Here is a 57671-nt window from a genome sequence, read left to right on the forward strand (position 1 = left end):
CACTATGTGCATGAGTCCCCGGTCGACCGGGGATTCATGCAGCCGCGGCGAGCGACCTCAGCTGCCGGCAGCGAGGGCGCGGGAGCGGTCGCGGGCGGCCTCCATGGCGGCCAGGAACGCGGCGCGGACCTTGTGCACCTCGAGCTCGCGCAGCGCCGCGGCGGTGGTGCCGCCGGGCGAGGTGACCTGCTCGCGCAGCACGGTGGGGTGGGTGCCGGTCTCGCGCAGCATCTTGGCGCTGCCCACGAGGGTCTGGATCACCAGGTCGGTGGACGTCGAGCGCGGCAGCCCCAGGTGCACGCCGGCCTCGATCATCGACTCCACGACGAAGAAGATGTACGCCGGCCCGGAGCCGCTGATCGCGGTCACGGCGTCCTGCTGGCGCTCGGGGATGCGCAGCACCCGGCCCACCGAGGCCATCAGCGCCTCGGCCTCGGCCAGGTCGGCCTCGCTGCAGTGCGAACCGGGCGAGACCGCGGCCATCCCCTCGTCGACCAGGGCGGGCGTGTTCGGCATGACCCGGACGACCGCGATGCCCTCAGGGACCCGGGACTCGATGAAGGCGGTGGTGATGCCGGCGGCGAGGCTGACCAGCAGCTGCCCGGGCCGCAGCACCGGGCTGATCTCGTCCAGCAGGTCGCCCATGTCCTGGGGCTTGACGACCAGCGCGATCGTGTCGGCCTTCTCGGCGGCGCTGCGGTTGTCGAGGACCGCGACGCCGTAGCGCTCCTCCAGCTCGTGGGCGCGCTCGGCGCGCTTCTCACCCACCATCAGGCGGTCGACGCGGCGGCCGGCGCGCACCAGTCCGGACAGCAGGGTCTCCCCCATCACGCCGGCTCCCAGGATCGCGGTCTGTGCGCTCATGCGACCCATCCTCCCAGTGCGCGGCGGGCGGTGCAGGTGTTGGTCACTTCTTGGAGATCAGCGACCGGGCGAAGAAGGTCAGGTTCTGCGGGCGCTCGGCGAGCCGGCGCATCAGGTAGCCGTACCACTCCTGGCCGTAGGGCACATAGACCCGCACCGTCTCGCCGCTGCGCGCGAGCCGACGCTGCTCGTCGGGACGCACGCCGTACAGCATCTGGAACTCGTAGCTGCCCTGCGCGCGTCCGGCCCGGCCCGCGAGGCACGAGGCGATCTCGACCAGGCGCGGGTCGTGGGTGGCGATCATGGGGTAGCCCTGTCCCTCCAACAGGACCTTGAGGCAGCGCACGTAGGAGCGGTCCACGTCGACGGCTTCCTGGAAGGCGACCGACGCCGGCTCGGCGTAGGCGCCCTTGCACAGCCGCACCCGCGAACCCTCGTAGGCCAGCTGGCGGCAGTCGTCCTCGGTGCGGTGCAGGTAGGACTGCAGGACCGCGCCGGTCTCGGGGAAGTCCTTGCGCAGCTCGCGCAGGATCGCCAGCGTCGAGTCGGTGGTCGTGTGGTCCTCCATGTCGAGGGTGACCGTGGTGCCGGCGTTGCGGGCGGCGCGGCAGATCGTGCGCGCGTGCTCCAGGGCGACGCGGTGCCCACCCTGCGCGGCGACGTCGGGGGTGAGGGCCTGCCCGATGGCGCTGAGCTTGAGCGAGACCTCCGCACCCGAGGACAGCCCGCGCGACGCCAGGGCGCCCAGCAGGTCGACGTACGCCTCGACGGTGGCCTGGGCCTGGGCCAGGTCGGTGGTGTCCTCACCGAGGAAGTCGAGCGTCGAGCGCAGGCCGTCCTCGCTGAGCTCGGTGCTCGCGCGCACCGCGTCCTCGGTGCTCTCGCCCGGCACGTAGCCGCGCACGATGCCTGCCGAGACCGGGAGGGTGCTGACGAGGTTCTTGACCTGCTGGCTGCGGGAGAGCAGGAGCAGCGGCTGCCGGAGAAGGGCCATGCGTGCAGGCTACGACGCGGCACCTCGCCGCCGCGCCTCAGGCCGTACGCCGCCGCAGGGTGACGGCGCCGAGCACCACGGCTGCGGCCGCGAAGGCGACCACCACCGCGAGGTCGCGCCCGGCCTGCGCCGTCCCGGCCGAGGTCGACAGCGTGGACATCGCGTCGACCGCGTAGGACAGCGGCAGCAGGCCGGAGACGGCCTCGAGCACCGGCGGCAGGCCTGCGCGCGGCACGAAGAGCCCGCACAGCAGCAGCTGCGGGATGACCACGGCGGGCATGAACTGCACGGCCTGGAACTCGGTGCGCGCGAAGGCACTGACGAACAGTCCCAGCGCGGTCCCGAGCAGGGCGTCGACGACCGCCACGAGGACGAGCAGCCACCACGGCCCGGCGATCTCGAGCCCGAGCAGCCGCGCGCTGACCCCGACCGTGATGAGGGACTGCCCGACCCCGACCAGCCCGAACGCCACGGCGTACCCGGCCAGGAGGTCGAGGCGGCGCGTCGGCATGGCCAGCAGCCGCTCGAGCGTCCCACCGGTGCGCTCGCGCAGGGTCGTCACGCTGGTGACCAGGAACATCACGGTGAAGGGGAAGATCGCCAGCAGTGCCGGTCCGATGCGGTCGAAGGCGCCGGGGTCGACCTCGTCGAACATCCACCACAGCAGCACCACGAGCAGGCACGGCAGCAGGAGCAGCATCGCCAGGGTGCGGTGGTCGCGGCGCAGCTGGCGCAGCACCCGCGCCGCGACCGCGGCGGTGACCCGCAGGCTCATCGCGGCCCCCCGCCCACCAGCGCCAGGAACGCGTCCTCGACGGTGTCGGCCCCGGTGCTCGCGAGCAGCCCGGCGGGGGTGTCGTCCGCGAGCAGCCGGCCCTCCCGCATCAGCAGCAACCGGTCGCACCGCTCGGCCTCGTCCATCACGTGGCTGGAGACCAGCACGGCGGTCCCGGCCTGTGCGAGCCGGTGGAAGAGCCCCCACAGGTCCTGGCGCAGCACCGGGTCGAGGCCCACCGTGGGCTCGTCGAGCACGAGCAGCTCCGGTCCTCCCAGCAGTGCGATCGCGAGGCCGACCCGTCCCCGCTGGCCGCCGCTGAGCCGACCGACCACGTCGTCGCGGTGGTCGCCCAGGCCGACGGCGTCCAGCACCCGGTCTGCCTCGGCGGCACCGACGCCCAGCACGCGGGCGAAGAACCCCAGGTTCTCCGCCACGCTCAGGTCGTCGTAGACCCCGCCGGCCTGGGTGGCGTAGCCGACCCGGTCCCGCACCGCCGGGCTGCCGGCCGGGTGGCCCAGCACGGTGACGCTGCCGCCGGCGACCACCTGGACGCCGACCAGGGCGCGCAGGAGCGTCGACTTGCCGCACCCCGAGGGACCCGGCAGCCCGGTCACCCCACCGTGCAGCCGCAGGTCGAGGCCCGGCAGCACGGTGCGAGCCCCGCGGCGCACGACCAGCGAGGTCACCTCCACCACCGGTGGAGGCTCGGGCGGCTGGTCAGGTCGCGGCGACCGTGAAGTGCTCACGGGCGAACTCCAGGGACTCGCGCAGGTCGGCCTCGCGCTCCTCGCGGGAGCTGCAGCGACGGGTGTTGATCTCCAGCACGATGTCGCCGTCGTAGCCGACCTCGGCCAGGTGGCGCAGGAAGCCGGCGGCGTCCATGCCGCCGCGTCCGGGCACGAGGTGCTCGTCCTTCGGCGAGCCGGTGCCGTCGGTGAGGTGCACGTGGCGCAGCCGGCCGCCCAGGCGCCGGGCCATCGCGACGACGTCGTCCTCGGCGATCGCGGCGTGCGAGAGGTCGATGGTGGTGCTGGCGTAGGTCTCCGTCGAGGGGTCCCAGCCGGGCAGGTACATCGCCATGCCGGTCGCGGCCCGCGAGGTGACCTGGGCCCGCCAGGGGTACATGTTCTCCACCGCGAAGGCCAGGCCCGTCGACTCCTCGAGTGCGGCGATCCCGTCGACGAAGCCACGGGCGTAGTCCTTCTGCCAGCGGAACGGCGGGTGCACCACCACGGTGCCGGCCCCCAGGGCGTGGGCCATCTCGGCGGAGCGCTCGAGCTTGCCCCACGGCTCGGTGCCCCAGACGCGGGTGGTGAAGAGCAGGCACGGTGCGTGCACGGCGCAGACCGGCATCTCGTGGTGCTCCGACAGCTGGCGCACCGCCGAGGTCTGCTGGCTCAACGAGTCGATGCCCACCATGACCTCGACGGCGTCGTATCCCAACGAGGCGGCGTAGGCGAAGGCGTGCGCCGTCGACTCGGGGTAGACCGAGGACGTGGACAGGCCGATCCGGGTCACCCCTGCGCCTCCTGGTCCAGGACGCTCAACGTGTCGAGGCGCTCGAGGATGACCCCCTCGCGCAGCGCCCACGGACAGATCTCGAGCGCACTGAGGTCGAAGATGTCCATGCAGGCCTCGGCCACCAGGGCGCCCGGTACCACCTGGTGCGCACGGCTGGCCGAAACACCGGGCAGCGCGGCGAGCTCCTCGTGGTCCATGACCACCAGCTTGGGGATCCAGGCGGTCAGCTCGGCCTGCGGCAGCAGCCGCGGCACCAGCGGGCCGTCCGAGGACGGCGCCGCGCCGCAGATGCGGGCCAGGGAGCGCAGCGTCTTGGAGGTCGCGGCCGCCCGGTCCGGCACCCCGGCGCGCAGCAGCTGGCCCGCGTCGCGGGCGATCTCGGCGCGGATCCGGCGCCGCAGCCCGCGCACCGCGTCCTCGTCGAGCCGACCGGCCCCGAACTCGGAGCGCGCCAGGCGCGCCGCGCCCAGCGGCAGCGACCAGGCGACGTCGGGCGCCTCGTCGGGGCCGCCGGCGATCTCGAGGGAGCCGCCGCCGATGTCGAAGACGGCCAGGCGCCCGGCCGACCAGCCGAACCAGCGGCGTACGGCCAGGAACGTCAGGCGTGCCTCGTCCTCGCCGGAGAGCACCTCCACCCGCACCCCGGTGCGCTCGTGGACGTGGTCCAGGACGGCGTCGGTGTTGACGGAGTCGCGCACGGCCGAGGTGGCGAAGGAGATCATGTCCTCGCAGCCCTTGTCCTCGGCCACCCGCAGCGCCTGGGCGGTGAACGCCGTCAGGGCCTCGACGCCCGCCTCGGAGACCGCGCCCGCGTCGGGCCCGTCGAGCACCAGGTGCTCGGCCAGCCGCAACGGCTCCTTGTAGGAGTACGCCGGCAGCGGCGCCGCACCGCCGTGGGCGTCGACCACGAGCAGGTGCCCGGTGTTCGAGCCGATGTCGAGGACGCCCAACCGCATAAACCCAACCTACTCGCCGTCCCGCACGCCGGGCCGTGGCGGACCGTAGGGTGGCCCGGTGCCCGAAGTGGATCTGGTCTTCCCCCGTGCGTGGGTCGAGTTCGCCAACCCCGACGACGCGGGCGAGGTGATGCGCTGCGACCTCACGTGGCTGACCTCGTCCTACACCTGCATCTTCGGCCAGGGCTGCCCCGGCATCTACTCCGGCGCCCCCGACGTCGGGTGCTGCACGCTCGGCGCGCACTTCGCCGACGACGGTGACGAGGAGCGCGTCGCCGGGTTCGTGGCGCGCCTGGACCCGCACCAGTGGCAGCAGCACCCGGGCCGCGAGGTCGCCCGCGAGGACTGGGTCGAGCTCGACGACGAGGGCGCGCGCAAGACCCGCGTCACCGAGGTCGACGGCCAGCAGGCCTGCATCTTCCAGAACCGGCCCGGCTTCGCGCCCGCGGACCCCGACGCGGGCCCCGGCGGGGCCGGGTGCGCGCTGCACGGGCTGGCCCTCGACCTGGACCTGCACCCGCTGGAGACCAAGCCGGACGTGTGCTGGCAGCTGCCGATCCGCCGCACGTTCCGCGAGGTCGAGCTCGCCGACGGCACGGAGGTCACCGAGGTCTCGATCGGCGAGTACGACCGCCGCGGCTGGGGCCCGGGCGGGCACGACCTCGACTGGTACTGCTCGGGCAACACCGAGGCCCACGTGGCGGTCGAGCCGGTCTTCGTGACGCACGAGGCCGAGCTGCGCGAGCTGATGGGGGGCGCGGCGTACGACGAGCTGGTTCGCCACTGCGAGGCGCACCTGCGCTCCCGCTCCGCGCTGGCACTGCACCCCGCCGACCCGCGCTAGCCCGATACCGCTCAGCGGGACTCTCGACGTCAAGACAATCGGACCCCGCTGTGGGTGCTGGACGCGACGGAGTTCACAATCTCGGTATGCGACTGGACCATCTTTCCTACGCCGCAGGACCCGACGGACTGGCCAGCACGGCCCAGCGGATCGGCGGCCTGCTGGGCCGGGAGTTCACCGACGGCGGCATCCACCCGCGCTTCGGCACCCGCAACATGGTGCTGCCGCTGGCGCAGGACACCTACCTGGAGATCGTGGAGGTCCTCGACCACCCGGCCTCCGACAAGGCGCCCTTCGGCCAGGCCGTCCGCGCCCGCTCCGCCCTCGGTGGCGGATGGCTCGGCTGGGCCGTGGCCGTCGACGACATCAGCGTCGCCGAGCAGCGCCTGGGCCGCGACGCCGCCCAGGGCAGCCGGCACCGCCCCGACGGCACCGAGCTGCGCTGGAAGCAGATCGGGATCAACGGCCTGATGGCCGACCCGCAGCTGCCGTTCTTCCTGCAGTGGGAGGTCCCCGCCGAGCTGCACCCCAGCCACGGCGCCGACGCCGCGTACTCCCTGGCCTGCCTCGAGATCGCCGGTGACCCGCTGCGGGTCAGCGAGTGGCTCGGCGAGTCGGTCGAGGCGCCCCTCGAGGACGTCAAGGTCGAGTGGGTCGCCCCGCACGGCACGCCCGGCGTGATCGCGGTGCAGCTGCAGACCCCCGGCGGTCTGGTCCGGCTCTGACCGCTGCGCAGGGACCTGGCGAGCCCCGGGGACTCCCCGACGGGACCCGGCCCAGCCCCAACATCTGGCACCACACCGACACCTACGAGCTCGAGAACCACGCCTTCGACCCCGACGGGCTGGTCGAGGCGGCGATCGAGCGGCTCGGCGGCTGGGCCGGCCGGGACGTGCTCGACCTCGGGTGCGGCACCGGGTTCCACCTCGGGCGCCTCGCGCGCACGTCCGCCACGGTGACCGGCGTCGAGCCGCACCCCGACCTGCGGGCCATCGCCGCCCGGCGCACCCGGCGGCTGCCCGAGGTCCGGGTCCTCGAGGGCACCGCGCAGGCCGTGCCGCTGCCCGACGCGAGCATCGACGTGGTGCACGCGCGCTGGGCCTACTTCTTCGGCCCCGGCAGCGAGCCCGGGCTCGTCGAGCTGGCCCGGGTGGCACGCCCGGGGGCGGCGGCGTACGTCATCGACAACGACGCGAGCCGCTCCACCTTCGGCGGCTGGTTCGCCCGCGGGTTCCCCGAGCACGCCTCCCCCGAGGCGAAGCACGAGTTCTGGGCGGGCCAGGGCTGGCAGCGCGAACCGGTGCTGACCCGGTGGGCCTTCGCCAGCCGCGCCGACCTCGAGTCCGTGGTGCGCATCGAGCTGCCGGGCCCGGTGGCCGAGGAGGCGCTGGCCGAGCACCTGGCCGCCGGCGGCGGCACCGAGGTGGAGTACGCCGTCGACGTGTGGTGGCGCCGGTTCTGAGCGGAGCCGCCGGTCGGTGCTGGTCAGCGCCCGTGCTGGTCAGCGCCGGTCGGGCCCCGAGGAGTCGCGCACGACCAGCGACGGGGTGAGGAGCACGCCCTGCTGGGCCACGCGCGGGCGCCCCAGCAACCCCTCGAGCGCGGTGACGACCTCGACCGCGACGTCCTCGAGCGGCTGGCGCACCGAGGTCAGCCCCGGACGCACCACCTGGGCGACCTGGGAGTCGTCGAAACCGACCACCGCGACGTCGTCGCCCGGGCGCAGCCCGCGCAGGCCCAGGGTGTGCAGCACCCCCATCGCGAGGGTGTCGGAGGCGCAGACGAAGGCGGTCGGGCGGGCCTCGTCGAGCAGCACCTCGCTGGCCTCGGCGCCGCTGGCCACGGTGTCCTCGACACGCGAGGCGAGCCCGGAGGTGGGGAGCCCGGCCTGCCGCATCGCCCGGTGCCAGCCGGCGCGACGGTCCTCCCCGATCCGCGAGTCCTTGCGCCAGCCGATCCAGGCGATCCGGTCGTGACCCTTGTCGAGGAGGTGCTGGGTGGCGCTCTCGCAGCCCGCGGCGCCGTCGACGTCGACCCAGGCGTGGGTGGCGTCGGGGTTGTCCCACGGGCGACCGAACGCGACGAACGGCGCCCGGCGGGTGTCGAGCCACTCGGCCTGCGGGTTGCCGAGGTAGGTGTCGGTCACGACGAAGGCATCGACGGCGGTCGAGCTCAGCAGGTCGTCGTAGCCCGACAGCGGGTCCACGGGGTCCCCGGAGAAGAGCAGCACGTGGTAGCCGGCCTCGCGCGAGGTCTCGACGAGGGAGTGCACGAACCGGTCCATCGTGGCGTTCGCGGTGCCCTCCTGCACGGCCTGGATGCGCAGCCCGATCAGGTGCGAGGCCCGGGTGCGCAGGTTGCGCGCCGCGCGGTTGGGCTGGTAGCCGAGGTCCGCGATGGCCAGCCGGACCCGGTCGAGGGTGTCGGCGCGCAGCAGGTCGGGGTTGTTGACGGCGTTCGACACGGTCTGGCGCGACACCCCGGCGCGCTCGGCCACGTCGGCGAGGGTGGGCGGCAACGCCGACGCGCGGGTGCTGGTGCGGGCCACGGGCACCCCCTCTTGATCGTTCCAAGTCCGACGGGAGCACTGTAACCGCGACGGGGCCGTTGCGGTGTCGGAGCCCTGCCCTAGCGTGCCCGACATGGCGAAGTCCCCCGCACGTGCCGCCCGGCCCTCCTACCGCTGCTCCGAGTGCGGCTGGACGACGGGCAAGTGGGTCGGGCGCTGCGGCGAGTGCCAGGCCTGGGGCTCGGTGGCCGAGGCCGCCGCCACCCCTGCGCTGCGCACCGCCGCGTCCCCGGTGACCACCCGCGCCGTGCCGATCGGTGAGGTGTCGATCGAGAACGCCGGGTTCCGCACCAGCGGGGTGCCCGAGCTCGACCGGGTGCTGGGCGGCGGCCTGGTGCCCGGGGCCGCGATCCTGCTGGCCGGCGAGCCCGGCGTCGGGAAGAGCACCCTCCTGCTCGAGGTGGCCGCCCAGACCGCGCGCTACCAGCGCCGCACCCTCTACGTGACCGGCGAGGAGTCGGCCTCCCAGGTGCGCTTGCGTGCCGACCGCACCGGCGGCGTGCACGACGAGCTCTACCTGGCCGCCGAGACCGACCTCGGCGCGGTGCTCACCCACATCGAGGAGACCCGCCCCGAGCTGATCGTGGTCGACTCGGTGCAGACCATCGGCGCCTCCGGGGTCGAGGGCGTCCCGGGCGGCGTCACCCAGGTCAAGGAGGTGGCTGCGGCACTGATCCGGGTCGCCAAGACCCGGGGCATCACCACGGTGCTGGTCGGGCACGTCACCAAGGACGGCGCCATCGCCGGGCCGCGGGTGCTGGAGCACCTCGTCGACGTGGTGCTGCACTTCGAGGGCGACCGCAACTCCCGCTTCCGGATGGTGCGGGCGATGAAGAACCGCTTCGGCCCCATCGACGAGGTCGGCTGCTTCGACCTCGGCCCCGAGGGCATCAGTGCCGTGACCGACCCGACCGGGCTCTTCGTCGAGCAGCACCACGGCCGGGTGCCCGGCACCTGCGTGGCGGTGACGATGGAGGGCCGCCGCCCGATGCTGGCCGAGGTGCAGGGACTGGTGACCACCTCCCCCCTCGACCGCCCGCGGCGTACGACGTCGGGGCTGGACGGGTCGCGGGTCGCCATGGTGCTAGCGGTGCTCGAGCGGCACTGCGGGCTGCGACTCTCCGCGCAGGACGTCTTCGCCTCGACCGTCGGTGGTGCCCGGCTGCACGAGCCGGCCAGTGACCTCGCCGTCGCCGTGGCCCTGGTCTCCTCCCACCTCGGGATCGCGCCGCCCACCGGCGTGGTCGCGATCGGTGAGCTGGGCCTGGCCGGCGAGCTGCGCCGGGTGCGAGACCTGCCGCAGCGCGTCGCCGAGGCGGCCCGCCTCGGATTCCGCTTCGCGGTGGTGCCGACCGAGCCGGGGCAGCGCGGCGCCGGGCCGGGCGTGGCCCGCGAGGTCGAGGGGATGCGGGTGCTCGAGGTGCCCACCATCGTCAGCGCCCTCGAGGCGCTGCGCCTGACCGCCGGGCCCGGCTGAGGCATGCCACGGCCGCGCCCGGCCCGCAATGATGACGCGCCACCCCGCGCACGCCCCTAGACTCGGCTTCCAGGGCGGGTCGACCGCCCGTCTCCCCCCACTGGAGGAACGCGTGCCCACCGAACGCTCGGACGACGTGCTGCGCCTGCGCGAGACGCTGGCCTCGATCGCCCCGGGCACCTCGCTGCGTGACGGGCTCGAGCGGATCCTGCGTGGTCGCACCGGCGCGCTCATCGTCATCGGCCAGGACGCACGCGTCGACGAGATCAGCACCGGCGGATTCGACCTCAACGTGCCGTTCACCGCGACCGGGCTGCGTGAGCTGGCCAAGATGGACGGCGCGATCATCGTCGATGCCGGTCTGACCCGCATCGTGCGCGCCGCGGTCCACCTGATGCCCGACCACACGATCCCCTCCGAGGAGACCGGCACCCGGCACCGCACCGCCGACCGGGTCGCACGCCAGACCGGCTTCCCCGTGATCTCGGTGTCGCAGTCGATGCAGATCATCGCGGCGTACGTCGGCTCCACGCGGCACGTCCTCGAGGACGTCGGCCAGATCCTCTCGCGTGCCAACCAGGCGCTCGCGACGCTGGAGCGCTACAAGCTGCGCCTCGACGAGGTCTCCAGCACCCTGTCGGCGCTCGAGATCGAGGACCTGGTCACGGTGCGCGACGTCGCCGTGGTCGCCCAGCGGCTCGAGATGGTCACCCGGATCGCGCGGGAGATCGAGGACTACGTGCTCGAGCTCGGCACCGACGGCCGCCTGCTGTCGCTGCAGCTCGAGGAGCTGATCACCGGGGTCGACACCGAGCGCGAGCTGGTGGTGCGCGACTACCTGCCCGCCGGGCGCAAGGCCGCCTCGCCCGAGGAGCTGCTGCAGCAGCTCGAGGCTCTCTCGGCCACCGCTCTCGTCGACCCGGCCGCCACCGCGAAGGTGCTCGGCCTCGGCAACGGCGAGCACCTCGACGGCGCGGTCGCCCCGCGCGGATACCGGCTGCTGGCCAAGGTCCCGCGGCTGCCCCCCACCGTCGTCGACCGGCTCGTCGACCACTTCGGGACCCTGCAGAAGCTGCTCTCCGCCGGCATCGACGACCTCCAGGCCGTCGAGGGCGTCGGCGAGCTGCGGGCCCGCAGCGTCCGCGAGGGCCTCTCCCGCCTCGCCGAGTCCACGATCCTCGAGCGCTACGTCTGAGCGGCTGGCGGGGAGTTTCATCGGCCGGCCGACGGAACTCCTGGGTGGACGATGAAGCTTTGTCGTCCCGGCACCAGTTTCATCGGCCGGCCGATGAACCTTGCGGCCGCCCGACCCGGTGCTTGTCGTCGTGCAGCAGCGCGTTGAGCTCGCCGCCGAGGAGCAGGGCCAGGGCCAGCAGGTAGACCCAGGTGAGGACGACGACCCCGCCGCCGAAGGCGCCCAGCAGCGGGTTGCCGGCCCCGATGGTGCGCAGGTAGAGCCCGAAGCCCGCGCTGGCCCCGAGCCACAGCACCGCGGTGGTCAGGGCACCGGGCACGCTGGCGCGCCACGGCGTACGCCGGTTGGGTGCCAGGTGGAAGACCAGCACCAGCCAGGCGGTGAGCACCACCCCGAGCAGGGGCAGGCGCGCCACGTCCCAGAACGTCTCGAACGCGGGGCCGAGCCCCACGACGTCGGCCACGTCCGCGCCCCGACCCAGCAGCGGGCCGACCACGACGACCGCGAGCGCCACCACCACGACCACGACGGTCATCAGGCCCAGCACCAGGCCCAGGAGCCGGCGCCGGAGCCAGGGCCGCTGCTCCTCGGAGTCGTAGGCCAGGTTCAGCGCCTGCACCACGACCGCCCAGGCGCCCGACAGGGTGACCAGCGCGCCCAGCGCGGCCACCGTGAGCAGGCCGCCGAACTCGCCGTCGAAGACCGCCGCCACCGAGTCGAGCACCGGGGCGCCACGGTCGGTGAGCACCAGCCCCAGCGCGTCGGTGACCCGCGCCTCGGTCCGGTCGGCGACCTCGGCGCCGACGAGCGCCTCGAGGTAGGACAGCAGACCGGCCGCGATCAGCAGGGCGGGGAAGATGCTGAGGACGGCGAAGAACGCGATCTCCGCGGCCAGCCCGGCCACGCGGTCCTTGCGGACCTCGTGCACCAGCTCCCGGCCCAGCCCCAGCACGGGAGCCGGGAGCCGGTGGTGGGGGCGGGGGCGGAAGGACGGCGTCACCGGGACCTCAGTGCGTGTCCAGCTGACCGCTCAGCCGGTCGTGCATGTGCAGGGACTGCGCGTTGAGGCCGTAGATCTCGACCGACTTGCCCTTGCGCGAGTACTTCGTGGTGATCGAGTCGAGCGCCGCGACCGTCGAGGCGTCCCAGACGTGGGAGGCGGTCAGGTCGATGACCACGTGCTCGGGGTCGTCGGCGTACTCGAACTGGGTGTAGAGGTCGTTGGAGGAGGCGAAGAACAGCTCGCCGGTGACGGTGTACCGAGCCTGGGTGGTGCCGTCGCCGACCTCGACCAGCTCACGCTGCACGGTGGCCAGGTGGGCCACGCGGCGGGCGAAGAGGGTCATGGCGACCAGCACGCCGACGGCGACACCGATGGCGAGGTTGTGGGTCGCGACGACCACGGCGACGGTGGAGAGCATCACGGCGGTCTCGCTCTTCGGCATCCGGCGCAGCGTGCGCGGCGACATGGAGTGCCAGTCGAAGGTGCCGACCGCGACCATGATCATCACCGCGACCAGGGCGGCCATCGGGATGCGGGCGACGATGTCGCCGAACCCGACGACCAGCACCAGCAGGAGCACACCGGCGGAGAACGTCGAGATCCGGGTGCGCGCACCCGAGGCCTTCACGTTGATCATCGTCTGGCCGATCATCGCGCAGCCGCCCATGCCACCGAAGAAGCCGGTGATGATGTTGGCAGCGCCCTGGCCCCAGGCCTCCCGGGTCTTCGGGGAGTGGGTGTCGGTGATGTCGTCGACGAGCTTGGCGGTCAGCAGCGACTCGAGCAGCCCGACCAGCGCCATGGCCAGCGCGTACGGCGCGATGATCTCCAGCGTCTCCAGGGTGAACGGCACGTTCGGGATCAGCAGGGAGGGCAGCGTCTCGGGCAGGTCGCCCTCGTCACCGACGTCGGGCAGCGACCAGCCGGCCGCCAGCGCGGCGCCGGTGATCGCGACGATGACGACGAGCGGGGCCGGCACGACCTTCGTGATGCGGGGCAGCAGCACGATGATCGCCACGCCCAGCCCGACCAGCGGGTAGACCAGCCACGGCACGTCGACCAGGTAGGGGATCTGGGCCATGAAGATGAGGATGGCCAGCGCGTTGACGAAGCCGACCATCACCGAGCGCGGGATGAACCGCATCATCTTGGCCACGCCCAGGACGCCGAGGACGACCTGGATCATGCCGCCGAGGATGACGGTGGCGATCAGGTAGTCGACGCCGTAGTCGCGCGCGACCGGGGCGATGACCAGCGCGATCGCGCCGGTGGCCGCCGAGATCATGGCGGGCCGCCCGCCGAGGAAGGAGATCGAGACCGCCATCGTGAAGGAGGCGAAGAGCCCCAGCCGCGGGTCGACGCCGGCGATGATCGAGAACGAGATCGCCTCGGGGATCAGCGCGAGCGCCACCACCAGGCCGGCCAGGACCTCGCGGCGCAGGATCGCGGGGCTGCGCAGCGCGCCACGCACGGTGTGCGTCTCGGGCGGCGGCAGCCGGGGCGAGCCCGGGGGCAGGTGCGGCTGGGCGGGGGCGGTGTTGCTCACGAGCTCTCCTCGACGGTGCGGGTGGGACGCCGACCGGGAGCAACGCTGCGACCGGGCGGGCGACGAAGTCGGGTGGCGGTGACGGTGGTGGACGCGTCGACCGACCCGTGGACCTTACCCTGACGTGACGGGAGAGTCTGAATTCTGGTCGGGCCGCCCGCGGCAGGACCGGTCACGGGTCCCGCTGGGCCTGCACCCGCTCGGCGAGCCCCGCGGCGAACTCCTCGGCCCACTGCAGGCGCCGGCGCAGGGTGACGACGCGCTCGTCGGCGGCGGTCTGCAGCGCACCCAGCTCGTCCAGCAGGCGCTCGCGCTCGGCGTCCCCGGGATCGGAGTCGAGGGCGTCGACGACCTCGAGGAGCCCGCGCATGTCCTCGAGGGAGAAGTCGAGGGGCTTCATCCGCTTGATCAGCTCGAAGCGGTCCACGTCGACCTCGGTGAAGAGCCGGAACCCGCCCGAGGAGCGCGCCGACGGGCTGACCAGCCCGACCTCCTCGTAGTAGCGGATCGTGCGCAGGCTCAGGCCCGTGCGCGCGGCGACCTCGCCGATCTGGATGTGTTCTGCCGACATCTGCTCTCGCTCCGCGGGGGGCCTGGACGCGTGGCGTCCGGCCACGTCGGCGAGTCTAGGCGCGACCTGCCGCCACAGGAGGCTCAGACGCGGCGGGAGACGAAGACGGCGAGCAGCGCCAGCCCCAGGGACAGGGCGAGCACGGCGACGAAGGCGGCCAGGTCGGCGGCGGTGCCGACCGCGGTGAACAGCAGACCGGCCACCGCGACCGCGACCGCGGCACCCACCGCGTCGCTGATGGTGACCGCTGAGGAGGCCGTGCCGCGCTCGTGGACGGTCGTGCGCGCCAGCACGGTGGAGGTGATGCGCGGGTACATCAGCCCCATCCCGGCTGCGGCGACCAGCCAGCCGGCCCCGACCAGCACCCCGGGCAGCGCCAGGGCGGCCACGACCAGCACGACCGCGATCCCGACCGCGAGCAGCAGCGCGCCGAGGCGCAGCGCCGCCTCGTCGCGCAGGTGGTCGCCCAGCCGACCCTGCACGTGCGAGGCGCCGGCCCAGCCGATCGTGGCGACGGTCAGCACGAGCCCGCTGACCCAGGTGGCAGCGGCGTACTGCTCCTGCAGGAGGAAGGGCAGGTAGGCCTCCGCCGCGAAGAACGTGCCGCCGACCAGGCCGCGCTGCGCGATCACCGCCGGGACGCCGCGCCCGGCGCGCAGGGTGCCGCGCGGGAGCAGCGGGCGTACCGCGACCAGGGCCACCACCACCGCCCCGGCCGCGAGCGCGGCGCGGGTGGCGCCCGGCAGCGCGCCGGAGAGGTTGAGGGAGACCACGGCCGTGGCGACCGCCGCCGCCAGCCCCAGCCGTCGTACGCCGACGCCCCGGGGCGCGGCGGCGCCGGCACGGGGCGGCTCGACGGCGCGCAGGGTCGGCACCAGCAGCGCGAGTGCCGCGGCGGCGATGGCGACGACGCCGAGGAAGACCCACCGCCAGCCGACCGTGTCCGCGACGACGCCGGCCAGGAACGGCCCGACCAGACCGGGCAGCACCCAGGCGGCGGCGAAGAGCCCGAGGATGCGGGGCCGGTCGACGACGTCGTAGACCTGCGCGACGAGCACGTAGAGCGCCACGACGAGCCCTCCGAGGCCCAGGCCCTGCAGGAAGCGGCCGAGCACCAGCCACGCCATGCTCGGGGCGAGCCCGGCGGCCAGCAGCCCGACCGCGAAGAGCCCGACGGAGCACAGCAGCGGGCGCACCGCGCCCGCCCGGTCCGACCACAACCCGACGGCCACCATGCCGACGACGCTGGCGGCCAGGGTCGCCGAGAACGCGACCGAGAACCAGGCGCGCCCGTCGAGGTCGGCCGTCACCGCCGGCATCACAGTGGCCACCGCCAGCGACTCGAAGGCCGCCAGGAAGACCAGCGCCACCGCACCCGTGGTGGCGCCGCGGTAGCGCGGGCCCATCAGGGCGGTGCGGGCCGCCCGCACCCGGTCGGTCAGACCCAGATCCGGCGCTCGCCGAGGGCCGCGCGGACCTCGCCGAGCTGGTTGCGGCGCTTCTGGTACTTGTACGGCGCCGCCAGCACCAGCGCGGGCGCCTCGGGGTCGGCGTGCTCGAGCAGCACCTGCACGCAGGGGGCCCCCTCGATGCGGCCGTCGAAGGCCACTGCGACACCACGCAGGTCGTCGCGCTCGGCGCGCAGCTTCTCGAAGAGCTCCTCGAGCAGCTGGTCGGGGCGCACGTCCTCGAGGATCTCGACCAGGCGCGTCCCCGGGGTGCCGTCCGCCTCGACGACCTGGACGAAGGGCAGCAGCGCGTCGTCGGCGTTGAGCCGGGTCTGCGCGTTGCGCAGGGCGGTGTCGAGCAGGTCGTCCATCTCGGTGCGCACGGTCGTGCTCACGGAGTCTCGCCACGTCGTCATGGACGCATCCTCCCAGAGGGGCGCTCCGGGGGGCGGATCCGAGCCGGCCCACCGGGCCGCGCCCGAGTCGGGGAGCGCTCAGCCGCGCCCGGCCACGAGCGCCTCGAGCCGCAGGTGCGGGTTCAGCCGCTCGATGGCCTCCAGGCGCCACCGGTCCGAGAAGAGCGCCAGCAGCACGCCGTCGGTGCGCTGCATGACCTCGACCCCGCGCAGGGCGGCGACCTCGTCGCGCTGCTCCGGCTCGACACGGCGGGCGATGCTGTAGTCGAGGCTCTCGAGCCGCACCGGGGCGCGGTACTCCGCCTCCATGCGTGCGGTCACGACCTCGAACTGCATCGGTCCGACGGCGGCGAGCACCGGCGCCTGGTCACCACGCAGCTCCGAGCGCAGCACCTGGATGACGCCCTCCTGGTCGAGCTGCTCGATGCCCTTGCGGAACTGCTTCCAGCGGCCGGTGTCGGTGACGCTGACGGTGGCGAAGTACTCGGGGGCGAACGTGGCGATCGGGGGGTAGCGCACCGGCGCGCCTGCGTGGATGGTGTCCCCCACCCGCAGCGCGGAGGCGTTGACCAGGCCGACGATGTCGCCGGGCCGGGCCCGCTCGACCGAGGTGCGCTCACGACCGAAGACCGCCTGGGCGTACTTGGTGGTGAACGGGCGCCCCGTGGTGGCGTGGGTGACGACCATCCCGCGCTCGAAGGTGCCGGAGCAGACACGGGCGTAGGCGAGTCGGTCGCGGTGGCTGGTGTCCATCCCGGACTGCACCTTGAACACGAAGGCGCTGAAGTCGTCCTCCGGCTGTCGCTGGCCGCCGTCGACGGCCGTGGTGGGCCCGGGTGCGGGAGCCAGCTCGAGCAGCACCTCGAGCAGCTGGGCGACACCGAAGTTGGAGAGCGCGGAGGCGAAGAGCACCGGCGTCGTCTGCCCGGCCAGGAACTTGTCCTGGTCGTGGTCGGCGCCGTCGGCGCTGAGCAGCTCGTGCCCCTCCTGCGCCTCGGCCCACCGGTCCGGCTCCGCGGCGGCGGCGGCCTCGGCGTCGAGGTGCTCCTCGGGGACCCGGGTGCTGCCGCCGGCGGTGCGCGTGTACCGGATGAACCCGCCCGTACGACGGTTCAGCACGCCGCGGAAGTCCCCGGCGATGCCGACCGGCCAGGTCAGCGGCGTGGGTCGCAGGCCGATCTGCTTCTCGATCGAGTCCAGCAGCTCGAGCGGGTCCAGGCCCGGCCGGTCCCACTTGTTGATGACCGTGATCACCGGGATGCCCCGGTGGGCGCAGACCTGGAAGAGCTTGAGCGTCTGCGGCTCGAGCCCCTTGGCGGCGTCGACCAGCATCACCGCCGAGTCGACCGCGGAGAGCACCCGGTAGGTGTCCTCGGAGAAGTCGGCGTGACCGGGGGTGTCGACCAGGTTGACGACGTGGTCGCCGTAGGCGAACTGCAGTGCGGCGGAGGTGATGGAGATGCCGCGCGCCTTCTCCATCTCCATCCAGTCCGAGACGGTGCCCTTGCGACCACCCTTCCCGTGCACGGCGCCGGCCTCGGAGATCACGGCGGCGTGCAGGGCCAGGGCCTCGGTCAAGGTCGACTTGCCGGCGTCCGGGTGGCTGATGACGGCGAACGTCCGGCGGGGTCGAAGGTCGAGGTCATCCACCCCACCGACTCTAACGTCGCATCGGCGCCGAGAGGTCGGCGCGGGCCGCCGCGGTCGCGCCGCGCACCCGGACCACTACGCTGAGGGGGCAGCCAGCCTGCCCGACCGCTTCCCGACGTACGTGAGGACACCCGAGTGAGCCACCCCCACCCAGAGCTGCAGGCGCCTCCGGCCCTGCGGTCCGGCGCCCTGCGCATCGTGGCGCTCGGCGGCCTCGGCGAGATCGGCCGCAACATGGCGGTCTTCGAGCACGAGGGCAGGATGCTCATCGTCGACTGCGGCGTGCTCTTCCCCGAGGAGCACCAGCCCGGCGTCGACGTGATCCTGCCGGACTTCACCTGGATCCGGGACCGGCTCGACAAGATCGAGGCCATCGTCCTCACCCACGGTCACGAGGACCACATCGGTGGCGTGCCGTACCTGCTGCGCGAGCGGGCCGACATCCCCCTGATCGGCTCGCGCCTGACGCTGGCGCTGATCAAGGAGAAGCTCAAGGAGCACCGGATCCGTCCGGTCCTGCGCGAGGTCAAGGAGGGCGACCGGCTCGACCTCGCCCCCTTCGACTGCGAGTTCTTCGCCGTCAACCACTCCATCCCGGACGGCCTGGCCGTGGCCATCCGCACCGCCGCGGGCACGGTCCTGCACACCGGTGACTTCAAGATGGACCAGTTCCCGCTCGACGGCCGGATCACCGACCTGCGCGGGTTCGCGCGCCTGGCCGACGAGGGCGTCGACCTGTTCATGACCGACTCGACCAACGCGGAGGTGCCCGGGTTCACCACCTCCGAGCGCGACCTCGCGCCGGCGATCGAGAAGGTCTTCCGCACCGCCCCGCGCCGCATCATCGTCTCCAGCTTCGCCAGCCACGTGCACCGCATCCAGCAGGTCCTCGACACCTCGCACGAGCACGGCCGCAAGGTCGCCTTCGTGGGCCGCTCGATGGTCCGCAACATGGGTGTCGCCCAGGACCTCGGCTACCTCACGGTCCCCGAGGGCCTGATCGTGCCGCTCGACCAGCTGGAGCGGCTGCCCGCCCACAAGGCCACCCTGATCTGCACCGGTTCGCAGGGCGAGCCGCTGGCCGCGCTGTCGCGGATGGCCGCGCGCGACCACAAGATCCGGGTCGGCGAGGGCGACACCATCCTGATGGCCAGCTCGGTGATCCCGGGCAACGAGAACGCCATCTCCAACGTGATCAACGGGCTCACCCGCTGGGGCGCCAACGTCGTCCACAAGGGCAACGCCAAGGTGCACGTCTCGGGTCACGCCAGCGCCGGCGAGCTCGTCTACTGCTACAACATCATCAAGCCCCGCAACGTGATGCCCGTGCACGGCGAGTACCGCCACCTGCGCGCCAACGCGGACCTGGCGATCAGCACCGGCATGGACCCCAAGAACGTCGTGCTGGCCGAGGACGGCGTGGTCGTCGACCTGGACAAGGGCCACGCCAAGATCACCGGCAAGGTCCAGGCCGGGCTCGTCTTCGTCGACGCCCAGCAGGTCGGCGGCGTCACCGAGGCCACGCTGAAGGACCGCCGCACGCTGGCCGAGGAAGGCGTCGTCACCGTCCTCGCCATCGTCGACGCCGACACCGGCAAGCTGGCCGACCGGCCGGACTTCCTGGTGCGTGGCTTCGTGCACGAGCCGAAGGCCTTCGACCCGGCCGTCCAGGTGATCGAGAAGACCCTCGCCCGGGCCGCCTCCGAGGGCATCGGCGACGCCCGTCAGCTGGAGCAGATGATCACCCGCGACATCAGCCGCTGGTCGCACAAGACCTTCCGTCGCAGCCCGCTCATCATCCCGGTGGTCGTCGACGCCTGAGGGCCTGCAACACCAGCAACGCCCTGTCGCAGCCGCCGGTTGCGACAGGGCGTTGCTCGTCCCCGGCAACTGACCGGGGACAAGTCAGGCCGGCGGCCCGGCCTCCTCGAGCCGCGCCAGCACCTTCTCGATGACCGTGTCCAGCACATCGACCTCGTCGGGCGTGAGCGCCTCGAACACCAGGCGGCGCACGGTCTGGACGTGCGCCGGAGCCGCCTGCTCGATGGCGGTGCGCCCCTGCGCGGTGAGCATCACCCAGGCACCACGGCCGTCCTCCGCGCAGTCCTCCCGGGCGACGAGCCCGCGCCGCTCCATCCGGGCGATGTGGTGCGAGACCCGGCTGCGCTCCCAGTGCAGGCCGCGGGCCAGCTCCGCGACCCGCACGCGCGCGTCGGGACTGTCGGTGAGCACCACCAGGACGTCGAAGTCGGGGAGGGAGAGGCCTGCGTCGCTCTGCAGCCCCCGGTGCAGCGCGGCCGGCAGCAGCGCGTTGAGCCGGAGCCAGCGCCGCCAGGTCCGCTGCTGGGTGGAGGAGAGCCACGTCGTGTCGTTCATGGCTCGATCGTACCCGGAATAGTTGACATGTCACGCAAGTTGCCACATAGTAAGTGACACGTCACCAACCCGGGTGGCGGTCGAACCCCGAGGAGAACCCCATGACCAGCACCGCCCACACCCCCGCCACCGTCGCCGACCTCACCGGAACCTGGACCATCGACCCCACGCACACCCGCATCGGCTTCGTCGCCCGGCACGCGATGGTCACCAAGGTCCGCGGCGCCTTCAACGAGTTCGAGGGCACCGCCGTCGTCGACGGCGACGACTTCGCCAGGACCGCCGTCAACCTGACCATCAAGGCGACCAGCATCGACACCCGCAACGAGCAGCGCGACGGCCACCTGAGGAGCAACGACTTCCTCGCGATGGACGACCACCCCGAGATCACCTTCGTCTCCACCGGCGTCGCCCAGACCGCCTCGGGCCTCGAGCTCACCGGCGACCTGACCATCAAGGGCACGACGAACTCCGTCACCGTGCCCTTCGACTTCGAGGGCACCGCCACCGACCCGTTCGGCAACCTCCGCGCCGGGTTCGAGGGCTCCGTGGTCATCAACCGGAAGGACTACAGCATCACCTGGAACGCCGCGCTCGAGACCGGCGGCGTGCTGGTCAGCGAGAAGATCACCCTCGAGTTCGAGGTCTCCGCGATCAAGAACGCCTGACCCAGCGCCACCGACGCACCCGGAGATCGGCATGGGGCCGGCCACCGCCGCACCACGGCCGGCCTCCACCGACTCCCGCACCCCAGCCCTCCGGACCGCACCGAACAGGACAGCCGTCATGAGCACCGTGAACCTCACCGAGAACGTCGACGTACGCCGCGCCGAGGACCGCTTCAAGAGCCGGTTCGGTTGGCTGGACTCGAAGCACTCCTTCTCCTTCGGTCAGCACTTCGACCGCAGCAACACCCACCACGGGCTGCTGCTGGTCAACAACGATGACGTCGTCGACGCCGGCACCGGCTTCGACACCCACCCGCACCGCGACATGGAGATCGTCACCTGGGTGCTCGAGGGCTCCCTGGTGCACCAGGACTCCACCGGCCACAACGGGATCATCTACCCCGGGCTGGCGCAGCGGATGAGCGCCGGCCGCGGCATCCTGCACTCGGAGAAGAACGACTCCTGGACCATCGGCGGCGAGGCCCACCAGGACCCCGTGCACTTCGTGCAGATGTGGGTCGTGCCCGATGAGGAGAGCATCGTGCCGGGCTACGAGCAGCTCGAGATCGACCACGAGCTCCTGTCCGGCTCGCTGGTGCCGGTGGCCTCCGGGATGGAGAAGCACGACGGCGCCTCCGCGATCCGGATCCAGAACAAGTACGCCGCCCTGCACGTCGCCCGCCTCCAGCCCGGCCAGTCGGTCGAGCTGCCCGAGGCGCCGTTCCTGCACCTCTTCGTGCCCCGCGGCTCGGTCTCGCTCGAGGGCGCCGGCGCCCTGACCACGGGCGACGCCGTCCGGTTCACCGCCACGGGCGGCCAGAAGGTCACCGCGACCGAGGCCGCGGAGATCCTCGTCTGGGAGATGCACGCGACCGTCGCGGCCTGACCAGCTGCTGCCCCACCGACCGCACCACGACCGCGGCGGACGGTCGGTGAGTGCACCAGATGGGCGGTTCCGACGCCCGGGCCGCGCTCTTCCGGACCAGCGGGCCGCCCGCGAACATGGACCTCGCCACCGAGAGCCTCTCGGGGCCCTGCTGCTGAACGACCCCTACCCGGGTCGACCCGGCGCCTGAGCCTCGACCACCCGCGAAAGGGCATGCCCGTGATCACCGTCCGCGACAACCGCGAGAAGAACCGCTACGAGATCCACGACGGCGACCAGCTCGCCGGGTTCACCGACTACAAGCTCACCTCCGCCAAGATCGCGTTCACCCACACCGAGGTCGATCCGGCGTTCGGTGGCCGTGGGCTGGCCCGCCGGCTGGTGGAGTTCGGGCTCGACGACGCGCGCGAGCGTGGCCTGGCGGTGCTGCCGTTCTGCCCCTACGTGCGCAAGGTGATCGCCGCCGACCCCGAGAAGTGCCTCGACCTCGTCCCGGCCAAGGACCGCGACCGGTTCGACCTCCCCGCAGCCGAGGACCCGGCGTGACGACCGAGGTGCTCGGCGTCCACGACCGGAGCGTGACCACCCAGTAGTAGCCGACCCGGCGCAAATATCTCGCCGAGTCGGCCCACATCCTCCGTCGAGTCGGCGCCGGTCCCCTCGGGCCGGACGCCCCGACAGGAGGGGACCGGTCGGTGGCTCCCTGCGGACTGCTGGACGGTGCAGAAGCGACTGCTGGGTGGTGCGAAAGTGACCGGTCGGTGGTGCAAAAGTGACCGCTCGGCGGTGGGGGTCAGAGGTGGGACTGGACGCCGGCGAGGAGCTGGCGGGCCATCACGATCCGCTGGACCTGGTTGGTGCCCTCGTAGATCTGGGTGATCTTGGCGTCGCGCATCATCCGCTCGACGGGGTAGTCGCGGGTGAAGCCGTAGCCACCGAGCACCTGGACGGCGTTGACGGTGACCTCCATGGCCACGTCGGAGGCGAAGCACTTGGCCGCAGCCCCGAAGAAGGTGAGGTCGGCGTCGCCGCGCTCGGAGCGGCCGGCGGCGGCGTACGTCATCTGCCGTGCGGCCTCCACCTTCATCCCCATGTCGGCGAGCATGAACTGCAGGCCCTGGAAGTCCGCGATGTCCTTGCCGAACTGCTGGCGCTCCTGCGCGTACCCCAGCGCGTAGTCGAGGGCGCCCTGGGCGACGCCGACGGCCTGGGCGGCGATGGTGACGCGGGTGTGGTCGAGGGTCTTCATCGCGGTCTCGAAGCCGGTGCCCTCGGCGCCGATCATCCGATCGGCGGGGATCCGCACGTTGTCGAGGTAGACCTCACGCGTCGGGGAGCCCTTGATGCCGAGCTTCTTCTCGGGGGCCCCGAAGGAGACGCCCTCGTCGGACTTCTCGACCACGAAGGCCGAGATGCCCTTCGACCGCTTCTCGGGGTCGGTGACGGCGATGACGGTGTAGTACTCCGACTCCCCGGCGTTGGTGATCCAGCGCTTGGTGCCGTTGAGCACCCAGTGGTCGCCGTCGCGCACCGCGCGGGTCTTCATCGCCATCGCGTCGGACCCGGCGTCAGGCTCGGAGAGGCAGTAGGAGAAGCCGCCCTCGCCGCGGGCGAGCGCGCCGAGGTACTTCGCCTTCAGCTCCTGGGAGCCGGCGATCTGCAGCGGCAGCGAGCCGAGCTTGTTCACGGCCGGGATCAGCGAGGACGACACGCAGGCACGCGCCACCTCCTCGATGACCAGCACGGTGGCCAGCGCGTCCGCGCCGGCCCCGCCGAACTCCTCGGGCACGTGCGGGGCGTGGAAGTCGGCGGCCTGCAGCGCGGTGGCCGCCTCCCGGGGGAAGCGCGCCTCCTCGTCGACGGCGGCGGCGTACGGCGCCACCTTGGCGTCGCACAGCTCGCGCACGGCCGAGCGGATCGCGCGGTGCTCCTCGGTCAGGGCGTAGAGGTCGCTCGAGGCGTTCACGTCGGCACTCACTTCGCGTCGTAGGTGTAGAAGCCGCGGCCGGACTTGCGACCCAGCAGGCCGGCGTCGACCATCCGGGCCAGCAGCGGCGGCGGGGCGTAGAGGGGCTCCTTGAACTCCTCGTACAGCGACTCGGCCACGGCCTTCGTCGTGTCGAGGCCGATCAGGTCGGCGAGGGCCAGCGGGCCCTGCGGGTGCGCAGCGCCCAGCACCAGGCCCTGGTCGATGTCCTCGGCCGAGGCGAAGCCGGACTCCATCATCCGGATGCCGGAGAGGATGAAGGGCACCAGCAGGGCGTTGACCACGAAGCCGGCCCGGTCCTGGCACAGGATCGAGCGCTTGCCCAGCAGGTCCTCGACGAAGCTGCGCGCGGTCTCGGTGGTCGTCTCCGAGGTCAGCAGGCTGGGCACCAGCTCGACGAGCTTGAGCACCGGCACCGGGTTGAAGAAGTGGATGCCGAGCACCTGCTGGGGCCGCGAGGTGACGACCCCGAGCTTCATGATCGGGATGGAGGAGGTGTTGGAGGCCAGGATCGCGTCCGGAGCGGTGACGATCTCGTCCAACCGCTTGAAGAGGTCGACCTTGACGGCCTCGTCCTCGACGATCGCCTCGATGACGAGGGTGCGGTCGGCGAGCGCGTCGAGCTCGGTCTCCACCCGGATCCGCTGGAGCACCTCGTCGACGGAGTCGACCTTGCCGCGCGACTCCGCACGCTTCAGCGACGCCTCGAGGCGCGAGCGGCCGGCGTCGGCGGCAGCCTGGCTCGACTCGACGACGACCACATCGAGGCCGGCACGTGCCGAGACCTCGGCGATGCCCGCACCCATCAGGCCGCATCCCACGACCCCGACCTTCTGACCTGGCTCCATGTGTCCTCCACCGCTCGATTTGGTACTCAGTACCGTACTCTCGGGATCGAGTCTCACCAACACTGGGAGGATCCATGCCGGACACGAGCCCCGCGCCGACGCCCGCACCACGCGACCGGCTGCGCGCGGCGGCCTTCCAGCTCTTCGAGGAGCGGGGGTACGACGAGACGACGGTCGGCGACATCGCCGAGGCCGCCGGCGTGGGCCGGACCTCCTTCTTCCGCGCCTTCCGCTCCAAGGAGGACGTGATCTTCCCCGAGCACGCCGACCTCCTCGATCGGATCGGGGCCCGGCTGGCCACCGCCACAGCGCCGGGAGCGGCCACGCTCATCGGCGTCACCGAGGCCACCCGGATGGTCCTCGAGCACTACCTGCAGGACGGTGACGTCGCCCGCGCCCGCTACCGGCTGACCCGCACGGTCCCGGCACTTCGGGACCGCGAGCTGGCCAGCACCCTGCAGTACCACCGCGTCTACCGCGACGCCCTGCGCACCTGGACCGGCGAGGTGCCCGGGGAGGACCTGCGCGCCGAGCTGCTCGCGGCCGCCGTGGTGACCGCCCACAACCACGTGCTGCGCCGCTGGCTGCGCGGGACCATCGATGCCGCCCGGGCGGTCGCCGAGCTGGAGGTCGCGCTGGACCAGGCCGTGGCGCAGTCGCTCGGCGGCGACCCGGCCCCGCCCGCGGGTGGCGGGACCGCCATCGTGGTGCTGCGCACGCCGCACGACGTGGACGCGGTGCTGCCGGCACTGCGCCGGGCCCTTGCTGGCGATCCGGCCGGCGACCCGGCTGGTGACCCGGCCGAGGACGGGCACGGAGACCGACGCCACTGACCGGACGCCCCATTCACCCGCGCGGGGCGGGACCCGGTGGGACGATCAGGTCACCATGAGCACCGAGGACCAGGACGCACAGCCGGGCGACGACCTCTTCGACCGCTGGCTCTCGCACCGCGAGCACACCGCCGAGGACCCCGCGGCACGTCCGCGCACCTACGGCGTCCTGCGCACCACCCCGTCCGACCGGCGGCCCCGCCGTGAGTCGCCCGAGCGCTCCGACGCGGCCATGGTCGCCACAGACGCCACAGCCACCGCGGACGACGGGGACACCGGGGACACCGGGGGCGGGACCGACGTCGCGACGGCACCGACGCGACCCGCGCCGGGACCTGGGCCCGCCGGCGAGCCCACGCCGGTGGCGGCCGCGGCCGCCTCCGAGATCGGCATCGACCTCACGGCCTTCGAGCCGGTGCTCACCGCGTCGGCCCGTCGCGCCCTGGAGCAGGCCCAGCAGCCCGCGCAGCCGCGCGGGTGGCGCGGCCGCGTACGCCGGCACGCCACGGCACCCGGTGCGCCCGCCGTCGACGACGGGACCGCGACGACCCCCGCCGAGGACGCGCCCCTCGTCGAGGCCGGTCCTGCGGAGCCCGAGCAGGTGCCGGCTCCGCCCGACCACGTCGACGCCGGACGCGAGATCCTCGCCCTCCTGGCCACGCATCCCCCGCAGCCCGAGCCCGATCCCGGGCCCCTTCCCGCACCGGAACCGCTGCCCGACCCGGTCCCCGCACCGGAGCCGCTGCCCGACCCGCCGCCGCTACCGGACCCGGACCCCACCCCGGAACCACTGCCGGCCCCGGACCCCACACCCGCGCCCGCTCCGGCCCGCCCGCCCACGCCGGCACCCGTGCGGATCCCAGCAGGCGCACCAGCGCCCACCCCGGCGCCCGAGCCGGCCGCGCCGTCCCGCCGCGCCACGCTCGTGTCAGCAGCGCGCGCCACCCTCGACCGCGCGGTCTCCGGCGGCCCGGAGGACCGACCGACGAGGCAGCGCGAGGCCCCGACCCGCAGTCCGCGCCCCCCCGCGGAGCCGAGGACGACGCCCGCGCCCGCACCCGCCCCCGCACCCGAGGCGGCCCGTCCTCGACCGGCGTCCACGCCCCCCAGCGAGCTGCAGTCCCCCGGCGGCGTACGGGCGGCGACCGGGGTGCTGCTGGTGGTCGCGCTCATCGCCACCGGGGTCACCGGCTACCTCGCCTACCAGGACCCGGCCGACACCACGCTGGGCATCCTGGGCGTGCTGGCCCTGCTGACCGCCGTCATCTGGGCCGTCCGGGCCGGGGCCAGCCCCACCCGGATGCGCATCGAGCAGGGCCGCCTGGAGATCCAGAGCGCGGCGGGCCGGCACTTCTTCGACCTGGCCAACCCGCACACCTCGATCGAGGTCACGGGGCGCCCCGGGTCGCGGAGGTGGAAGGTCCTCTTCCACCGGCGCGGCATGTCGCCCTTCGTCGTCGACCCCTCCATGGTCGACCCGCACGCCTTCACCGAGCTCCTGCTCCACCACCGCCCCGACCTGACCGGCTGACGCACCGACGGTGAAACGTGTTCTAGTCTGGGTGCGTGGCCGGATACGTGCAGGACGACATCTCCTCCGAGGAGCAGGACCGGCAGCGTGATCTGTACGCGCCGTTCACCGCCGCACTCCGGGGACTGGTCGACGCCGGCATCCGCACCGAGGTCGACGACGACGAGATCCGTGCGGTCCAGGCGGAGGTCGAGGCGCTGACGGAGCGGCTGCGGGTCCGTCAGATCGCCGGTTCCTACGGCGTGCGCTTCAACCAGGAGGGGCGCGGACGGGCCTGGGGCAACGCCGTGGTCGGGGTCCGCAACGCGGTCGCGCCGCCGCTGGTGATCGAGCACGAGGGCGAGACCGGCCGGGTGTGGTCGGACTTCCACCTGGGCGCCGCCTACGAGGGCCCGCCCACGCTGGTGCACGGTGGCGTCTCCGCCCTGATCCTCGACCAGATGCTCGGCGAGGCCGCCGGTGCCGGCAAGCGCCCCGGCATGACCGGCACGCTGACCCTGGTCTACCGGCAGGGCACGCCGCTGGGCCCGCTGCGCGCCGAGGCCTGGATCGACCGCGTGGACGGCATCAAGACCTGGGCCAAGGGCCGCATCCTGGGCCCCGACGGCGTGACCGTCGAGGCCGAGGGGGTCTTCATCCTCCCCAAGTGGGCGCGCCCGGCCTTCGCCGAGCAGGAGTCAGCGACGCAGCCGACCCCGCCGTTCTTCGAGTAGCGCGGTCAGGCGCGCTCGCCCGCGCGGGTGCCGCGCTCCCCCGCGTCGGTCAGCCGGGCCTCCTCGACGGCCTGGGCCTCCAGCACCGCACGGCGCTCCGCGTCGGCACGACGGCGCAGGTCGTCGTACTCGCCGGGCGCAGAGACGAGGTCCGTGGCGCCGCGCTGCAGCCTGGCCAGCGCGCTGCGTCCGAAGATCTGCTGCTCGGTCGCGGTGCGCTCGGAGCGGCCGCGGCCCAGGAACGAGACGAACCAGTGCATGACGGCGCTGACCCGGTTCTTGAAGCCGGTGATGTAGAAGAGGTGCACCGCGAGCCACATCAGCCAGGCGATGAAGCCGGTCAGGCGCAGCCTGCCGACCATGGCGACGGCCCGGAAGCGGCTGATGGTGGCCATCGAGCCCTTGTCGAAGTACTTGAAGGGCTCCTGCGCTGGCTTGCCCTTGAGCCGGCCGTCGATCTCCTTGGCGGCGTACTTCGCGCCCTGGATCGCGACCTGGGCGACACCGGGGAGGTTGTCGAGGGCGATCATGTCGCCGACCACGAACACCTCGGGGTGGCCCGGCAGGGTCAGGTCGGGGTTGACGCCGATGCGTCCCGCACGGTCGAGCGGGGCACCGGTCTGCTCCGAGAGCGTCTTCCCCAGCGGGCTGCCCTGCACTCCGGCGGCCCAGATCTTGGTGACCGCCTCGACCCGGACGGAGCGACCGTCCTTGTAGGACATCTCGAGACCGCGTTCGTCGACGTCGGTGACCATGGCACCGAGCACCACCTCGACACCGAGGGCCTCGAGCTCCTTCTTGGTCCGCTCCCCCAGCTTGGCCCCGAAGGGCGGCAGCACCTGCGAGGCCGCGTCGACGAGGAGGACCCGCGCCTGCCTGGTGTTGATGTGGCGGAAGTCGCGGCGCAACGTGCGGTGGGCCAGCTCGGCGATCTGGCCGGCCATCTCGACGCCGGTCGGACCGGCGCCGACGACGACGAAGGTGAGCAGGTGGTCGACCTCCTCGCCACGGGCGGCCGCGAGCTCGGCCATCTCGAAGGCGCCGAAGATGCGCCCGCGCAGCTCGAGGGCGTCGTCGATGCTCTTCATGCCGGGCGCGAACTCGGCGAAGTGGTCGTTGCCGAAGTAGGACTGCCCGGCCCCGGCAGCGACGATCAGCGAGTCGTACTCCGACACGGTCTCGCGGCCCAGGACCTGCGAGGTGACCCGGCGCTGCTCGAGGTCGATGCCCGTGACCTCGCCCAGCAGCACCGTCGCGTTGTCCTGGGAGCTGAGGACCTCGCGCGTCGGGGGAGCGATCTCGCCCTCGGAGAGGATGCCGGTGGCCACCTGGTAGAGCAGCGGCTGGAAGAGGTGGTGGGTGGTCTTGGCCACCATCGTCACGTCGACGTCGGCGCGTCGCAGGTGCTTGGTGCCGAAGAGCCCACCGAAGCCGGATCCGATCACCACCACCCGGTGGCGTCGTCCCGACTCGGGCGATGCGTCCTGGGTCGCGGTCATGGTGGTCTCACCTCTCGATGTCCCGGGCGACGCCCGGGAGCGGGTCTGCTGGTCTGGCTCGGTCGGTCGTGCGGGGCGCTCGTGCACCGGTCCTGCGACCGGAGCACACCCGGGAACAGCCCTCGGGCACTCCTACCCCATTCTCACGGTCTCAACAGTGGCGCACGACCGCAGCATCCGTCGCCTCGGTCACACTGCCGCGCGCCGACCGGTTCGTGGCAGCCCTCGGGTTTGCCGTGGTGCCAGCCGGGGTATCCAGACCCGTGAGCGGCTTTGCCGTCCATCCGTCGTTGTCCACCGTGGGAGTCCTAGTGCCGCTGAACCGGCCCGCCCTCTCTCTGGGTGCGGGACCCCGCAGCGTTCAGGACGCGCGCCGCTGGGTGGTCGAGACCTGTCACGCCATCGGGCGTACCGAGCTGACCGAGTGCGCCGAGCTGGGTGTCTCCGAGCTGGTCACCAACGCGCTGCTGCACGGCGAGGGGCCGATCCAGGTCCGCGTGCGCGGGACCGCCGAGCACCCCCGCGTCGAGGTCCGGGACGGCTCGCGCGACCGACCGGTGCTGCCGGTCCCGGTCGACGAGGTCGACGAGGACGAGCTGCTGCTGACCTTCGGGCGGGGCCTGAGCATCGTGGCCCGCTCCTCCGACGCCTGGGGCGCCGAGATCGAGGCCGACGGCAAGGTCGTGTGGTTCGCGCCGGCCACCGGGTTCGCCGAGGACGACGGCGTCCAGGGACTCATCACCGGCCTCGAGGAGCTCCCGGACGCGCCGCCGCGCGACCCCGTGCACGTGCGGGTGACCGGGGTGCCCATCGACCTCTACCTGGCCTTCGAGCGGCACTTCAGCGAGCTGCGCCGCGAGGTGCGGCTGCTCGCCCTGGCCCACGAGAGCGACTACCCCCTGGCCAAGGACCTCTCCGACCTGTTCACCGACCTGGCGCGCGAGCTCCGTCACGGCATCGGCCCCGAGGAGATCGCCCAGGCCGACCAGCGTGGGGCGCACACGGCCGACATCGAGGCCGTCGTTCCGACCGGCAGCGCCGCCACCACGGAACGCTTCATCGAGCTGCTCGACCTCGCCGACGAGTTCTGCCGCCAGCAGCGGCTGCTCTCCCTGGCGCGCTCGGAGGAGCAGCGGCGCTTCCAGCAGTGGTACCTCGGCGAGTTCGTCCGGCAGGCCCGCGGCGAGCAGCCGCTGGCCTGGGCGGGCGACGGCTCGTGCTCCGACGCCTGCTGAGCACTCCCCCGCACCACCACTAGGGTCAGCGCGTGAGCCCGCCTGCCTCCTCCGGCGCGTCGACCGGCGCTTCCCCCGGTGTCCCGCACGGGGCATCAGCCCTCGCGGCGGTCGCGATCGGTGGGGCGAGCGGTGCGGTGCTGCGCTGGTCGATCGGCGCCGCCGCCCCCGGCGGTGACGCGGTGCTCGCGGTCACCCTGGTCGTCAACGTGGTGGGGTCCTTCGCGCTGGCGGCCCTGCCCGCCCTGCCCGCCGTACGCCGACGCGCGCTGCTGGAGGTCGGTCTCGGACCCGGCCTGCTCGGCGGGTTCACGACGCTGTCGGCGGCCTCGGAGCAGACCAGGTCGCTCCTCGACGCGGGCCGGGTGCTGTCCGCCGCCGGCTACGTGGCGCTGACGCTCGTGGCGTCCCTGGCCGCCGTCGCCCTGGCGCGGCACTGGTCGGCCCCCCGTGCGGCGGTGGAGCGGTGACCCTGCTCCTCGTCGGTGTCGGCGGCGCCGTCGGCGCGGCGCTGCGCTGGTGGCTCGGCGTCCGGCTGGACGGGGTCCGGCTGCCGCTCGGCACGCTGCTGGCGAACCTGGCCGGCTCGCTGCTGCTGGGGCTGTTCGTGGGCCTGGCGCTGCGCGGACACGCGCTGGCGCTGCTGGGCACCGGCTTCTGCGGTGCGTTGAGCACCTACTCCTCGTTCGCGGTCCAGGCCCACGACCGCGGCCGCCGGGCGGCGGCGTACGTGGTCGTGACGGTGCTGGGCTCGCTGCTGCTCTGCACGCTGGGCTTCGTGGTGGGCGCCGGCCGGTGAGGACCGGGCAGCGCGTCCAGGGACTGCCCGTTCAGGGACTGCGTGGTCAGGCGTAGCCGAGGTCGTGCAACCGGGCGTCGTCGATGCCGAAGTGGTGCGCGATCTCGTGCACCACGGTGATCCGCACCTCGTGCGCGAGCTCGTCCGCGGTGTCGCAGAGGTCCAGCAGCGGGCCGCGGTAGAGGAAGATCCGGTCCGGCAGCCCGGGGGGAGACCAGGAGTCGCGCTGGGTCATCGCCACCCCGTCGTAGAGACCGAGCAGGTCCCGAGGCTCCTCGGGCGGCGGCTCCTCCTCCACCAGCACCACGACGTTGCGCACCAGGGAGGAGAGCTCCTCGGGGATCTCGTCGAGGGCGGCGTCGACCAGCGCATCGAAGCGGGCCGGGTCCGTCACCAGCGGGTCGGAGGGGTCCAGGGGCACGCCTCCATGGTGCCCGACCGGCGGCTGCCGGCGGAGGTCAGTCCGCGTCGTTGGCGCACCGGAAGCCCATGTTGCCGCTGGCGGAGTCCGGGGTGCTGCTCGAACGGGCGGCCACGCGGTAGCGGTGGCAGTAGGAGTCGTGGCACAGGTACGAGCCTCCGCGCACCACCCGGGCACTGCCGCTGTCCGGTCCGCGCGGATCCACGACCGGGCTGACGCGGTAGTACGCCGGGTCGAACCAGTCCGAGCACCACTCCCAGACGTTGCCCGCGGTCTGCCACAGCCCGTGCCCGTTGGCCCGGTAGGTCCTGACCGGCGCTGTAGCCAGGTGACCGTCGTCCTCGGTGTTGGCCCGGGGGAAGTCGCCCTGCCAGATGTTGCACTGCCACCGGCCGCGCGGCGTGAGCTCGTCGCCCCACGCGAAGCGGGCCCCGGCCAGCCCGCCGCGTGCGGCGTACTCCCACTCGGCCTCGGTCGGCAGCCGCTTGCCGGCCCAGGCGCAGTAGGCCACGGCGTCGTGCCAGGTGACGTGCACGACCGGGTGGTTCTGGCGAGCCTGGATGCTCGAGGCCGGGCCGCCCGGGTGGCGCCACGAGGCGCCCCGGACCGCCCACCACCAGGGCGCCTCCGCCACCGGGTGCAGCACGTCGCGGCGGTCCCCCTCGTAGGCGAGGTGGAAGACCGCCGACACGCCGAGCTCCTCCGCCTGGGTGACGTAGCCGGTGTCCTTGCAGAACGTCGCGAACGCCACGTTGGTCACGGCCGTCGCGTCCATCCGGAAGGCCGCGACCTGCACCTCGTGCACCGGGGTCTCCCCGTCGGCGGCGTACCCCTCGTCGAAGGCGTCGCCCATCGCGAAGCTCCCCGCCGGGACCAGCACCTGGCCGCGCGTGCTGCGGGGGCGGGCGGCGACGTCGTCCGCGTGGCGGGCCCGTGCGGGAGCAGGGGCGGCCCGCTGGGCGGGCACGCAGCACGGTGCGGGTCGGGAGTCGCTCACGTGGCTCATCTTCTCGCGCACCCACAAATGCAAGCTGCCCAGGCCTGTGGCCTGGGCAACTTGCTCTTGCTGGCGACCCCGACGGGACTCGAACCCGCGGCCTCCGCCGTGACAGGGCGGCGCGCTAACCAACTGCGCTACGGGGCCATCGCTCACCCGGTGGAACCGAACTGGTGAAGCGTCGGAACTCTAACCCAGGACTGCTTTCTCACCCAATTCGAGGCCGGTCCGCACTGGTGGTGCGGCACCGGACCGGATCGAGCAGTACCCCCAACGGGATTCGAACCCGTGCTACCGCCGTGAAAGGGCGGGGTCCTGGGCCGCTAGACGATGGGGGCCGGACGCGCGACGCATCATACGCGGGCGCCGTCGCTAGGCGGGCGGCAGTGGCCCGAAGACCGGGCCGCCGCCGAACATCCCGCGCGGCGAGACCGGTCGTCCCCCGTCGGGCTCCGCGACGGCGTACTCCTGGGCCAGCTCGGCGGTGATCACTGCCTGACCGGTGCGCGCGTGCAGGTCCGGGTCGGCGGCCAGCGCCGCCAGCACCCGACCCTGCAGCTCCGGGGTCTCGGCGTCGCTGACGGCCACCCCGGCGATGTCCTGGACCCCGCTGGCCAGCAGCTGCTCGGTGCGGACCAGGCCCGGCCACAGCGAGAGCACGCTCACCCCCAGCGGTCGCAGCTCCAGGGCGGCATCGAGGGTCATCTTGTCCAGGGCCGCCTTGGACATGCCGTAGAGCGTGGAGTGCAGGTAGGCGCGGGCGCCCACGGAGGAGATGTTGACGACCAGCCCGCTGCCCTGCTCGATCATCAGCGGTGCCGCTGCGTGCAGGGCGACGAAGTGGGCGCGCAGGCCGATGCCGATCAGGGAGTCCCAGTCCGAGAGCGGGCGCTCCCACAGCCTCGCGGGCCGCGCGTGGTCCATCCGCGGCCCGGCCCAGGCGTTGTTGACCAGCAGGTCGAGGCTCCCGGACGCGGCGGCGACACCCCGCACGAGGGCGGCGACGGCGCCGTCGTCGGTGTGCTCGCAGCGCCACGCCCGTCCCTGGCCGCCGGCGGCGTGGACCCGCGCGACGGTGCCGGCCAGCCGCGCCTCGTCACGTCCCGAGACGTGCACGGTCCACCCGGCCTCGGCCAGCCCGACAGCGATGCCCTGGCCGACGCCCTTGCTGCCGCCGGTGACCAGCGCGACCCGCCCGGTGCCGCTGGCCCCGCTCACGACAGGGTCTCCGTGATGTCGGCGCCCTCGGCCAGCGGCGTCGCCAGCGTCCAGAGGGTGCGCACGTGGCAGGAGCTGATGCGCCACGCACCGTCCTCGACCACGTAGCGGTCGTCGTACTCGATGGTGCTGACCCGCTCCATCCGGTCGGCCAGGGTGACCTGGCGGAACCGCAGCGTCCACCGCCCGCGCGCCTCGGTCCCGGACAGGACCTCGATGTCGGGGTGCAGGCCGTGGTGCATGTCGAGCACCACGTAGGCGCCCTCCCGGCGCTGCAGCGCCATCCGCCGGTAGACCTCGGTGACGCCGTCGGCGTCCTCGAAGCGCCCGATCTTCGGCCCGTAGTCCACGACGGCGCCCCGGGCCACGAACGCGGCCCGGAAGCCCTCGGGGTCCTTGTGGTCGCAGGCCCGCAGGTAGCGGTGCTTCAGCACCTTGATGGCCTCGATCGCCTCGAGCCGGGCGATGCGCTGTTCCAGGGTGGGGGTCATCACCCCATCCTCACCAGCGCGCCCGGGTCCGGCCGGTGCGCTCCCACGAGCCGGGATCGTGCACCACCCAGCGGCGGGCGGGCGCCCGCCGGGCAGGATTTGTCCGGCCCACGACCTGCTGCTGTAAGGTGACGGTCGCTCGGGCAGGTAGCTCAGTTGGTACGAGCGTCCGCCTGAAAAGTGGAAGGTCGGCGGTTCGACCCCGCCCCTGCCCACGAGCAACGCAGGTCTCTGACCTGCGCGAAGGGCCCCACCGGTCTCCGGCGGGGCCCTTCGGCCGTTCCGGGGGCACCCACCCCGCTGTGGGCCGGTCGCTCAGGCCCCCTCGGCCGCGCCGGCCGTCCGCGCCCGGGTCAGCGCGTCGGCCAGGACGCCGAGAGCGGCCTCCCCCACCAGATCGCCGGGCAGCAGCGGCACCTCGAGCAGCGGTACGTCGGCCAGGGCGGCCCGCACCGCGACCAGGTGCGTGTCCTCGACCCGTCGGCGTTGAGCGAGCAGGTCGCCGGCGTCGGCCGGGGAGCGGCGGTTGACGACGAGGCCGCCGACGTCGATGCCCAGCGCGACCAGCTGGCGGTGCAGCTCGAGGGTCTCCGCGACCGGAAGCCGCTCCGCGGTGAGCACCAGGAGGAACGAGGTCGTGGCGGGGTCCTGGACGGCGTCGCGCAGCCCGCCGAGACGGCGACGTCGCGCGACCAGCACCCGGCGCAGCTCGGCGTCGCGGTCGACCTCCCGTGCGGGGCCGCCGCCCAGACCCCGCAGGGCCGCGCCGAAGCGGTCGGCGCGATCGCGGTTGGCCAGCAGGGTCCCGGTCCAGGCGCTCAGCTGCTCGGGCAGGGCCATCAGGCGCAGCGTGTGACCCGTGGGCGCGGTGTCGAAGACGACTGTGTCGTGGCTGGTCAAGCCGTCCTCGACCGCCTCGGCGACCCGCTCCAGCACCGCCGACTCGTGGGTGCCCGGTGCCTCGCGAGCCAGCGCCAGGTGCTGCTCGGCCGCGGCGTGCAACCGCTCCGGCAGCAGGCGCCGCAGGGTGGTGCCGACCGCGCGGAGGTGCCGCTCCACGGTGGCCGCCGGGTCGATCTCCACCCCGTCCACGTGCCCACCCCCGGGGCAGGAGACCACCCGCACCGGATCGTCGCCCAGGGTGCGGTCCCAGACGTGACCGAGGTTGTGCGCGGGATCGGTGGAGACCAGCAGCACCCGCTGTCCGGCACGGGCGCGGGCGAGCGCCGTCGCGGCGGCGACCGAGGTCTTGCCGACGCCGCCCTTGCCGGAGACGAAGAGCACCCGCGGGCCGGGCCCGGTTGCCGGCGCGCTCAACAGCAGCCCAGGTGGTCGAGCGGCGAGCGGTCCATGCCCATCCGCCGGTGCCAGGCGTGGAACTCGTCGTAGGTGGCCGGCAGCAGCTCGGCGGAGTAGTAGGCCGCAGGGTCGGGCACCCCGAGGGACTCCGCGAGGACGACCAGCAGGAACAGGTCGTCCTCCTCCTGGCGGGCCTGGCGGAAGGTACGCCGGTAGGGGCCGGCGTAGAACTCCTCCAGGCCCGCGCGGAAGGCGGCCCAGCGACTCACCCGGGCACCGCTCGCGTCAGGCGCCGCGGATGGCGTCGACCGCGTCGGTGCGGTCGGCGTCGTCGGGCTCCGCCGGCGACCGGCGGGCGTCCAGCATCGCCAGGACCGCCTCGACGGAGACCCAGACCGTGGCCAGCATGATCACCACGTCGATGCCGAGCAGCAGCCAGTCGCTGTCGTCGCGCAGGGTGCCGAGCTGCACGATCGCGGCGTAGAAGGACATCACCAGCACGAACGCCAGCGGGACCAGCGCCGGCCACGGGTTGCGGCGCTTGCGGATCAGCATCACCGCGACGATGGACAGCGTCAGCGAGGCCAGCAGCTGGTTGGTCGTGCCGAACAGCGGCCAGATGCGCATCCCGCCCTCGCCGCCGGCGCCGGCGCTGAAGGTCAGCCCCAGCGCGACGACCAGGACGATGCCGGTCGCGGCGAGCTTGCCGATCCTCATCCCGAGGACCTCGCCGGCCTCCTGCACCACGAAGCGCTGCAGGCGCACGCCGGTGTCCATCGTGGTGGCGGCGAAGAGGACGGCCATCGTGGCCAGGATCGTGGCGCTCAGCGAGGTGGAGATGCCCAGTCCGGCGTTCAGGATCGAGCCGCCACCCTGGACGAAGGCGGTGACACCGCCCTGGTTGAACGCGGTGTAGACCGCCTCCCACTCGGCCAGCGTCGCGTAGCCGGCGGTGGTCGCGAGGATCGCTCCCAGCGCCAGGAGACCCTCGCCGACGGCGCCGAAGTAGCCGACGAACCGGGCGTCGGTCTCCTTGTCGAGCTGCTTGGAGCTGGTGCCCGAGGACACCATCCCGTGGAAGCCGGAGATGGCGCCGCAGGCGATCGTGACGAAGAGCAGCGGGACCAGGTTGGGGGTGCCCTCCGGCACCGACCGGTTGATCGCCGGCGCCACGATGTCGGGCGTGCTGAGCAGCACCGCCCCGTAGAGCAGGCCGAGGCCGATGAAGAGCTGGACCCCGTTGATGTAGTCACGCGGCTGCAGCAGCACCCACACCGGCAGCAGCGAGGCGATGCCGGCGTACAGGAACAGCGCGAGGATCCAGAAGGTGGCCGGCGACATGCCCAGCACCGGGTCGGACAGCTCGATCGGGTAGCGGTCGCCGACGAGGATCAGCGAGTAGAGGGCGGTGACGCCGATGACGGTGGTGGCGAGCAGGTTGATGCGCCAGCGGTAGATCATCTGGCCGACCACGACCGCGACCGCGATGGCGCCCCAGGCCGGGATCACCGACGACGGGGTGGAGATGAGCAGGTTGGTGATCACGACCGCGAACGCCGCGACGACCATCAGCAGCAGCAGGAAGATGACGACGAGGAAGAGGTTGCGGCCCCGGGCCCCGATGTAGCGCCCCGACAACATGCCCATCGAGCGTCCGCGGTTGCGGGCCGAGGCCCACAGCGACCCCAGGTCGTGCATGCCGGCGAAGAAGACGGTGCCGAGGGTGACCCACAGGAACGCCGGCAGCCAGCCCCAGATCACGGCCACGGCCGGTCCGACGATCGGCGCGGCACCGGCCACCGAGGTGAAGTGGTGGCCCCACAGCACGAACTTGTTCGTGGGCACGAAGTCGACGCCGTCGCCGAGCTCGTGCGCCGGAGTGGGGAACCCCGCGTCCAGCTGGTAGATGCGCTGGGCGAGGAACTTCGAGTAGAGCAGGTAGCCACCCAGCAGCATGGCGAGCCCGATCAACAACAACCACAGTGACGTCATGGCCGACCTCCGAGAGAAGTGATGCCGAGGGGCCGGGGATCGAACCGGCCGACTCGCAGCATATGCATCGATCGTGACGGAGGTCACGGCGACGGCCGGCGCGCCGCGCCTCGTCGGGCGGGGCTAGGGTCCCCGCAAGGACACGGTCGAGGCCACGCCAGCCCGCACCGCCCACGCGCGTCCGGCCCGGCGACCCTCGCCCGGTCGGCCCGGCACAGGAGAAGAAGACATGGCCCTGCACGGCTCCCCGCACCCCGCCGCCCCCGGCTCCTCGAACGGCTCCGGGCCCGCTCCGCGGTCCGTGGCCGTCATCGGCGCGGGGATGGTCGGGCTGGCCACCGCCTGGCACCTGCAGGAGCGTGGTGTGCAGGTCACCGTGCTGGAGCGCTCGCGGGTCGCGGCCGGGTCGTCCTGGGGCAACGCCGGCTGGCTGACCCCGGGGCTGACGGTCCCGCTGCCCGACCCCGGCACGCTGCGCTACGGCATCCGCACCGGCTGGCGCCCCTCGTCCCCGCTGTACATCCCGCTGCAGCCGGACCTGCGCCTGGCGCGGTTCCTCACCGGCTTCGCCCGGCACTGCACCAGCGCCCGCTGGGCCGCAGGCACCCACGCCTACTCCCCCATGAACGCCGAGGCGCTCGATGCCTTCGCCGAGCTGGCGGACGCCGGAGGCGCCCCCCGCCCCACGCCGGCGGCACCGTTCCTGGCCGCCTTCCGCACCGAGCACGACCGCGAGCACCTGGTCGAGGCCCTGGACACGATGCGGCGCACCGGCCAGCGCATCGACTACGACCTCCTGGACGCCGCGCAGTCGCGCGCGCTCGAACCCGCCCTCTCCGCCGAGGTGGGCGCCGGGCTGCGCCTGGAGGGCCAGGAGTTCATCGACCCGCCGGCCTACATGGAGGGCCTCGCCGCCAGCGTGCGCGAGCGCGGCGGGTCGGTCCTCGAGGGCTGCGACGTCACCGGGGTCCACGACGAGGGCACCCGGGTCCGGGTGGTGCACACGGGCGGCGTGGAGCGCTTCGACGCCGTCGTGCTCGCCACCGGGGCCTGGCTGGAGAGGCTCGCCGCCCCCCTCGGCGTACGCCGCCTGGTCCAGGCGGGCCGCGGCTACTCGTTCTCGGTCGCCGGGGACGCGGTGCCGGAGCGGCCGGTCTACTTCCCCACCCAGCGCGTGGCCTGCACGCCGATCCGGTCGGCCACCGGCCGGCGGCTGCGCGTGGCCGGGATGATGGAGTTCCGCTCGCCGGACGCCCCGCTGGACCCCCGCCGGATCTCCGCGATCGTCGACGCGGTGCGGCCGCTGCTGACCGGCTTCGACCTCGACGACCGGCAGGACGAGTGGGTCGGCTCGCGACCGGTCACCACCGACGGGCTGCCGCTCATCGGGGCCAGCCGCTCGCCCCGCGTGTTCGTGGGTGGCGGGCACGGGATGTGGGGGGTCGCCCTCGGCCCGCTCACGGGCCGGCTGCTGGCCCAGCAGATGACCACCGGGGTGACGCCGGTGCAGCTGCAGCCGTTCGACCCGCTGCGCTGACCCCCGCGCCGACCCCGCGGGCCACGCCCACCCGTCCGGAGGAGCGCCCGGCTGCCACAGTGGAGGCATGGACGCCGCCCTGACCCTGCTCGCGGGCACGCTGCTGATCGCGGTCATCATCGCGGCCAACGGCTACTTCGTGGCCCAGGAGTTCGCCTACATGGCGGTCGACCGGTCGCGCCTGAAGGCCCTGGCCGGGCAGGGCGACCGGGCCGCGCGCCGGACGCTGCGGATCACCGACCGCACCTCCTTCATGCTCTCGGGCGCCCAGCTCGGCATCACGATCACCGGCCTGCTCGTGGGCTACGTCGCCGAGCCGGTGCTGGGCTCGGCGATCGGCGAGCTGCTCGGCGGGGTCGGCGTACCCACGATGACCGGCGTCCTCGTCGGCACCGTGCTGGTGCTGGTGCTCTCCACCGTCGTGCAGATGCTCTTCGGCGAGCTGTTCCCCAAGAACCTCGCCATCGCCCGGCCCTACCCCGTGGCCCAACGCCTCTCCCGCTCGACACTGCTCTACATCGGGGCGTTCGGGTGGCTGATCCGGGTCTTCGACGCTTCCTCCAACGCGCTGCTGAAGGTGTTGCGCATCGAGCCGGTCCACGACGTGGGGCACTCCGCCAACCTGCACGACCTGCGCCGCATCGTCAGCGTCTCCCGCGACGCCGGCGAGCTGCCGCCGGAGCTGAGCCTGGTCCTGGACCGGATGCTCGACTTCCCCCGACGCCCCGTCTCGCACGCCCTGGTGCCCCGTTCGCGTGTCGACGTGCTGGCGCACGACACACCGCTGGCGCAGGTGCGCGAGGCGATGGAGGGCGGCCACTCGCGCTATCCCGTGCTGGACGAGGAGGGCGACGTGGCGGGCGTGGTGCACCTCGTCGACGTGCTCGAGGCGCTGCACCACGGCACGAGGCACGAGGCGCCGGTGAGCGAGGTGGCCCGTCCGGCAACGGTCCTGCCGACCACGATGCTGCTGCCGGACGCCCTCGGCGCGATGGACGAGAGCGGCGACCAGATGGCCTGCGTCGTCGACGAGTACGGCGGCTTCGTGGGCGTGGTGACCCTCGAGGACCTCGCCGAGGAGGTGGTCGGCGAGATCACCGACGAGCACGACGCCGAGGAGGAGCGGCACATGGTCCTCTCGCAGACGCAGGACCGGTGGACGGTGCGCGGCGACGCCCCGCTCGACGAGGTCGAGCGGGAGCTCGGCGTCGCCCTCCCCGAGGGCGACTACGTGACCGTCGGCGGCCTGGTCATCGCCACCCACGGCGCCCTGCCCCGCGAGGGCGAGCAGCTGGTGGTCCCGCTGCCCGACGACCCCGCCGAGCTGGCCCACGACGACCACCCGCCCCGGCGTCACCTCGAGGTCGAGGTGCTCGAGGTGGCCCGGCACGTGCCGACCCAACTGGCCGTCGCGCTGCGCGTGGCCGAGCACCCTGATCACGTCGGGGACCCCGAGAAGGAGCAGGCCCGATGACCGGCTTCGCCGCCATCCCCGTCACCATCGCGATCATCGCGGCGAGCGCGTTCTTCGTCGCGACCGAGTTCGCGGTCATCGCCGCGCGCCGCACCCGGCTCGAGGCCGCCGCGGCCGACAGCCGCTCCGCCCGCGCGGCGCTGCGCAGCGCCTCGGAGGTGCCGCTGCTGCTCGCCGGCAGCCAGCTCGGGATCACCGCCTGCACGCTGGCCCTGGGGGCGGTGACCAAGCCCGCCGTGGACCACGCGCTGGAGCCGCTGCTCGCCGCCACCGGCCTGCCGACGTACGTCGCGGCCCCGGTGTCGTTCACGCTCGCGCTGCTGCTGGTCACCTTCCTGCACCTCGTCGTCGGCGAGATGGCACCCAAGTCGTGGGCGATCAGCCACCCGGAGCGGTCGGCCACGCTGCTCGCGGTGCCGATGCGTGGCTTCATGTGGGTCTTCCGGCCGGTGCTGGTGCTGCTCAACGAAGCCGCCAACCGGCTCGTGCGCCGGGTCGGGGTGGAGCCCGTCGCCGAGGTCGCGATCGAGCAGGACGCCGACGACCTGCGCGAGCTGGTGCGGCACTCCGCCGAGACCGGCGACCTGGACGCCGGCTCCTCCGCCCAGCTCGTGGGGGCGCTGGCGACCTCCCGGGCCACCGTCGACGAGGTCGTGGGTGAGCGGGAGCTGGCGACCGTCCCGGCCGGGGCGAGCGTCGCCGAGGTGCACGGGCAGGCCCGGGCCACCGGGCACCTGCGCATCCTGGTCGGCACCGCGGAGGCGCCCACCGGCGTGGTCCACGTCCGCGACACCCTCACCGCCGCTGGCGACGACCCGGTCGCGCCGTTCGTGCGCGACCTCCTGCGCCTCGAGGGCGCCACGACCGTCCTCGACGCTCTCTCCACCCTGCGCGCGGAAGGCACCCAGATCGCGCTCGTGGTGCGCACCGGCGCCGCCCCCACGGTCGTCACGATCGCCGACCTGCTCTCGCGGATGATGCCGGCCACCGCCCGGGCCGAACGCGTCGTCGACGCGGACTGACGCACCCCGAGGGGTGAACTCCCGACGCAGTCGGAGCACACGCGTTTCGGCGCCGGCGGGGGCGGGCATGTGCGAGTCACCGCACCCGAGCACAGGAGACGTAGATGAGCGACCAGCGCGCACCGCAGGGCCTGACCGACGAGGAGCTCGCCGCCGAGACCGGCACCGCGCTCCCCGACAAGGAGGTCGTCTCGATCCTCGACCTCAACGCCGATCTCGACCTGGCGATCGACGCCGCCGCCCCCATCGACCTCGGGGTCGCCGCGAACGCCAACGTCGCCGCGCCCATCGACGCGGCTGTGGGCGCCAACATCCTCTCGGAGGGCTCGACCGCGCAGGCCATGGCCGATCAGGGCGCCCTCATCAACCAGAGCGTGGACGCCGACGCGGTGGCCAACGCCCACCAGGACAGCACGCTCGAACAGGGCGGTGCCCCCGACTCCGGCAGCGCGGCGGGGGCCACCACGGACCCGGCCACCACCGCCGCCGGCTCCCCGACCGACGCCGAGTCGACCACCCCCACCTCCCCCGACGCGACCGGCGGGGTCACCGACGCCGTCGACGGCGCGACCGGTGCGGTCGACGGCGCCACGGGCGGCGCGACCGGCGGGCTCACCGACGGACTGGGCGAGACGGCTGGGGACACGGTCGGGGGCGTCACCAGCGGAGCTCCCTCGGCCGCCGACCTGGCCGACGGGAACCTGCTCGACGTCAACGTCGACCTCGCCGCCGACGCGAACATCGCTGCGCCCATCAACGGCGCGGTGGCCGCGAACGCCAACGTGGCCGCGCCGATCGACGCCGCCGTGGCCGCCAACGTCGGATCGGTCGACAGCGAGGCCGTCTCGATCGCCCAGCAGGACGCGATCATCAACCAGAGCATCGAGGGCTCGGCCGAGGCCACCTCCGACCAGTCCTCCGACATCCAGCAGCCCTGACGGCACACCGGTGACCCAGCAGACCGACCCGCCGCAGACCCCGCTCACCGACACACCGAAGGGGCTGCGGCGCGCCGACGGCATCCAGCTCATCGGCGAGATGGAGGGATCGGGCTACCGGACCCCACCCTCGCTCGCCCGCCGCGGGGACGGGCAGACCGTCCAGCTCACCCCGCTGCTGTACGCCGTGCTCGCCTCCCTCGACGGCCGCCGCGACCTCGCGGCGGTCGCCGAGGAGGTCCACACGACCACCGGGCGACCGGTCACCGCCGACAACGTCGCCACCCTGGTCGACAAGCTGCGCGAGCTGGGGCTGGCCGTGCGCGCCGACGGCGCCGATCCGGTGCTGCGGCGCAGCAACCCGCTGCTGGCCCTGCGCCTCAAGGTCACCGTCACCGACCCCGAGCGCACCCGCCGGATCACCGCCCCGTTCGCCCGTCTCTTCCACCCGCTCATCAGCGTGCCGGTGGTGCTGGGCTTCGCCGCGATCTGCGTCTGGGTGCTGGTCGTCAAGGGCCTCGCCTCGGCGACCCACGAGGCGTTCGCCCGCCCCGGGCTGCTCCTGGTGGTGCTGGGCGTGACGGTCCTCTCGGGCGGCTTCCACGAGTTCGGCCACGCTGCGGCGGCCCGCCGGGGCGGCGCCGACCCGGGAGTGATGGGTGCCGGGCTCTACCTGGTGTGGCCCGCCTTCTACACCGACGTCACCGACTCCTACCGTCTCGGTCGAGCGGGGCGGCTGCGCACCGACCTCGGCGGGCTGTACTTCAACGCGATCGTCGTGGTTGCCACGATGGGCGTGTGGTGGGCCAGCGGCTACGACGCCGTGCTGCTGGTCGTCGCCACCCAGATCCTGCAGATGCTGCGCCAGCTGTTGCCCCTGGTCCGCTTCGACGGCTACCACGTGCTCGCCGACCTCACCGGCGTGCCCGACCTCTTCCAGCGCATCGGCCCCACCCTGCGCGCGCTGGTGCCCTGGCGCAAGACCGAGCCCGAGGCCCGGGCCCTCAAGCCGTGGGCACGCGCGGTGGTCACCGTGTGGGTCCTGACCGTGGTGCCGGTGCTGCTGGGCGTGCTGGTCCTGCTGGTCCTCACCCTGCCCCGCATCGTCGGGACGGCGCTCGCCTCCGCCGACGCGCAGCGGCGCGCGATGCTGGGCGGCACCAGCGACCCCACGCTCCTGGAGTCGACGGCGCACGCGCTGGCGATGGTCGTGGTCCTGCTGCCGGTGCTGGCGATCGGCTACCTGCTCGTCCGCCTGGTGCGCCAGATCGGGACGGCGACGTGGCGGCGCACCCGGGGCCGCCCGGTGCGCCGCAGCCTCGCGGTCGTCGTGGCACTGGCCGTCCTGGCTGCGCTGGCCCTGGCCTGGTGGCCGCAGGAGGAGCGCTACCGACCGGTGCAGGCCTGGGAGGGCGGCACCCTGACCGATGCCGTCGCCCTCGCCCGCCCGCCCGCCGGCTACCAGGTGGGCGCGCGCGGCAGCGGCACCATCTACCTGCCCGACGACGCGCCGGCACCCACCCGTGAGCGGCCGACGCTGGCGGCCGTGATGGTGCCCTCCGAGGCCCCGGCCGAGGCCGACGCCCCGAGTGCGGTGGACGGCAGCGACGCCGAGGCCGGTGATCTCGATGCGGACCTCGAGGCCGGCGACGTCGAGCAGGCCGGCGGGGACACCTGGATCTTCCCCTTCGACGAGCCCCTGGCCCCGGACCCCGGGGACAACCAGGCGCTCGCCGCGAACACCACCGACGAGACCGCGGCGTACTCGGTGGCGTTCGCGCTGGTCTGGGCCGACGGCGACGAGCCGCTGACCAACACCAACGAGGCCTACGCCGCTGCCAGCTGCGATCGGTGCGCGGCGGTGGCGGTGGCCTTCCAGGTGGTCCTCGTGGTCGGCGACGCCAACGTCGCGGTGCCGCAGAACACCTCGGTCGCGGTCAACTACGACTGCACGAGCTGCCTGACGTTCTCGCTCGCCGTGCAGCTCTTCGTCACCCTCGACGGACCGCTCAGCGAGGAGTCCACGGCCCGCATCGAGGAGATCTGGGCCGCGGCCACCGACTTCGGCCGCAACATCGGCTCGGTCCCCCTCGACCAGATCCAGGCCCAGCTCACCGACTTCGAGGAGCAGATCCTCGCCGTGGTGGAGGCCGAGCAGGGGCCGTTGACGCCGGACGGGGCGGAGAGCGGCTCCCCCAGCCCGGGAGCGAGCGGCAGTCCCAGTGCCGGGGCCAGCGACGGGGCCAGCGACGGGACCAGCGGGAGCCCGGGCCCCAGCGGATCGGCCGGCCCGACCTCGGGCCCCTCGGCCAGCGGGAGCACCAGCCCCTCGGGCAGCGCGACCAGCAGCCCCAGCGCCAGTCCCTCCGCGTCGACCTCGAGCAGCCCGTCCGGCAGCCCGAGCGGGTCCCCGTCCCCGACGGCGAGCGCGACCACGTCGGCGGCTGCGTCCTCCGGGACGGCGGGCTCGGGGACGACCAGCGCCACGCCCTGAGGCCTGTCGCCCGGGCATGGTCCGGAACGACCACGGGCCCCCACCGAGACCGCCGGTCGAGCCGGCGTCGTCGGTGGGGGCCCGTGGTTCGTCCGGGCCCGGTGGCTCAGAGCAGCAGGAACAGCAGGATCACGACTGCGATGACGAGAGCAGCGACGGCGATGGTGCGAGTGTTCATGGTTCCTCCTCGGGACGGGGGTGCAGGGACCCGGACAGGACCCTGCCCCTGATCGTGACGGGTTCAACCTGCCCTGTCGCGTCGCCACGCGGCCCACCCCTTCGGTCACATCTGCACCACCGGCGCCGCGCCGCACGCCCCGGCCGCTGCTCGCCTCCACCCGGGGCGACCTCACCCGCACGTGCGTTGCGTCCCGCGCCCGGAGACGAGAACCTCGGGGCGAGCGCCGCGGGCGCAGGAGGAGGCATGACCATGCGAGGCATCATCGGAGCCGTCATCGTCATCTGGCTCGTGATCGGGGCGGCAGCGGCGTTCCAGCGCGGCTACTTCGGCGACGACCAGGAGGTCAGCTGCAAGAGCGCCGGCACGACGGCGGTCACCATCATCGCCGGGCCGCTCAACTACGCGGGCGTGAACCCGAAGATCGACTGCAAGGTGCCCGAGCCCTCCAGCTGAGGGTCCGCCCCCGGGACCGTGGGACCATGGCGGCACCATGCCCACTCCGGAGTCCCCCGCCCGCCCACGCCGCCGCCACCTCATCGACCCGGACAACCCGCCGCCCCCGCCGAGCAAGGCCTCGTTGAGCCGCGTGCAGCAGTGGGTGATGTCGGTGCTGGCGGGGACGACGATCCTGCACCTGAGCCTCGGGCTGCTGCTCGCGGCCTGGTACGTCGAGGGCGACCAGCTGGTGCCCGTCATCGGCCTCGAGGTCATCGCCGGGATCCTCGGTGTGCTGGCCGTCGCGACCGGGCTGGCGATCCACCGTCGACCGGTGCTCTCGCCGTGGCTGCTCCTGGGCACCCTGCCCGGCGTGGTCGGCGTGGTCGTCACACTGACCTGATCCACCCCACCGGACCGCGAGTGTTGAGTACCGTGGCGCTGTCACCACACAGGCACCCGTGAGCGCACGGACGACGCAGCCAGGCACCCCCGGGAGGAGACACGTGGTCGCAGCAGCAGACGACGCGCCCGTCTCCTGGGGCGCCCTCGTGGCCGCGAGCACCGACGGCCTGTGGCTGCTCGAGCCCGACGGCACCACCGTCTGGGCCAACGCCCGTCTCGCCGAGCTGTTGGCGCGGCCCGGGGCCGACCTCACGGGCATGGCGGCGCACGAGGCGTTCCCGAGCGCCGCCCGCGACCGCGTACGCCGCCACCTGGGCCTGCTGGCCCGGGCCAGCCGGGGTCGCGAGAACGTCCCGATGCACCTGCGCCAGGGCGACGGGACGCTGGTGCCGGTGCTGGTCAGCTATGCGCCGGTGCGCGACGACAACGGCCGCGGCGGCCCCACCCGGTGGTTGCACCGGGTCACCCCCGCGTCTCCCGGTCCCGCCGAGCCCGCACGAGCGGGCGCTGCCCCGGAGGCCGCGCCGCGGCGCTCGGCCCGCGACGACACCCACCGGCTCCTCCTCGAGGTCACCGAGCGCGAGCGCCAGCTCGCCGAGGCCCAGGAGATCTCGGGCATCGGCAGCTGGAGCTGGGACGTCGTCAACGACGACGTCACCTGGTCCGACCAGCTCTACCGCATCTACGACATCGAGCCCGCCGACCACGTCGCGACCTATCAGGGCTTCCTGGACCGGCTGCACGCCGAGGACCGAGGTCGCGTCGACGCGCTCATCCGAGCGACCTTCGGCGACGCCTCGAGCTTCCAGTTCGACGCGCGCGCGGTCCGACCCTCCGGCGAGGTGCGCTGGATCCACGGCCGCGGGCGGATCACCCGGCACCCCGTCAGCGGGCAGCCGCTGCGGATGAGTGGCACGACCGCCGACGTCACCGAGCTGCACCGCACCCAGCAGCTGGCCACCGAGGCGACCCGCCGCATGCACCTGCTGCAGGAGCTGGCCGCGGCTGCGAACGGCGCGTCCACCCTGGAAGCGGCGATCGAGCTGGTCAGCACCGCCCTGCTCGAGCACACCGACTGGGAGCCGGTGGCGGCCTACCGGGTCACCGCCGAGCAGGACGAGCCCGCCGGGTCGGGCGACGACGAGGTGGAAGCGGTCGTCGGTGTCGCGGGCCCGGTCCTGACGCTCCTGCACCCCGAGCTCGGGCACCGCACGCCCGGCACCCCCGACCCGGGCCTGGCGCGGGAGGCGTGGCGCACCCGGGCGCCGGTCGTCGGCGTCGAGGCCGCGCCGTACGACGCCCCGGACGGGGCCACGCGCCGCGTCGTGGCCGTGCCGGTGCGGGCCGGCGACGAGGTCGTAGCCGTCCTCGAGGCCATGGCCGGACCGGGGGTCGCTGCCGCGGACGACGACGAGCAGCGGCTCGCCCTGCAGATCGCCCACCAGCTGGGCATCGTCGCCACCCGCGAGCGCGACGCCGTCGCCGTGGCCGCGGCGCGGGACGCCGCGGTGGAGGCCTCGCGCCTGAAGTCGGAGTTCCTGGCGACGATGAGCCACGAGATCCGCACCCCCATGAACGGCGTCATCGGGCTCAACGAGCTGCTGCTGCGCACCGAGCTCGACGACCACCAGCACCGCCTCGCCGCGGGTGTGCAGAGCGCCGGGCTGTCGCTGCTGGCGATCATCAACGACATCCTCGACCTGTCGAAGATCGAGTCCGGCAAGCTGGAGCTGGAGGAGGTCGACTTCGACGTCCGCACCGTCTTCGAGCAGTCCGCCGCCGTGCTCAGCGGTCCGGCGCACGAGAAGGGCCTCGAGCTCGTCGTGTCCTGCCACCCCGACGTGCCGGAGTTCCTGCGCGGCGACCCGACGCGTCTCGGGCAGGTCCTGACCAACCTCGGCTCCAACGCCGTGAAGTTCACCGAGCGCGGCGAGGTCACCATCCGTGCGCGGGTCGAGCGCAGCGACGAGCACGCCGTGCTGCTGGGCGTCGACGTCTCCGACACCGGCGTGGGGATCGCGCCCGAGGCCCAGGCCGGCCTCTTCGACGCCTTCACCCAGGCCGACCTCTCCACCACCCGACGGCACGGCGGCACCGGTCTGGGCCTGGCCATCTCCCAGCAGCTCGTCGAGGCGATGCAGGGTCGCATCCAGGTGGCCAGCGTGCCCGGCGAGGGCAGCACGTTCTCGTTCACCGCCGTCCTGGAGCCCACCACCGCCACGCTGCGTCGCCCCGACCCCCGGACCCGGTCGCTGCGCGACGAGCGGGTGCTCGTGGTCGACGACAACGAGACCAACCGGTTCATCCTCACCGAGCAGCTCGCGGCGTGGCAGCTGCGCCCGGTGGCCGTCTCGACCCCGGCCGAGGCGCTCGCAGCGCTGCGCGAGGCCCAGGAGGCCGGGGCCCCGTTCACCGTCGCCCTGCTCGACCTGGTGCTGCCCCGCATCGACGGGCTGGAGCTGGCCCGGATCATCCACCACGACCCGGACATCGCCGACGTCCGGATGCTGCTGCTGACCTCCGACCAGGCGGTGAGCCCCCGCGACGCCAGGGCGGCCGGCATCGTCACGACCCTCAACAAGCCGGTGCGGCACGCCGAGCTGTACGACGCCCTGATCGCAGCCACCGGGCGCGCCCACGAGCCCGTGCACCGCACGCTGCGCCGCGTCGTGGTGCCCTCCCTGGACCTCTCGGTCCTCGTCGTCGAGGACAACCCCGTGAACCAGCTCGTGGCCACCGGGCTGCTGGAGTCCCTGGGTCTGCACGTCGACGTCGCCGACGACGGGCTCGCGGCCGTCGAGGCGCTGCGGGGCGAGCACGGCTACTCCCTGGTGCTGATGGACTGCCGGATGCCCACCATGGACGGGTTCGAGGCCACCGAGGTGATCCGCGCCCGCGAGCCGCACGACCAGCGGGTGCCCATCATCGCGATGACGGCCTCCGCCCTCGAGGGCGAGCGGGAGCGGTGCCTCGAGTCCGGGATGGACGACTTCCTGACCAAGCCGGTCGACCCGACGGCGCTCGAGGACGTGGTGCGACGCTGGACCAACGACCCGGCCCCCGCCCCTGCGGCGCTCGCGCCCGGTGACACCACCGGGGACACGGCCAGCGAGCCCGCTGTCGAGCCCGCTGTCGAGCCCGCGTTCGAGCCGGCCTCCGGCCCGGTGGTCGCCGCCTCCGAGGACCTGCCGGTCATCGACCTGGCGCGCCGCCGGATCCTCGACGAGCTGGTCAAGGACGGCACCAGCTTCTTCGACCGCACCGCGCGCTCGTTCTCCTCGCGCATCGACGCGCAGGTCACCGGCATCCGCGACGCGGTCGAGGCCCGCGACGCCAACCGCGCCTTCACCGCCTCCCACCTGGTCAAGGGCAGCGCCCTCAACCTGGGGCTGCCCCGTGTCTCCGCGGTCGCCGCGGCCCTCGAGGCGCACGCGCACGCCGGGCGGACCGACGACGCCGACGGGATGCTCACCGAGCTGGAGGTCGAGGTCGCCCGCGCCGTCGAGGAGCTGCGCCGGACGGTGCGGCCCTGAGCCCGCCCGACCCCGCGGCACCGGGCCGCTTCGAGGAGGTCGCCCGGCGGCGCCCGATCGACCTCGTCGCACCCGGGCTGGTCCAGGTCGACGAGCCCGCCCCCGGGGCGGCGTCGCGGCACCCCCTGCCGCAGCCCGCACCCTGCACCGCGGTCGAGGTGCGCCCCGCCGGCACCGGCCCCGTCCGGCTCCGGCTCGGCGCCGACGACCTGTGGGTGGAGGCGACGTACGACGACGGGGTGTGCGGCCTCGAGGTCATCACCCCCGCCGGCACCAGCCGGCACCAGAGCCGTCGTTCCGGTCGCGCCGGTGAGCTCGAGCGGCTGGCGCTGACGCTGACCGGCACCGAGGCGGTCGTGCTCGGCGACGACGGCACCGGCTGGACCGCCCACGGCCGCGTCGACCTCGGGGCCGAGGGCACCGGAGCGGCGGGACAGCGGTCGCGCGACGAGTCCTGGCTGGCCGCCCTGGAGGTCGCGCACACCGGTGTCGTGCACGGCCTGCGCGCCGGAGGCTTCGGCCAGCTCGGGCTGCGCGACCTGAGGCTGGTCACGCACGCCGACGGCACGCCGTACGCCGCCGGTCCCGGGGCGCCCGGGACGCACCTGTGGCTCACCGCGACGAGCGCCGGTCCGGGGTTCTTCGGGACCGCGCACACCTCCGTGTGGCGCCTCGAGCTCGACGGCCACCGGCTCACCCACACCGCTGACCTGTTCTTCCGCCGGCCGGACCGCCCCGGGGTCTTCGGCGACCACGCCACGCACCTGGTGCGCGACGACGACGACTGGCTGGTGGCCACCAGCACGTGGGGCGACTTCGAGCGCACCGACCCCGACGCGACGGTGGCCGTCACGCTGGCGCGCTCCCGGGCCGACCTGCTGCACGGCCGGCACGTGCTCGACACCGCACCGCTGCCGCTGCCGACCGACGGGTTCAGCTCCGTGGGCGTGTGGGACCCGCACCTGGTGCGCGCCGACCTCGGCGACGGGCCGCAGTGGCTGGTCGGCTACGTCAGCGCCCGCAGGTTCTTCGACTTCCACCCGGTGCTCGCCGGCGGGCCGACCCTCGACGACCTCGCGCTGCGGGCGGCGGCCCCGGAGCGGCGGGCCACCGAGGGCACCACGCTGGTGCACTGGGCCGGCGGGTGGCGGGTGCTGGCCAGCGACGGGCGCGACGGGCCCCGTCGGCACCGCGAGCAGTACCCCGTGCTCGACCTCGACCTGCGCGGGACCGGGGTGCTGGACGCGCCGTACTCGACCAACATCCCGTGGCCGACGCTGGCCGCGCTGCCCGACGGGCGGTGGCTGATGATCACCTTCAACGGACGCGGCGTCGGCGGCCGGGTGGTCGGCTACGGCAGCCACGGGGACCTGATCGTCCTGGAGGCCGACCCCGCGACGTAGGCTGGTGGATGAGACCTGCGTCACCCCTGCCGGCCTCACCACCGACCGCCACACCACCCCCGTGGCCCCGACGAGAAAGCGGCTCACCATGTCCGTGCCCCACCACCTGCCCAGCACCTCCGTCGACGTCTTCGAGCTCGGCGCCGAGCACGAGCAGGTCGTGTTCGCGAACGACCCCGCCACCGGGTTGCGCGCCATCATCGCGATCCACTCGACCGCCCTGGGCCCGGCGCTCGGCGGCACCCGCTTCTACCCCTACGCCAGCACCGACGACGCGGTGCGCGACGTGCTCGACCTGTCCCGCGGCATGTCCTACAAGGCCGCGCTCGCCGGGCTCGACCTCGGCGGCGGGAAGGCCGTCATCATCGGCGACCCGGCCACGGTGAAGTCCGAGGCCCTGCTGCGGGCCTACGGCCGCTTCGTGCAGACCCTCGGCGGGCGCTACCGCACCGCCTGCGACATCGGCACCTGCTCGGTCGACATGGACGACATCGCCCGTGAGTGCGACTACGTCACCGGTCGCACGGTCGCGCACGGCGGCGCTGGCGACAGCTCGGTGCTCACGGCGTACGGCGTCTTCCAGGGGATGCGGGCCGCCGCCCAGGTCGCGTGGGGCGAGCCGACGCTGTCGGGGCGCACCGTCGGTGTCGCCGGCGTCGGCAAGGTCGGCCACCACCTGGTGCGCCACCTCGTCGAGGACGGCGCCGACGTGGTCGTCACCGACGTGCACGGCCCCGCCGTCGACGCCGTGCTGGCCGCGCACCCCGGGGTCCGAGCCGTGACCTCCACCGAGGAGCTCGTGACCTCGGCGCTCGACGTCTACGCGCCCTGCGCCATGGGCGGGGCGATCTCCGACGCCGTCGTCGACGTGCTGGCCGCCCGGGTGGTCTGCGGCGCCGCCAACAACCAGCTGGCCCACCCGGGTGTGGAGAAGGCGCTGACCGACCGCGGCATCGTCTACGCCCCCGACTACTGCGTCAACGCCGGCGGGCTGATCCAGGTCGCCGACGAGCTCGACCCCGCCGGGTTCAGCTTCGACCGCGCCCACCAGCGTGCCACCGCCATCTTCGACACCACCCTCGCGATCCTCGCCCACGCCGAGGCCGAGCACATCTCCCCCGCCCTCGCCGCCGACCGGATCGCCGAGGTCCGGATGCGCGACGTCGGGCGGTTGCGCTCGATCTGGGTGGGCTGAGGCCGGTCTGCGGATTCCCCGGGTACCCGGGGAAACCGTAGGCGTTGGGGTGATGCAACCCCCCAACGCCTACAGGTTCACTCCCACGCCTCGGTCCGTACGACGGCGCAGCCCACCGCGGCGTCGTACGCCGGGTCGTGGGTCGGGTCAGGCGACCCAGCCGCCGGCGGGGAACAGGGCGGCACGCAGCCGGGCCGCGAGGCGCTCGGGGTGGGCCAGGTCGTCCCAGGTGATCCGGATGCAGCGCCAGCCGGTCAGCTCGCGCACCCGGTCCTCCCGCAGCTTCTCGGCGATCACCACGTCCTCGGCGCTCTGACCGGGCCGCCACGGCTGCAGGTACTTGACCTTGCCGTCGATCTCGACCCACACCTTGAGCTCCGGCCACGCGAAGTCGAGCCGGGCCACCAGCTCACCGCCCGGGCCCGTGACCGGGTACTGCGCCTCGGGTCGTGGGAGGTGCTGCTCGAAGAAGAACGCCCAGGCGCGGCTCTCGGCCACCGACTCGCACGCCGGGTTGGCCAGACGGAGCACGAGGTCCGTCGCGAGCGTGTGGGCCCACTGCTCGATGCCGGCTGCGTAGCGCTCCTCGAGCTGCTCCTGGGTCGTGAGCCCGCGGTGCAGCAGGTCGTTGACGACCACGAGGGCGGGCGTGCGCTCCGCGACGGTGGTCACCTCGAGCGCCACCCGGGTCGGCGACATCACCGGGACCCCGTGGTGGGTCTCCACGTCCCCCTCGCGGACCAGCCCGCAGTGCTGGACCGTGCCCGCGTCGTGGCGACCCGCCTTCGCGTCGCACCGGGTCACGTGCACCTCGCTGAGGTCCATCCCCCAGGTGGGCGCGGCGTACAACGGCAGCGCCGAGGTGTGCGAGACCACCACCGGGGCACGCGCCTGGCGCAGCACGGCGCGCGTCAGCACCTCGTGCCGCCCGTCGCCGGTGAGGGCCTCCCAGGCAGCGGTGTCCACATAGGCACCGTGGCGCACCCGGGTCAGTCGACCCGCATGCACCTCGTGGCGGATGTTGGCGTCCGACATGCCGCTCTCGCACAGCTCGCGGCGCAGCCGGATCGGCGTCTGGCGTGCGTCGTGGTCGCGGCGTCGGCTGAGGTCGTTGGGTCCCATGAGGGCGTTGTGCCCCTGCTCGGGAGCCCGACACCTGCGGCGTCGCCGCCTGTGGACGACGTCGACGCGACCTGCACGACGCGCCCGCCCGGAGGACCGGGGCCGCGGCGAGGCGTGCAGGTAGAACCGTAGGCGTTGGGGTGATGCAACACCCCAACGCCTACGGAATCCCCGGGTACCCGGGGAAACTGCTCAAGGGCCCGAAGGCCTCAGGTGTCAGTCACGGCGCGGGTCGTAACCCGGCCCGTCATCCGACTCTTCGACACGCTCGGTGTCGTTGCCATCATCGCTGCCATGCAGTTCACGGGCCAGCGCCCCGAAGTCCGTCTCGTGAGTGCGGTACTTCAGGTCGCGAGCGACCTTCGTCTGCTTGGCCTTAGCTCGGCCGCGCCCCATAGGGTTAGCCCCCTTGCACGCTTGGCCGGGGCTCTGTGGCTCCCGGGCGGTCTCTCAACTCTCGTGAGTGCAACGCTACCTGTTGAGGGGTCGATCTCGCACACCCGGGCCTCCCACCGGGCTGTGGGGCTCACCAACCGGGGTGCTGGCCCACCAGGTCGACGCGTCCACCACGGTCCGCGGAGGCACGCACCTCGCCCGCCACCCAGGCCCGTACGCCGTGCCCGGCGAGCACCGCCACCGCGGTGTCGACGTCGTCGGCGGGCAGCAGCGCCACCATGCCGACGCCGCAGTTCAAGGTGGCCTCGAGGTCGGGCTGGGACACCGACCCGACCTGGCGGACCAGGTCGAAGACCGGCTGCGGGGTCCACGTGGCGCGGTCGAGCGTGGCGACCAGCTCGGCGGGCATCACCCGCTCCAGGTTGGCGGCCAGACCGCCACCGGTGACGTGCGACATGGCGTGCACCCCGGTGCGGGCGGCCAGGTCGAGGCAGGCCTTGGCGTAGATGCGGGTCGGCTCGAGGAGCTCCTCGCCCAGGGTCCGGCCGAGCTCGGGCACGTCGCGGTCCAGCGCCCACCCGGCACCGCCCCGGTCGGGCGGGGCGAGCAGCACGTGGCGCACCAGCGAGTAGCCGTTGGAGTGCAGGCCGCTGGCCTCCATGGCCAGCACCACGTCCCCGGGGCGCACGCGCGCCGGCCCCAGGAGGCGGTCGGCCTCCACGACACCGGTCGTGGCGCCGGCGACGTCGTACTCGTCGGGGGCCAGCAGCCCGGGGTGCTCGGCGGTCTCGCCGCCGACCAGCGCGCAGCCGGCCTCGAGGCAGCCCTCGGCGATGCCCTTGACGATCGCGGCGATCCGCTCGGGGACGACCCGGCCGGTGGCGATGTAGTCGGTCATGAAGAGCGGCTCGGCGCCACAGACGACGAGGTCGTCGACGACCATGCCGACGAGGTCGCGACCGATGGTGTCGTGGACGTCCATCGCCTGCGCGATGGCGACCTTGGTGCCGACCCCGTCGGTGGAGGTCGCCAGCAGCGGCCGCGTGTAGCGGGTCAGCGCGGAGGCGTCGAAGAGTCCGGCGAACCCGCCGAGCCCGCCGATGACCTCGGGACGCGAGGCCCGGGCGACCCAGCCCTTCATGAGCTCGATGGCCGTGTCGGCGGCCTCGATGTTCACACCGGCGCGGGCGTAGGCGTTGGTCTCGGTCACGTCAGGCCTCCTGGCCGCTCACGGGTTGTTCAGGACGGGCAGCGCACGGCCCAGGGCGGGCGAGCTGAGGCTCGCCTCGAGCAGGTGCTTGCCGAGCAGCGACTCGTCGGGCAGCTCGACGGGGTACTCCCCGGTGAAGCAGGCCGTGCACAGCGAGGACGTGGGCTGCCCGGTCGAGGCGATCATGCCCTCGAGCGAGATGTAGCCCAGGCTGTCGGCGCCGACGCTGGCGGCGATCTCGTCGGTGTCGATGCCGTTGGCGATCAGCTCGGCGCGGGTGGCGAAGTCGATGCCGTAGAAGCAGGGCCAGCGCACCGGCGGCGAGGAGATCCGCACGTGCACCTCGAGGGCGCCCGCCTCGCGCAGCATCCGCACCTGGGCGCGCTGGGTGTTTCCGCGCACGATCGAGTCGTCGACCACCACGAGCCTGCGGCCGCGGATCTGGTGCTCGAGGGCGTTGAGCTTGAGGCGCAGGCCGAGCTGGCGCAGCGTCTGGCTGGGCTGAATGAAGGTGCGTCCGACGTAGGCGTTCTTGACGAAGCCCTGCCCGAAGGGGATGCCGGACTCCTCGGCGTAGCCGGCGGCGGCCGGCGTCCCCGACTCCGGCACCGGCATCACCATGTCGGCGTCGACGGGGAACTGGCGCGCGAGCTCGCGGCCCATCTCGACCCGCGCCTCGTGGACCGACCGGTTGGCGATGGTGGCGTCGGGGCGGGCCAGGTAGACGTACTCGAACACGCAGCCCTTGCGCTCCGGCTCGGCGAAGGTGTGCGAGCGCAGCCCGTCGCCGTCGATGACGAGCATCTCGCCGGGCTCGACCTCGCGCACCCGGCTGGCGCCGATGGTGGCCAGGGCGGCGTCCTCCGAGGCGACCACCCAGCCGCGGTCGAGGCGACCCAGGACCAGCGGGCGGATGCCCTGCGGGTCGCGGGCGGCGTACAGGGTGCCCTCGTTCATCCACACGAAGCAGTAGGCGCCGCGCAGCATCGGGAGCACCTCGAGCGCCCGCTCCTCCAGCGTGGAGTCCGGGTGGTGGGCCAGCAGGGCCGTGACCAGGCTGGTGTCGTTGGTCGACGTCTCCACCGGGCGCTGCAGCTCGAGCTCACCGTCGGGTCCGGGCAGCGCGGCGACCGCCTCGGCCAGCTCGGCGGTGTTGATCAGGTTGCCGTTGTGGCCCAGGGCGATGGAGCCGTCCGGCGTGGGCCGGAAGGTCGGCTGCGCGTTCTCCCAGGTGCTCGCACCGGTGGTGGAGTAGCGGCAGTGCCCGACGGCGAGGTGGCCCTTGAGGGAGGCGAGGGTGGTCTCGTCGAAGACCTGCGAGACCAGGCCCATGTCCTTGTAGACCAGGATCTGGCGGCCGTTGCTGACGGCGATGCCGGCGGACTCCTGGCCGCGGTGCTGCAACGCGTAGAGACCGAAGTAGGTCAGCTTCGAGACGTCCTCACCGGGGGCCCAGACACCGAAGACGCCGCAGGCGTCCTGGGGACCCTGGTCCTGCGGGTCGAGGGCGTCGGTCAGTCGCCCGTCTCCGCCTTGACGGGTGCTGCCGCTGCTCTGGAAGGGCACGGCCCACAGTCTACGGTCCCGGCCATCCCTCACCGATTCGCCTCCCGAGGCGCGGACCTCCGCCTAGGATTGGGCCCGGCCCTCGGGGGGAGGCTGACCGAGACGCGCACACCGGACGGGGAGCTGTGACCGAGCGAGCCTGGCCGGGCGTGGAACCGGCTCCTCCGGGGACCGACGTGCTCGAGCTGCTCGTCGAGGGCGTCACCCGCATGGTCGGCTTCCGGGTCGCCGCGGTGGGGCTGGTCCGCGGCGACGAGCTGGAGATGGTGGCGGTCGTCGGCGACGACGGTGCCCGCGAGCAGCTGTTGGGCTCCCGGACGCCGCTCACGACGATCCTGGGCGAGCTCGAGGTCGCCGAGCACTGGGGCCCGCTGCGCTTCGTGCCGCACGAGGCCATGCCCGGCGACGCCGAGATGTGGGGCTGGGTCCCCGACATCGAGGCGGCTCAGGGCCCGGACGCCTGGCACCCCATGGACGCCCTGTGCGCGCCCCTCTACGGGCGCGACGGCGAGCTGCTGGGCCTGCTGTCGCTGGACCTGCCCGAGGACGGGCGGCGACCGGGCCCGGAGCAGCAGCGGGTGCTGGCGGCGTACGCCGAGCAGGCCGCCCGGGCCGCGGTCCTCGCCCTCGAGCGCGAGGAGCTCGCCGAGCAGGTCCGCCTGGCCTCGGCGGCACGCCAGATCGTGCGGAACGCGCCGGCCGACCTCGGGATCGACGAGGTCCTCGGGGCCAGCGCCGATGCGTTGATGCAGGGGTTCCGTGCCGTGGGCGCCTGGCTGCAGCTCTTCGACGGTGACGGGCACGGCACCGGGCGCGTGGTCGCCCTCGACGACACCGAGGTGCGCCTGCCGGGGCGGCTGGTGCGGGTCGCCGAACGGGTGGCGCGCGCGGCCTGGCTGCTGCAGCAGGCCCAGGTGCTCTCGCCGCACCACGCCCCCGCCTCCGCCTCCGCGCTCTCCCACGTCGACGCCCAGGAGAGCCTCGCGTTCCTGGAGTCGATCGCGGTCGGCTCGCTGCTCCTGGTGCCGATCGGGGCCGGGCCCGAGGCGCTGGGCAACCTGGTCCTGACCCGGCCGGTGGACGCGCCCGACTGGTCGGCCACCGAGCGCGCGGCCGCGCTCGACATCGGCCACGA

General features: G+C 73.4%; 54 protein-coding genes and 3 tRNA genes (1 of these 57 running past the window's edge). 27 read left to right on the forward strand and 30 right to left on the reverse strand.

Translation table 11 applies throughout. The annotated features are described in order from the left end of the window. Positions 1–57: 57 nt before the first annotated feature. From proC to I601_RS04125, 6 genes are read right to left on the reverse strand one after another with little or no spacing between them, the layout of a single operon-like run. Positions 58–864 carry a pyrroline-5-carboxylate reductase gene (proC, locus tag I601_RS04100; protein WP_084527112.1) on the reverse strand — a complete coding sequence of 269 codons (807 nt, stop codon included), beginning with the start codon at positions 862–864 and terminating at the stop codon, positions 58–60. A 43-nt stretch (positions 865–907) separates the two neighbouring features. Continuing rightward, positions 908–1858 (reverse strand): proline dehydrogenase family protein, encoded by a 951-nt coding sequence (locus I601_RS04105; protein ID WP_068106780.1) that lies wholly within the window; start codon positions 1856–1858, stop codon positions 908–910. Positions 1859–1895: 37 nt separating this feature from the next. Beyond that, a complete protein-coding gene (locus tag I601_RS04110) occupies positions 1896–2633 on the reverse strand; it encodes an ABC transporter permease (RefSeq protein WP_068106782.1) in 738 nt (245 codons plus the stop codon). Continuing rightward, positions 2630–3331 (reverse strand): ABC transporter ATP-binding protein, encoded by a 702-nt coding sequence (locus tag I601_RS04115; protein ID WP_218917747.1) that lies wholly within the window; start codon positions 3329–3331, stop codon positions 2630–2632. The genes I601_RS04110 and I601_RS04115 overlap by 4 nt, the downstream gene beginning before the upstream one ends. 22 nt (positions 3332–3353) lie before the next feature. After that, positions 3354–4154 (reverse strand): sugar phosphate isomerase/epimerase family protein, encoded by an 801-nt coding sequence (locus tag I601_RS04120; protein ID WP_068106783.1) that lies wholly within the window; start codon positions 4152–4154, stop codon positions 3354–3356. Next, positions 4151–5113 carry a Ppx/GppA family phosphatase gene (locus tag I601_RS04125; protein ID WP_068106785.1) on the reverse strand — a complete coding sequence of 321 codons (963 nt, stop codon included), beginning with the start codon at positions 5111–5113 and terminating at the stop codon, positions 4151–4153. The genes I601_RS04120 and I601_RS04125 overlap by 4 nt, the downstream gene beginning before the upstream one ends. Positions 5114–5171: 58 nt before the next feature. On the opposite strand from I601_RS04125, the gene I601_RS04130 reads away from it, so the two are divergent. From I601_RS04130 to I601_RS04140, 3 genes are all read left to right on the forward strand, one after another. Further along, a complete protein-coding gene (locus I601_RS04130; RefSeq protein ID WP_068106787.1) occupies positions 5172–5957 on the forward strand; it encodes a DUF3109 family protein in 786 nt (261 codons plus the stop codon). Between the two features lie 86 nt (positions 5958–6043). After that, on the forward strand, positions 6044–6682 hold the full coding sequence (locus tag I601_RS04135) for a VOC family protein (protein WP_068114316.1): 639 nt from the start codon (positions 6044–6046) through the stop codon (positions 6680–6682). After that, positions 6607–7419: a class I SAM-dependent methyltransferase gene (locus I601_RS04140; RefSeq protein ID WP_237089542.1), complete on the forward strand. Its 813-nt coding sequence runs from the start codon at positions 6607–6609 to the stop codon at positions 7417–7419. The genes I601_RS04135 and I601_RS04140 overlap by 76 nt, the downstream gene beginning before the upstream one ends. A gap of 39 nt (positions 7420–7458) precedes the next feature. On the opposite strand, the gene I601_RS04145 is transcribed toward I601_RS04140, so the two are convergent. Beyond that, the gene (locus I601_RS04145) at positions 7459–8505 is read right to left on the reverse strand and encodes a LacI family DNA-binding transcriptional regulator (protein ID WP_237089543.1); all 1047 of its coding nucleotides are present in this window, start codon (positions 8503–8505) and stop codon (positions 7459–7461) included. A gap of 94 nt (positions 8506–8599) precedes the next feature. Between I601_RS04145 and radA the strand changes: the two genes are divergently transcribed. After that, positions 8600–10003, forward strand: a complete 1404-nt coding sequence (gene radA, locus I601_RS04150) for a DNA repair protein RadA (RefSeq protein WP_068106790.1) — start codon at positions 8600–8602, stop codon at positions 10001–10003. Positions 10004–10115: 112 nt separating this feature from the next. Continuing rightward, positions 10116–11198, forward strand: a complete 1083-nt coding sequence (gene disA, locus I601_RS04155) for a DNA integrity scanning diadenylate cyclase DisA (RefSeq protein WP_068106793.1) — start codon at positions 10116–10118, stop codon at positions 11196–11198. A 79-nt stretch (positions 11199–11277) separates the two neighbouring features. Here the strand turns inward: disA and I601_RS04160 are convergent, their stop codons facing one another. The 6 genes from I601_RS04160 to I601_RS04185 form a co-directional block, all read right to left on the reverse strand. Further along, the gene (locus tag I601_RS04160; RefSeq protein ID WP_068106795.1) at positions 11278–12198 is read right to left on the reverse strand and encodes a YihY/virulence factor BrkB family protein; all 921 of its coding nucleotides are present in this window, start codon (positions 12196–12198) and stop codon (positions 11278–11280) included. A 7-nt stretch (positions 12199–12205) separates the two neighbouring features. Then, on the reverse strand, positions 12206–13747 hold the full coding sequence (locus I601_RS04165; RefSeq protein WP_068106797.1) for a SulP family inorganic anion transporter: 1542 nt from the start codon (positions 13745–13747) through the stop codon (positions 12206–12208). Positions 13748–13919: 172 nt separating this feature from the next. Beyond that, complete coding sequence (locus I601_RS04170; protein ID WP_068106798.1) at positions 13920–14318, reverse strand: MerR family transcriptional regulator; 399 nt, start codon at positions 14316–14318, stop codon at positions 13920–13922. 83 nt (positions 14319–14401) lie between these two features. Beyond that, positions 14402–15748 carry an MFS transporter gene (locus I601_RS04175; protein WP_218917748.1) on the reverse strand — a complete coding sequence of 449 codons (1347 nt, stop codon included), beginning with the start codon at positions 15746–15748 and terminating at the stop codon, positions 14402–14404. Positions 15749–15756: 8 nt separating this feature from the next. Next, on the reverse strand, positions 15757–16182 hold the full coding sequence (locus I601_RS04180; protein ID WP_068106800.1) for a hypothetical protein: 426 nt from the start codon (positions 16180–16182) through the stop codon (positions 15757–15759). 78 nt (positions 16183–16260) lie between these two features. Next, complete coding sequence (locus I601_RS04185; RefSeq protein WP_068106802.1) at positions 16261–17832, reverse strand: peptide chain release factor 3; 1572 nt, start codon at positions 17830–17832, stop codon at positions 16261–16263. Positions 17833–17967: 135 nt separating this feature from the next. On the opposite strand from I601_RS04185, the gene I601_RS04190 reads away from it, so the two are divergent. Next, positions 17968–19653 (forward strand): ribonuclease J, encoded by a 1686-nt coding sequence (locus I601_RS04190; RefSeq protein WP_068106804.1) that lies wholly within the window; start codon positions 17968–17970, stop codon positions 19651–19653. An 84-nt stretch (positions 19654–19737) separates the two neighbouring features. Here the strand turns inward: I601_RS04190 and I601_RS04195 are convergent, their stop codons facing one another. Next, on the reverse strand, positions 19738–20208 hold the full coding sequence (locus tag I601_RS04195; protein WP_068106806.1) for a MarR family winged helix-turn-helix transcriptional regulator: 471 nt from the start codon (positions 20206–20208) through the stop codon (positions 19738–19740). Between the two features lie 101 nt (positions 20209–20309). Here I601_RS04195 and I601_RS04200 point away from each other — a divergent pair, with 101 nt between their 5' ends. The 3 genes from I601_RS04200 to I601_RS04210 all read left to right on the forward strand — a co-directional run bounded on the left by I601_RS04200 (position 20310) and on the right by I601_RS04210 (position 22308). Continuing rightward, positions 20310–20876: a YceI family protein gene (locus tag I601_RS04200; RefSeq protein ID WP_068106808.1), complete on the forward strand. Its 567-nt coding sequence runs from the start codon at positions 20310–20312 to the stop codon at positions 20874–20876. A gap of 118 nt (positions 20877–20994) precedes the next feature. Continuing rightward, positions 20995–21762, forward strand: coding sequence for a pirin family protein (locus tag I601_RS04205; RefSeq protein ID WP_068106810.1), 768 nt, complete (start codon positions 20995–20997; stop codon positions 21760–21762). A gap of 219 nt (positions 21763–21981) precedes the next feature. Next, entirely contained in the window at positions 21982–22308 is a 327-nt protein-coding gene (locus I601_RS04210) for a GNAT family N-acetyltransferase (protein WP_237089544.1), read from the forward strand. Between the two features lie 247 nt (positions 22309–22555). Here I601_RS04210 and I601_RS04215 read toward each other — a convergent pair whose 3' ends face one another. Further along, on the reverse strand, positions 22556–23740 hold the full coding sequence (locus tag I601_RS04215) for an acyl-CoA dehydrogenase family protein (protein WP_418303084.1): 1185 nt from the start codon (positions 23738–23740) through the stop codon (positions 22556–22558). Beyond that, positions 23737–24597, reverse strand: a complete 861-nt coding sequence (locus I601_RS04220) for a 3-hydroxybutyryl-CoA dehydrogenase (protein ID WP_068106815.1) — start codon at positions 24595–24597, stop codon at positions 23737–23739. The genes I601_RS04215 and I601_RS04220 overlap by 4 nt, the downstream gene beginning before the upstream one ends. 74 nt (positions 24598–24671) lie before the next feature. Between I601_RS04220 and I601_RS04225 the strand changes: the two genes are divergently transcribed. Genes I601_RS04225 through I601_RS04235 form a run of 3 tightly spaced genes read left to right on the forward strand, consistent with a single transcriptional unit; the run spans position 24672 to position 27674 of the window. Next, the gene (locus I601_RS04225) at positions 24672–25430 is read left to right on the forward strand and encodes a TetR/AcrR family transcriptional regulator (protein ID WP_068106817.1); all 759 of its coding nucleotides are present in this window, start codon (positions 24672–24674) and stop codon (positions 25428–25430) included. Positions 25431–25485: 55 nt separating this feature from the next. Beyond that, positions 25486–26961: a flagellar biosynthesis protein FlhF gene (locus I601_RS04230; RefSeq protein WP_068106819.1), complete on the forward strand. Its 1476-nt coding sequence runs from the start codon at positions 25486–25488 to the stop codon at positions 26959–26961. 35 nt (positions 26962–26996) lie between these two features. Beyond that, the gene (locus tag I601_RS04235; protein ID WP_068106821.1) at positions 26997–27674 is read left to right on the forward strand and encodes a PaaI family thioesterase; all 678 of its coding nucleotides are present in this window, start codon (positions 26997–26999) and stop codon (positions 27672–27674) included. Between the two features lie 5 nt (positions 27675–27679). Here I601_RS04235 and I601_RS04240 read toward each other — a convergent pair whose 3' ends face one another. Next, positions 27680–29173, reverse strand: coding sequence for an NAD(P)/FAD-dependent oxidoreductase (locus tag I601_RS04240; RefSeq protein ID WP_068106823.1), 1494 nt, complete (start codon positions 29171–29173; stop codon positions 27680–27682). A gap of 311 nt (positions 29174–29484) precedes the next feature. On the opposite strand from I601_RS04240, the gene I601_RS04245 reads away from it, so the two are divergent. The 3 genes from I601_RS04245 to I601_RS04255 are packed head-to-tail and all read left to right on the forward strand — an operon-like array spanning position 29485 to position 31207. Beyond that, positions 29485–30408 (forward strand): ATP-binding protein, encoded by a 924-nt coding sequence (locus I601_RS04245; protein ID WP_068106825.1) that lies wholly within the window; start codon positions 29485–29487, stop codon positions 30406–30408. 32 nt (positions 30409–30440) lie between these two features. Continuing rightward, positions 30441–30878 carry a fluoride efflux transporter FluC gene (locus I601_RS04250; protein ID WP_084527116.1) on the forward strand — a complete coding sequence of 146 codons (438 nt, stop codon included), beginning with the start codon at positions 30441–30443 and terminating at the stop codon, positions 30876–30878. Further along, entirely contained in the window at positions 30875–31207 is a 333-nt protein-coding gene (locus I601_RS04255; RefSeq protein ID WP_068106827.1) for a fluoride efflux transporter FluC, read from the forward strand. Before I601_RS04250 ends, I601_RS04255 begins: the two co-directional genes overlap by 4 nt. A gap of 46 nt (positions 31208–31253) precedes the next feature. Here the strand turns inward: I601_RS04255 and I601_RS04260 are convergent, their stop codons facing one another. From I601_RS04260 to I601_RS04285, 6 genes are all read right to left on the reverse strand, one after another. Further along, complete coding sequence (locus I601_RS04260; protein WP_237089546.1) at positions 31254–31628, reverse strand: metallopeptidase family protein; 375 nt, start codon at positions 31626–31628, stop codon at positions 31254–31256. A 37-nt stretch (positions 31629–31665) separates the two neighbouring features. Then, the gene (locus I601_RS04265; RefSeq protein WP_169834657.1) at positions 31666–32625 is read right to left on the reverse strand and encodes a formylglycine-generating enzyme family protein; all 960 of its coding nucleotides are present in this window, start codon (positions 32623–32625) and stop codon (positions 31666–31668) included. Between the two features lie 70 nt (positions 32626–32695). Continuing rightward, positions 32696–32772 (reverse strand) — tRNA-Asp (locus tag I601_RS04270). A 118-nt stretch (positions 32773–32890) separates the two neighbouring features. Next, a tRNA-Glu gene (locus I601_RS04275) sits at positions 32891–32963 on the reverse strand. 34 nt (positions 32964–32997) lie between these two features. Continuing rightward, entirely contained in the window at positions 32998–33843 is an 846-nt protein-coding gene (locus tag I601_RS04280; protein WP_068106829.1) for an SDR family NAD(P)-dependent oxidoreductase, read from the reverse strand. Next, positions 33840–34334: a nuclear transport factor 2 family protein gene (locus tag I601_RS04285; protein ID WP_068106831.1), complete on the reverse strand. Its 495-nt coding sequence runs from the start codon at positions 34332–34334 to the stop codon at positions 33840–33842. Before I601_RS04285 ends, I601_RS04280 begins: the two co-directional genes overlap by 4 nt. A 141-nt stretch (positions 34335–34475) precedes the next feature. Here I601_RS04285 and I601_RS04290 point away from each other — a divergent pair. Continuing rightward, positions 34476–34549, forward strand: a tRNA-Phe gene (locus I601_RS04290). Between the two features lie 100 nt (positions 34550–34649). Here I601_RS04290 and I601_RS04295 read toward each other — a convergent pair. From I601_RS04295 to I601_RS04305, 3 genes are read right to left on the reverse strand one after another with little or no spacing between them, the layout of a single operon-like run. Next, on the reverse strand, positions 34650–35651 hold the full coding sequence (locus I601_RS04295) for an ArsA family ATPase (RefSeq protein WP_157519874.1): 1002 nt from the start codon (positions 35649–35651) through the stop codon (positions 34650–34652). After that, the gene (locus I601_RS04300) at positions 35648–35902 is read right to left on the reverse strand and encodes a cory-CC-star protein (RefSeq protein ID WP_068106835.1); all 255 of its coding nucleotides are present in this window, start codon (positions 35900–35902) and stop codon (positions 35648–35650) included. The genes I601_RS04295 and I601_RS04300 overlap by 4 nt, the downstream gene beginning before the upstream one ends. 16 nt (positions 35903–35918) lie before the next feature. After that, positions 35919–37625, reverse strand: a complete 1707-nt coding sequence (locus I601_RS04305) for a carbon starvation CstA family protein (RefSeq protein ID WP_068106837.1) — start codon at positions 37623–37625, stop codon at positions 35919–35921. A 229-nt stretch (positions 37626–37854) separates the two neighbouring features. Here I601_RS04305 and I601_RS04310 point away from each other — a divergent pair, with 229 nt between their 5' ends. The 10 genes from I601_RS04310 (at position 37855) to I601_RS04355 (ending at position 52242) form a co-directional block, all read left to right on the forward strand. Next, positions 37855–39162 carry an NAD(P)/FAD-dependent oxidoreductase gene (locus I601_RS04310; RefSeq protein WP_084527120.1) on the forward strand — a complete coding sequence of 436 codons (1308 nt, stop codon included), beginning with the start codon at positions 37855–37857 and terminating at the stop codon, positions 39160–39162. 67 nt (positions 39163–39229) lie between these two features. Continuing rightward, positions 39230–40636, forward strand: coding sequence for a hemolysin family protein (locus I601_RS04315; protein ID WP_068106838.1), 1407 nt, complete (start codon positions 39230–39232; stop codon positions 40634–40636). Next, the gene (locus I601_RS04320) at positions 40633–41658 is read left to right on the forward strand and encodes a CNNM domain-containing protein (RefSeq protein ID WP_068106840.1); all 1026 of its coding nucleotides are present in this window, start codon (positions 40633–40635) and stop codon (positions 41656–41658) included. Before I601_RS04315 ends, I601_RS04320 begins: the two co-directional genes overlap by 4 nt. Positions 41659–41762: 104 nt before the next feature. Then, positions 41763–42596: a peptidoglycan-binding protein gene (locus I601_RS04325; RefSeq protein ID WP_068106843.1), complete on the forward strand. Its 834-nt coding sequence runs from the start codon at positions 41763–41765 to the stop codon at positions 42594–42596. A gap of 10 nt (positions 42597–42606) precedes the next feature. Beyond that, entirely contained in the window at positions 42607–45090 is a 2484-nt protein-coding gene (locus tag I601_RS04330) for a hypothetical protein (protein ID WP_068106845.1), read from the forward strand. A 424-nt stretch (positions 45091–45514) separates the two neighbouring features. Beyond that, positions 45515–45724, forward strand: a complete 210-nt coding sequence (locus tag I601_RS04335) for a hypothetical protein (RefSeq protein ID WP_179948556.1) — start codon at positions 45515–45517, stop codon at positions 45722–45724. Positions 45725–45761: 37 nt separating this feature from the next. Beyond that, a complete protein-coding gene (locus tag I601_RS04340) occupies positions 45762–46109 on the forward strand; it encodes a hypothetical protein (protein WP_068106846.1) in 348 nt (115 codons plus the stop codon). Positions 46110–46212: 103 nt separating this feature from the next. Continuing rightward, entirely contained in the window at positions 46213–49644 is a 3432-nt protein-coding gene (locus tag I601_RS04345) for a response regulator (protein WP_068106848.1), read from the forward strand. Between the two features lie 158 nt (positions 49645–49802). Beyond that, complete coding sequence (locus tag I601_RS04350; protein WP_084527124.1) at positions 49803–51047, forward strand: hypothetical protein; 1245 nt, start codon at positions 49803–49805, stop codon at positions 51045–51047. A gap of 88 nt (positions 51048–51135) precedes the next feature. Further along, positions 51136–52242, forward strand: coding sequence for a Glu/Leu/Phe/Val family dehydrogenase (locus tag I601_RS04355; RefSeq protein WP_068114339.1), 1107 nt, complete (start codon positions 51136–51138; stop codon positions 52240–52242). 147 nt (positions 52243–52389) lie between these two features. Here I601_RS04355 and I601_RS04360 read toward each other — a convergent pair whose 3' ends face one another. The 4 genes from I601_RS04360 to purF all read right to left on the reverse strand — a co-directional run bounded on the left by I601_RS04360 (position 52390) and on the right by purF (position 56536). Further along, positions 52390–53364, reverse strand: coding sequence for a type IV toxin-antitoxin system AbiEi family antitoxin domain-containing protein (locus tag I601_RS04360; RefSeq protein ID WP_068106852.1), 975 nt, complete (start codon positions 53362–53364; stop codon positions 52390–52392). A gap of 216 nt (positions 53365–53580) precedes the next feature. After that, on the reverse strand, positions 53581–53760 hold the full coding sequence (locus tag I601_RS20700) for a DUF3073 domain-containing protein (RefSeq protein WP_084527126.1): 180 nt from the start codon (positions 53758–53760) through the stop codon (positions 53581–53583). Positions 53761–53890: 130 nt separating this feature from the next. Then, positions 53891–54970 (reverse strand): phosphoribosylformylglycinamidine cyclo-ligase, encoded by a 1080-nt coding sequence (purM, locus tag I601_RS04365; protein WP_068106854.1) that lies wholly within the window; start codon positions 54968–54970, stop codon positions 53891–53893. 18 nt (positions 54971–54988) lie between these two features. Next, a complete protein-coding gene (gene purF / locus I601_RS04370) occupies positions 54989–56536 on the reverse strand; it encodes an amidophosphoribosyltransferase (protein WP_068106856.1) in 1548 nt (515 codons plus the stop codon). A gap of 149 nt (positions 56537–56685) precedes the next feature. On the opposite strand from purF, the gene I601_RS04375 reads away from it, so the two are divergent. Then, positions 56686–57671 carry the 5' portion of a sensor histidine kinase gene (locus tag I601_RS04375; protein ID WP_157519876.1) on the forward strand. It continues 772 nt past the right edge of the window, so only the first 986 of its 1758 coding nucleotides appear in the window; it begins with the start codon at positions 56686–56688; its stop codon lies off the right edge, out of view.

Origin of the sequence: Nocardioides dokdonensis FR1436, from assembly GCF_001653335.1 — a bacterium.
In the GTDB taxonomy this organism is placed as follows: Bacteria; Actinomycetota; Actinomycetes; order Propionibacteriales; family Nocardioidaceae; genus Nocardioides; species Nocardioides dokdonensis.

Bases quoted from the DNA above. Each gene is read 5' to 3' on its own strand.
- I601_RS04305 (WP_068106837.1), bottom strand. From the start codon at position 37,625: ATGACGTCACTGTGGTTGTTGTTGATCGGGCTCGCCATGCTGCTGGGT.
- I601_RS04310 (WP_084527120.1), top strand. From the start codon at position 37,855: ATGGCCCTGCACGGCTCCCCGCACCCCGCCGCCCCCGGCTCCTCGAAC.
- I601_RS04170 (WP_068106798.1), bottom strand. From the start codon at position 14,318: ATGTCGGCAGAACACATCCAGATCGGCGAGGTCGCCGCGCGCACGGGC.
- I601_RS04335 (WP_179948556.1), top strand. From the start codon at position 45,515: ATGACCATGCGAGGCATCATCGGAGCCGTCATCGTCATCTGGCTCGTG.
- I601_RS04240 (WP_068106823.1), bottom strand. From the start codon at position 29,173: ATGACCGCGACCCAGGACGCATCGCCCGAGTCGGGACGACGCCACCGG.
- I601_RS04325 (WP_068106843.1), top strand. From the start codon at position 41,763: ATGAGCGACCAGCGCGCACCGCAGGGCCTGACCGACGAGGAGCTCGCC.
- I601_RS04315 (WP_068106838.1), top strand. From the start codon at position 39,230: ATGGACGCCGCCCTGACCCTGCTCGCGGGCACGCTGCTGATCGCGGTC.
- I601_RS04340 (WP_068106846.1), top strand. From the start codon at position 45,762: ATGCCCACTCCGGAGTCCCCCGCCCGCCCACGCCGCCGCCACCTCATC.
- I601_RS04180 (WP_068106800.1), bottom strand. From the start codon at position 16,182: ATGACGACGTGGCGAGACTCCGTGAGCACGACCGTGCGCACCGAGATG.
- I601_RS04230 (WP_068106819.1), top strand. From the start codon at position 25,486: ATGAGCACCGAGGACCAGGACGCACAGCCGGGCGACGACCTCTTCGAC.
- I601_RS04355 (WP_068114339.1), top strand. From the start codon at position 51,136: ATGTCCGTGCCCCACCACCTGCCCAGCACCTCCGTCGACGTCTTCGAG.
- I601_RS04225 (WP_068106817.1), top strand. From the start codon at position 24,672: ATGCCGGACACGAGCCCCGCGCCGACGCCCGCACCACGCGACCGGCTG.
- I601_RS04110 (WP_068106782.1), bottom strand. From the start codon at position 2,633: ATGAGCCTGCGGGTCACCGCCGCGGTCGCGGCGCGGGTGCTGCGCCAG.
- I601_RS04320 (WP_068106840.1), top strand. From the start codon at position 40,633: ATGACCGGCTTCGCCGCCATCCCCGTCACCATCGCGATCATCGCGGCG.
- I601_RS04125 (WP_068106785.1), bottom strand. From the start codon at position 5,113: ATGCGGTTGGGCGTCCTCGACATCGGCTCGAACACCGGGCACCTGCTC.
- proC (WP_084527112.1), bottom strand. From the start codon at position 864: ATGAGCGCACAGACCGCGATCCTGGGAGCCGGCGTGATGGGGGAGACC.
- I601_RS04200 (WP_068106808.1), top strand. From the start codon at position 20,310: ATGACCAGCACCGCCCACACCCCCGCCACCGTCGCCGACCTCACCGGA.
- I601_RS04195 (WP_068106806.1), bottom strand. From the start codon at position 20,208: ATGAACGACACGACGTGGCTCTCCTCCACCCAGCAGCGGACCTGGCGG.
- I601_RS04220 (WP_068106815.1), bottom strand. From the start codon at position 24,597: ATGGAGCCAGGTCAGAAGGTCGGGGTCGTGGGATGCGGCCTGATGGGT.
- I601_RS20700 (WP_084527126.1), bottom strand. From the start codon at position 53,760: ATGGGGCGCGGCCGAGCTAAGGCCAAGCAGACGAAGGTCGCTCGCGAC.
- I601_RS04205 (WP_068106810.1), top strand. From the start codon at position 20,995: ATGAGCACCGTGAACCTCACCGAGAACGTCGACGTACGCCGCGCCGAG.
- I601_RS04105 (WP_068106780.1), bottom strand. From the start codon at position 1,858: ATGGCCCTTCTCCGGCAGCCGCTGCTCCTGCTCTCCCGCAGCCAGCAG.
- radA (WP_068106790.1), top strand. From the start codon at position 8,600: ATGGCGAAGTCCCCCGCACGTGCCGCCCGGCCCTCCTACCGCTGCTCC.
- I601_RS04360 (WP_068106852.1), bottom strand. From the start codon at position 53,364: ATGGGACCCAACGACCTCAGCCGACGCCGCGACCACGACGCACGCCAG.
- I601_RS04285 (WP_068106831.1), bottom strand. From the start codon at position 34,334: ATGACCCCCACCCTGGAACAGCGCATCGCCCGGCTCGAGGCGATCGAG.
- I601_RS04135 (WP_068114316.1), top strand. From the start codon at position 6,044: ATGCGACTGGACCATCTTTCCTACGCCGCAGGACCCGACGGACTGGCC.